This is a genomic window from Bacillus sp. FSL K6-2819 (assembly GCF_038008305.1).
GTDB lineage: Bacteria > Bacillota > Bacilli > Bacillales > Bacillaceae > Bacillus > Bacillus amyloliquefaciens.
In genome coordinates, this window is record NZ_JBBOYV010000001.1 from 3,810,667 (window position 1) to 3,868,337 (window position 57,671).

56 protein-coding genes and 1 riboswitch (2 of these 57 only partly in view) are annotated in these 57,671 nt (G+C 46.5%); of the genes, 19 read left to right on the plus strand and 37 right to left on the minus strand.

The features are described 5' to 3' along the window. The 3 genes in view from hutI to MHH91_RS19850 are tightly spaced (at most 47 nt apart) and all read left to right on the plus strand, a layout consistent with a single transcriptional unit that may run on beyond the window. Positions 1 to 46: the 3' end of an imidazolonepropionase gene (gene hutI, locus MHH91_RS19840; protein ID WP_013354135.1), read on the plus strand. 1,220 nt of this gene lie to the left of the window's left edge; 46 of the gene's 1,266 nt are visible here — the last part of the coding sequence; its start codon lies off the left edge, out of view; it ends in the stop codon at positions 44 to 46. Then, the gene (hutG, locus tag MHH91_RS19845; RefSeq protein WP_013354136.1) at positions 39 to 989 is read left to right on the plus strand and encodes a formimidoylglutamase; all 951 of its coding nucleotides are present in this window, start codon (positions 39 to 41) and stop codon (positions 987 to 989) included. The genes hutI and hutG overlap by 8 nt, the downstream gene beginning before the upstream one ends. Positions 990 to 1,036: 47 nt before the next feature. Next, a complete protein-coding gene (locus MHH91_RS19850; RefSeq protein WP_013354137.1) occupies positions 1,037 to 2,455 on the plus strand; it encodes an amino acid permease in 1,419 nt (472 codons plus the stop codon). Positions 2,456 to 2,493: 38 nt separating this feature from the next. Here the strand turns inward: MHH91_RS19850 and MHH91_RS19855 are convergent, their stop codons facing one another. The 7 genes from MHH91_RS19855 to MHH91_RS19885 form a co-directional block, all read right to left on the minus strand. Next, a complete protein-coding gene (locus MHH91_RS19855) occupies positions 2,494 to 3,795 on the minus strand; it encodes a pyrimidine-nucleoside phosphorylase (RefSeq protein ID WP_014471247.1) in 1,302 nt (433 codons plus the stop codon). Between the two features lie 27 nt (positions 3,796 to 3,822). Then, positions 3,823 to 5,004, minus strand: a complete 1,182-nt coding sequence (locus tag MHH91_RS19860) for a NupC/NupG family nucleoside CNT transporter (protein ID WP_013354139.1) — start codon at positions 5,002 to 5,004, stop codon at positions 3,823 to 3,825. A gap of 92 nt (positions 5,005 to 5,096) precedes the next feature. Next, entirely contained in the window at positions 5,097 to 5,765 is a 669-nt protein-coding gene (gene deoC / locus MHH91_RS19865) for a deoxyribose-phosphate aldolase (protein WP_004393277.1), read from the minus strand. A gap of 90 nt (positions 5,766 to 5,855) precedes the next feature. Then, the gene (locus MHH91_RS19870) at positions 5,856 to 6,797 is read right to left on the minus strand and encodes a sugar-binding transcriptional regulator (RefSeq protein ID WP_013354140.1); all 942 of its coding nucleotides are present in this window, start codon (positions 6,795 to 6,797) and stop codon (positions 5,856 to 5,858) included. Between the two features lie 70 nt (positions 6,798 to 6,867). Beyond that, positions 6,868 to 7,680: a sugar-phosphatase gene (yidA, locus tag MHH91_RS19875; RefSeq protein WP_013354141.1), complete on the minus strand. Its 813-nt coding sequence runs from the start codon at positions 7,678 to 7,680 to the stop codon at positions 6,868 to 6,870. 69 nt (positions 7,681 to 7,749) lie between these two features. Continuing rightward, the gene (locus tag MHH91_RS19880; protein WP_013354142.1) at positions 7,750 to 8,271 is read right to left on the minus strand and encodes a hypothetical protein; all 522 of its coding nucleotides are present in this window, start codon (positions 8,269 to 8,271) and stop codon (positions 7,750 to 7,752) included. After that, complete coding sequence (locus MHH91_RS19885; RefSeq protein WP_013354143.1) at positions 8,261 to 8,680, minus strand: lipocalin family protein; 420 nt, start codon at positions 8,678 to 8,680, stop codon at positions 8,261 to 8,263. The genes MHH91_RS19880 and MHH91_RS19885 overlap by 11 nt, the downstream gene beginning before the upstream one ends. A 110-nt stretch (positions 8,681 to 8,790) precedes the next feature. Here MHH91_RS19885 and MHH91_RS19890 point away from each other — a divergent pair, with 110 nt between their 5' ends. Together MHH91_RS19890 and MHH91_RS19895 are read left to right on the plus strand one after the other, a co-directional pair. Next, on the plus strand, positions 8,791 to 9,171 hold the full coding sequence (locus MHH91_RS19890) for a hypothetical protein (RefSeq protein WP_013354144.1): 381 nt from the start codon (positions 8,791 to 8,793) through the stop codon (positions 9,169 to 9,171). A 161-nt stretch (positions 9,172 to 9,332) separates the two neighbouring features. Next, positions 9,333 to 9,695, plus strand: coding sequence for a hypothetical protein (locus MHH91_RS19895; RefSeq protein ID WP_014471248.1), 363 nt, complete (start codon positions 9,333 to 9,335; stop codon positions 9,693 to 9,695). Between the two features lie 51 nt (positions 9,696 to 9,746). Here MHH91_RS19895 and MHH91_RS19900 read toward each other — a convergent pair whose 3' ends face one another. Continuing rightward, positions 9,747 to 10,139: a hypothetical protein gene (locus tag MHH91_RS19900; protein WP_013354146.1), complete on the minus strand. Its 393-nt coding sequence runs from the start codon at positions 10,137 to 10,139 to the stop codon at positions 9,747 to 9,749. A gap of 126 nt (positions 10,140 to 10,265) precedes the next feature. On the opposite strand from MHH91_RS19900, the gene MHH91_RS19905 reads away from it, so the two are divergent. Beyond that, complete coding sequence (locus MHH91_RS19905) at positions 10,266 to 11,228, plus strand: iron-hydroxamate ABC transporter substrate-binding protein (RefSeq protein WP_013354147.1); 963 nt, start codon at positions 10,266 to 10,268, stop codon at positions 11,226 to 11,228. Between the two features lie 40 nt (positions 11,229 to 11,268). Here the strand turns inward: MHH91_RS19905 and MHH91_RS19910 are convergent, their stop codons facing one another. The 15 genes from MHH91_RS19910 to iolA form a co-directional block, all read right to left on the minus strand. Then, on the minus strand, positions 11,269 to 11,616 hold the full coding sequence (locus tag MHH91_RS19910; protein WP_013354148.1) for a YxeA family protein: 348 nt from the start codon (positions 11,614 to 11,616) through the stop codon (positions 11,269 to 11,271). A 13-nt stretch (positions 11,617 to 11,629) separates the two neighbouring features. Continuing rightward, positions 11,630 to 13,498 carry an ABC transporter permease YxdM gene (yxdM, locus tag MHH91_RS19915; protein WP_013354149.1) on the minus strand — a complete coding sequence of 623 codons (1,869 nt, stop codon included), beginning with the start codon at positions 13,496 to 13,498 and terminating at the stop codon, positions 11,630 to 11,632. Next, entirely contained in the window at positions 13,473 to 14,246 is a 774-nt protein-coding gene (gene yxdL / locus MHH91_RS19920) for an ABC transporter ATP-binding protein YxdL (RefSeq protein ID WP_013354150.1), read from the minus strand. The genes yxdM and yxdL overlap by 26 nt, the downstream gene beginning before the upstream one ends. A gap of 144 nt (positions 14,247 to 14,390) precedes the next feature. Further along, positions 14,391 to 15,368 (minus strand): two-component system sensor histidine kinase YxdK, encoded by a 978-nt coding sequence (gene yxdK / locus MHH91_RS19925; protein ID WP_013354151.1) that lies wholly within the window; start codon positions 15,366 to 15,368, stop codon positions 14,391 to 14,393. Next, positions 15,365 to 16,054 carry a two-component system response regulator YxdJ gene (gene yxdJ, locus MHH91_RS19930; RefSeq protein ID WP_014472386.1) on the minus strand — a complete coding sequence of 230 codons (690 nt, stop codon included), beginning with the start codon at positions 16,052 to 16,054 and terminating at the stop codon, positions 15,365 to 15,367. The genes yxdK and yxdJ overlap by 4 nt, the downstream gene beginning before the upstream one ends. A gap of 107 nt (positions 16,055 to 16,161) precedes the next feature. Beyond that, positions 16,162 to 17,034 carry a class II fructose-1,6-bisphosphate aldolase gene (gene fba / locus MHH91_RS19935; RefSeq protein WP_013354153.1) on the minus strand — a complete coding sequence of 291 codons (873 nt, stop codon included), beginning with the start codon at positions 17,032 to 17,034 and terminating at the stop codon, positions 16,162 to 16,164. 2 nt (positions 17,035 to 17,036) lie between these two features. Beyond that, the gene (gene iolI / locus MHH91_RS19940; protein ID WP_014472387.1) at positions 17,037 to 17,879 is read right to left on the minus strand and encodes a 2-keto-myo-inositol isomerase; all 843 of its coding nucleotides are present in this window, start codon (positions 17,877 to 17,879) and stop codon (positions 17,037 to 17,039) included. A gap of 86 nt (positions 17,880 to 17,965) precedes the next feature. Continuing rightward, entirely contained in the window at positions 17,966 to 18,835 is an 870-nt protein-coding gene (locus MHH91_RS19945) for a sugar phosphate isomerase/epimerase family protein (RefSeq protein ID WP_013354155.1), read from the minus strand. 19 nt (positions 18,836 to 18,854) lie between these two features. Continuing rightward, a complete protein-coding gene (locus tag MHH91_RS19950) occupies positions 18,855 to 19,889 on the minus strand; it encodes a Gfo/Idh/MocA family protein (RefSeq protein ID WP_013354156.1) in 1,035 nt (344 codons plus the stop codon). A gap of 22 nt (positions 19,890 to 19,911) precedes the next feature. Then, positions 19,912 to 21,207 carry an MFS transporter gene (locus MHH91_RS19955; RefSeq protein WP_014471252.1) on the minus strand — a complete coding sequence of 432 codons (1,296 nt, stop codon included), beginning with the start codon at positions 21,205 to 21,207 and terminating at the stop codon, positions 19,912 to 19,914. Positions 21,208 to 21,219: 12 nt separating this feature from the next. Then, positions 21,220 to 22,116 carry a myo-inosose-2 dehydratase gene (iolE, locus tag MHH91_RS19960; RefSeq protein WP_013354158.1) on the minus strand — a complete coding sequence of 299 codons (897 nt, stop codon included), beginning with the start codon at positions 22,114 to 22,116 and terminating at the stop codon, positions 21,220 to 21,222. A gap of 15 nt (positions 22,117 to 22,131) precedes the next feature. Beyond that, positions 22,132 to 24,045: a 3D-(3,5/4)-trihydroxycyclohexane-1,2-dione acylhydrolase (decyclizing) gene (iolD, locus tag MHH91_RS19965; protein WP_014471253.1), complete on the minus strand. Its 1,914-nt coding sequence runs from the start codon at positions 24,043 to 24,045 to the stop codon at positions 22,132 to 22,134. A gap of 23 nt (positions 24,046 to 24,068) precedes the next feature. Further along, positions 24,069 to 25,061, minus strand: a complete 993-nt coding sequence (iolC, locus tag MHH91_RS19970) for a 5-dehydro-2-deoxygluconokinase (protein ID WP_013354160.1) — start codon at positions 25,059 to 25,061, stop codon at positions 24,069 to 24,071. A gap of 23 nt (positions 25,062 to 25,084) precedes the next feature. Continuing rightward, positions 25,085 to 25,900 carry a 5-deoxy-glucuronate isomerase gene (gene iolB, locus MHH91_RS19975; protein WP_013354161.1) on the minus strand — a complete coding sequence of 272 codons (816 nt, stop codon included), beginning with the start codon at positions 25,898 to 25,900 and terminating at the stop codon, positions 25,085 to 25,087. Between the two features lie 73 nt (positions 25,901 to 25,973). Continuing rightward, positions 25,974 to 27,437, minus strand: coding sequence for a methylmalonate-semialdehyde dehydrogenase (iolA, locus tag MHH91_RS19980; RefSeq protein WP_014471255.1), 1,464 nt, complete (start codon positions 27,435 to 27,437; stop codon positions 25,974 to 25,976). Between the two features lie 444 nt (positions 27,438 to 27,881). Between iolA and MHH91_RS19985 the strand changes: the two genes are divergently transcribed. The 3 genes from MHH91_RS19985 (at position 27,882) to MHH91_RS19995 (ending at position 31,151) form a co-directional block, all read left to right on the plus strand. Beyond that, entirely contained in the window at positions 27,882 to 28,637 is a 756-nt protein-coding gene (locus tag MHH91_RS19985; RefSeq protein ID WP_004393223.1) for a DeoR/GlpR family DNA-binding transcription regulator, read from the plus strand. 76 nt (positions 28,638 to 28,713) lie between these two features. Next, positions 28,714 to 29,646: an aldo/keto reductase gene (locus MHH91_RS19990; RefSeq protein WP_014471256.1), complete on the plus strand. Its 933-nt coding sequence runs from the start codon at positions 28,714 to 28,716 to the stop codon at positions 29,644 to 29,646. 116 nt (positions 29,647 to 29,762) lie between these two features. Then, positions 29,763 to 31,151, plus strand: a complete 1,389-nt coding sequence (locus tag MHH91_RS19995) for a sugar porter family MFS transporter (protein WP_013354164.1) — start codon at positions 29,763 to 29,765, stop codon at positions 31,149 to 31,151. Positions 31,152 to 31,193: 42 nt separating this feature from the next. Here MHH91_RS19995 and htpG read toward each other — a convergent pair whose 3' ends face one another. Continuing rightward, entirely contained in the window at positions 31,194 to 33,074 is a 1,881-nt protein-coding gene (gene htpG / locus MHH91_RS20000) for a molecular chaperone HtpG (RefSeq protein ID WP_014471258.1), read from the minus strand. A 226-nt stretch (positions 33,075 to 33,300) separates the two neighbouring features. Here htpG and MHH91_RS20005 point away from each other — a divergent pair, with 226 nt between their 5' ends. Further along, positions 33,301 to 34,122, plus strand: coding sequence for an SDR family oxidoreductase (locus MHH91_RS20005; protein ID WP_013354166.1), 822 nt, complete (start codon positions 33,301 to 33,303; stop codon positions 34,120 to 34,122). Positions 34,123 to 34,149: 27 nt separating this feature from the next. Here MHH91_RS20005 and MHH91_RS20010 read toward each other — a convergent pair whose 3' ends face one another. The 4 genes from MHH91_RS20010 to MHH91_RS20025 form a co-directional block, all read right to left on the minus strand. Then, a complete protein-coding gene (locus MHH91_RS20010; protein WP_013354167.1) occupies positions 34,150 to 34,749 on the minus strand; it encodes a response regulator transcription factor in 600 nt (199 codons plus the stop codon). Continuing rightward, on the minus strand, positions 34,746 to 35,882 hold the full coding sequence (locus MHH91_RS20015) for a sensor histidine kinase (protein ID WP_013354168.1): 1,137 nt from the start codon (positions 35,880 to 35,882) through the stop codon (positions 34,746 to 34,748). Before MHH91_RS20015 ends, MHH91_RS20010 begins: the two co-directional genes overlap by 4 nt. A 118-nt stretch (positions 35,883 to 36,000) precedes the next feature. Continuing rightward, the gene (gene desE / locus MHH91_RS20020; protein WP_013354169.1) at positions 36,001 to 37,050 is read right to left on the minus strand and encodes a fatty acid desaturase DesE; all 1,050 of its coding nucleotides are present in this window, start codon (positions 37,048 to 37,050) and stop codon (positions 36,001 to 36,003) included. 255 nt (positions 37,051 to 37,305) lie between these two features. Continuing rightward, complete coding sequence (locus tag MHH91_RS20025) at positions 37,306 to 38,463, minus strand: TetR/AcrR family transcriptional regulator (RefSeq protein ID WP_013354170.1); 1,158 nt, start codon at positions 38,461 to 38,463, stop codon at positions 37,306 to 37,308. Positions 38,464 to 38,604: 141 nt separating this feature from the next. On the opposite strand from MHH91_RS20025, the gene MHH91_RS20030 reads away from it, so the two are divergent. Continuing rightward, positions 38,605 to 39,942, plus strand: a complete 1,338-nt coding sequence (locus MHH91_RS20030) for an aldehyde dehydrogenase family protein (protein ID WP_013354171.1) — start codon at positions 38,605 to 38,607, stop codon at positions 39,940 to 39,942. Between the two features lie 37 nt (positions 39,943 to 39,979). Here MHH91_RS20030 and MHH91_RS20035 read toward each other — a convergent pair whose 3' ends face one another. Further along, the gene (locus MHH91_RS20035; protein ID WP_118977622.1) at positions 39,980 to 41,200 is read right to left on the minus strand and encodes an outer membrane protein assembly factor BamB family protein; all 1,221 of its coding nucleotides are present in this window, start codon (positions 41,198 to 41,200) and stop codon (positions 39,980 to 39,982) included. Positions 41,201 to 41,328: 128 nt separating this feature from the next. Next, on the minus strand, positions 41,329 to 41,748 hold the full coding sequence (locus tag MHH91_RS20040; protein WP_013354173.1) for a DUF5391 family protein: 420 nt from the start codon (positions 41,746 to 41,748) through the stop codon (positions 41,329 to 41,331). Positions 41,749 to 41,889: 141 nt separating this feature from the next. On the opposite strand from MHH91_RS20040, the gene MHH91_RS20045 reads away from it, so the two are divergent. The 3 genes from MHH91_RS20045 (at position 41,890) to MHH91_RS20055 (ending at position 43,971) form a co-directional block, all read left to right on the plus strand. Then, positions 41,890 to 42,201 (plus strand): ArsR/SmtB family transcription factor, encoded by a 312-nt coding sequence (locus MHH91_RS20045; protein ID WP_013354174.1) that lies wholly within the window; start codon positions 41,890 to 41,892, stop codon positions 42,199 to 42,201. A gap of 78 nt (positions 42,202 to 42,279) precedes the next feature. Then, complete coding sequence (locus tag MHH91_RS20050; protein ID WP_014472390.1) at positions 42,280 to 43,446, plus strand: MFS transporter; 1,167 nt, start codon at positions 42,280 to 42,282, stop codon at positions 43,444 to 43,446. A 69-nt stretch (positions 43,447 to 43,515) separates the two neighbouring features. Then, complete coding sequence (locus MHH91_RS20055; protein ID WP_014472391.1) at positions 43,516 to 43,971, plus strand: RDD family protein; 456 nt, start codon at positions 43,516 to 43,518, stop codon at positions 43,969 to 43,971. A 35-nt stretch (positions 43,972 to 44,006) separates the two neighbouring features. Here the strand turns inward: MHH91_RS20055 and MHH91_RS20060 are convergent, their stop codons facing one another. Then, on the minus strand, positions 44,007 to 44,693 hold the full coding sequence (locus tag MHH91_RS20060) for a VOC family protein (protein WP_340978561.1): 687 nt from the start codon (positions 44,691 to 44,693) through the stop codon (positions 44,007 to 44,009). 299 nt (positions 44,694 to 44,992) lie between these two features. Between MHH91_RS20060 and ahpC the strand changes: the two genes are divergently transcribed. Both ahpC and ahpF read left to right on the plus strand, forming a co-directional pair. Continuing rightward, positions 44,993 to 45,556, plus strand: a complete 564-nt coding sequence (gene ahpC, locus MHH91_RS20065; RefSeq protein WP_013354178.1) for an alkyl hydroperoxide reductase subunit C — start codon at positions 44,993 to 44,995, stop codon at positions 45,554 to 45,556. Between the two features lie 13 nt (positions 45,557 to 45,569). Continuing rightward, positions 45,570 to 47,099, plus strand: a complete 1,530-nt coding sequence (gene ahpF, locus MHH91_RS20070; RefSeq protein ID WP_013354179.1) for an alkyl hydroperoxide reductase subunit F — start codon at positions 45,570 to 45,572, stop codon at positions 47,097 to 47,099. A gap of 49 nt (positions 47,100 to 47,148) precedes the next feature. Here the strand turns inward: ahpF and MHH91_RS20075 are convergent, their stop codons facing one another. The 3 genes from MHH91_RS20075 to MHH91_RS20085 all read right to left on the minus strand — a co-directional run bounded on the left by MHH91_RS20075 (position 47,149) and on the right by MHH91_RS20085 (position 51,253). Next, a complete protein-coding gene (locus MHH91_RS20075; protein ID WP_013354180.1) occupies positions 47,149 to 48,381 on the minus strand; it encodes an L-dopachrome tautomerase-related protein in 1,233 nt (410 codons plus the stop codon). Between the two features lie 126 nt (positions 48,382 to 48,507). Beyond that, on the minus strand, positions 48,508 to 49,860 hold the full coding sequence (locus MHH91_RS20080; protein ID WP_013354181.1) for an amino acid permease: 1,353 nt from the start codon (positions 49,858 to 49,860) through the stop codon (positions 48,508 to 48,510). 144 nt (positions 49,861 to 50,004) lie between these two features. After that, positions 50,005 to 50,085: riboswitch (glycine riboswitch) on the minus strand. Positions 50,086 to 50,290: 205 nt separating this feature from the next. Next, complete coding sequence (locus MHH91_RS20085; RefSeq protein WP_013354182.1) at positions 50,291 to 51,253, minus strand: helix-turn-helix transcriptional regulator; 963 nt, start codon at positions 51,251 to 51,253, stop codon at positions 50,291 to 50,293. Positions 51,254 to 51,364: 111 nt separating this feature from the next. Here MHH91_RS20085 and MHH91_RS20090 point away from each other — a divergent pair, with 111 nt between their 5' ends. Together MHH91_RS20090 and MHH91_RS20095 are read left to right on the plus strand one after the other, a co-directional pair. Further along, entirely contained in the window at positions 51,365 to 51,850 is a 486-nt protein-coding gene (locus MHH91_RS20090; protein ID WP_013354183.1) for a GyrI-like domain-containing protein, read from the plus strand. A 22-nt stretch (positions 51,851 to 51,872) separates the two neighbouring features. Beyond that, positions 51,873 to 52,337: a hypothetical protein gene (locus tag MHH91_RS20095; protein WP_013354184.1), complete on the plus strand. Its 465-nt coding sequence runs from the start codon at positions 51,873 to 51,875 to the stop codon at positions 52,335 to 52,337. 508 nt (positions 52,338 to 52,845) lie between these two features. Here MHH91_RS20095 and MHH91_RS20100 read toward each other — a convergent pair. Beyond that, on the minus strand, positions 52,846 to 55,812 hold the full coding sequence (locus MHH91_RS20100; protein WP_000684982.1) for a Tn3 family transposase: 2,967 nt from the start codon (positions 55,810 to 55,812) through the stop codon (positions 52,846 to 52,848). A 147-nt stretch (positions 55,813 to 55,959) separates the two neighbouring features. On the opposite strand from MHH91_RS20100, the gene MHH91_RS20105 reads away from it, so the two are divergent. Beyond that, entirely contained in the window at positions 55,960 to 56,535 is a 576-nt protein-coding gene (locus MHH91_RS20105) for a recombinase family protein (protein ID WP_001169292.1), read from the plus strand. 249 nt (positions 56,536 to 56,784) lie between these two features. Here MHH91_RS20105 and MHH91_RS20110 read toward each other — a convergent pair whose 3' ends face one another. Further along, positions 56,785 to 57,237: a hypothetical protein gene (locus MHH91_RS20110; protein WP_041481646.1), complete on the minus strand. Its 453-nt coding sequence runs from the start codon at positions 57,235 to 57,237 to the stop codon at positions 56,785 to 56,787. 401 nt (positions 57,238 to 57,638) lie between these two features. Next, a protein-coding gene (locus MHH91_RS20115) for a hypothetical protein (RefSeq protein WP_013354185.1) crosses the window boundary here: on the minus strand, positions 57,639 to 57,671 show its 3' end. Its footprint extends 108 nt past the window's final position; the window shows 33 of its 141 coding nt (coding positions 109–141); its start codon lies off the right edge, out of view; the stop codon is at positions 57,639 to 57,641.

Consider the following 57,671-nt stretch of genomic DNA (forward strand, 5'->3'; position numbering starts at 1 on the left):
GAACGGAAAGACGGTCATTTCAAGGGAGGGAGCCGCTCTTGGATAAGTATCCGTTTTTGCAAAAAGCCGGCTCGCTCTTCAACGACCGGCATGTGACAAGGATCGGCGATGTGACGGAAGCGTGGGCGGGCCAGCCGCTCAAAGGGCCGGCTTTGATCGGCGCTCCGCTTTCTAAGTCGTCAATCAGCCATTCCGGCGCCTGCTTTGCTCCCGGTGCGATCCGCAAGGCGCTCGGCGGCATTTCCGCTTATTCCGCGGAGCTGCGGGAGCATGTCATTGACCATTTATACGATGCCGGCGATATTCAGATTCATGTCACCGATATCGTCAAATCTCATGAGCACATTTATCAGACCATTCATGGCATTCTGGCGGACCAGCCTGACTGGGTGCCCGTCATTCTCGGGGGCGACAACTCCATCAGTTATTCCACCATCAAAGCCATTGCGGAAACGAAAGGAACAGCGGCCGTCTTTCAATTCGACGCCCACCACGACGTCCGCAACACAGAAGACGGAGGGCCGACAAACGGCACCCCATTCCGCCGGCTGTTAGATGATAACATCATAAGCGGCCAAAACCTGATTCAGCTTGGAATCAGAGAGTTCAGCAACAGCTTGGCATATGAAGAATATGTAAAAGATCGGCAGGCAGAAGTGCATACAATGGAAATGATCCGGGAGAAAGGGCTTCTCCGAACGATACAAGACGCCTTGCCGGCCGTTCAAAAAAGAGCGGATTCCATTTTCATTTCGGTTGATATGGATGTGCTGGATCAAGCCCATGCGCCAGGCTGTCCTGCGATCGGCCCCGGAGGCCTGTATACCGAGGAACTGCTTCAGGCGGTCAGATTTTTAGCGCAGGAGGCTGACATCTCCGGTATTGAGATCGTTGAGGTTGATCCGACACTTGATTTTCGCGATATGACAAGCCGGGCAGCCGCACACGTGATCTTACATGCATTAAAGGGATTTAAACAGTCACGTTAACAGGCTACCGGCGTATTCTCATGCCACGAAAAAAGGGGGAGATCACAATGGATGTTGATAAAGGCGGCAGTCAATTGAAGCGCACGATGAAAAGCAGGCACTTATTTATGATTTCATTAGGGGGCGTCATCGGCACGGGGCTTTTTTTGAGCACAGGGTATACGTTAAGCCAGGCCGGGCCGGGCGGGACGATCGCCGCCTACTTAATCGGCGGCTTGATGATGTATCTTGTCATGCAGTGTCTCGGAGAATTGTCAGTAGCCATGCCTGTGACCGGTTCTTTTCAAACGTATGCGACAACGTTTATCGGGCCGTCTACGGGCTTTATGGTCGGTATCATGTATTGGGTGAATTGGGTGGTGACGGTAGGCTCAGAATTTACAGCTTCGGGTATTCTTATGCAGCGCTGGTTTCCCCACAGCAGCGTCTGGATGTGGAGCGCGATTTTCGCGGCCCTTCTTTTTGCCGCCAATGCATTCTCCGTTAAACTGTTTGCAGAAACGGAGTTTTGGTTTTCCAGCGTCAAAATCGTTACCATCCTTTTATTTATCATCTTAGGCGGCGCCGCGATGTTCGGCCTGATTTCGTTGCACGGTTCGGCGGAAGCTCCGATGCTGTCAAATTTCACCTCACACGGCGGACTGTTTCCGAATGGCTTTCTTGCGGTTTTCATCGCAATGATTTCCGTAAGCTTCGCCTTTTCAGGGACGGAGCTGATCGGCATTACCGCGGGTGAAACCGCCAATCCGGAAAAAGATATTCCGCGTTCGATCCGAAATGTCGCCTGGAGAACGGTCATCTTTTTTATCGGCGCCATTTTTGTGCTGTCCGGACTGATCTCATGGAAGGAAGCAGGTGTGATTGAAAGCCCGTTTGTCGCGGTCTTTTCTCAGATCGGAATCCCTTACGCCGCGGATATCATGAACTTCGTGATTTTAACGGCTTTGCTTTCTGTCGCCAATTCTGGACTGTACGCTTCCACCCGGATGCTGTGGTCACTTGCTAATGAAAACATGATCAGCGCCCGGTTCAAAAAAGTCACGCCTAAAGGCATTCCGCTGAACGCCTTGCTCGCCAGCATGGCCGTTTCCTGCATATCCTTGATCTCAAGCATCGCCGCCCCGGGAACGGTCTACGTGGTGCTTGTGGCAATAGCCGGATTTGCAGGCGTCGTGGTGTGGATGAGCATCGCCCTGTCTCAGCTGTTATTTCGAAAACATTATGTAAAAAACGGCGGCCGTCTCACGGATCTGACCTTCCGCACGCCGTTATACCCTCTCGTTCCGATCGCTGCCATGATCTTGTGTTTCGCTTCATGCGTAGGCCTTGCATTTGATCCCAATCAAAGAATCGCCCTCTTCTGCGGAGTTCCATGTATGATCTTGTGCTACCTCATTCGTTTTTTGAGAAGAAAACAGCCGAAACAGCCCGTCCGTGACATTCATTTGGATAAAACCATGCCATAAAAAAGGCACATACTGATGAGGTATGTGCCTTTCTTTTCTTATTCCGTAATCAGCGTATGAATCAGCTTCGGCGCTTCCGCTTTTTCTGAGATGCGGATGTTGTCATAGACTTTGGAGGTCACGTCGTCAACGTTTTCGCGGTTGGCGTAAAGGGTGACGAGCGGCTCTCCTTTTTCGACTTTGTCACCGACTTTTTTGCGGAGCATGATACCGACGGCAAGGTCGATTTCGTCCTCTTTTGTCGCACGTCCCGCGCCTAACAGCATCGCTGCGACGCCGATTTCGTCAGCGACGATTTCTGAAACGACACCCGCTTCTTTTGCCGGGACGTCAATTTTGTACGCCGCCTGCGGAAGTTTGGACGGATCGTCAACGACGGAAGCGTCCCCTCCCTGATTGCTCAGGAACTCTTTGAACTTTTCAAGCGCTTTGCCGTTTTTCATGACTTCCTGCAGCTTCGTTCTCGCTTCTTCCAATGTCTCGGCTTTTTTCGCCAGAACGACCATTTGACTGCCGAGCGTGAGGACGAGTTCGTTTAAGTCTTCAGGGCCTTCCCCTCTTAACGTATCAATGGCTTCTTGAACTTCCAAGGCGTTTCCGATCGCAAAACCGAGCGGCTGCGACATGTCAGAAATAACAGCCATCGTTTGGCGGCCGACGTTGTTTCCGATACGGACCATTGCTTTGGCGAGGTTCACGGCGTCTTCATCCGTCTTCATAAACGCGCCGGCTCCCGTTTTGACGTCAAGCACGATGGCATCTGCTCCGGCAGCGATTTTTTTACTCATAATTGAGCTTGCGATCAGCGGGATGGAGTTTACCGTACCCGTTACATCACGAAGGGCATACAGCTTTTTATCGGCGGGCGTCAAGTTGCCGCTTTGTCCGATGACGGCTACCTTGTCACGGTTCACTAGCTTGATGAATTCATCTTTTGACAATTCCACGTGAAAGCCTTCGATCGCTTCCAGTTTATCAATGGTTCCTCCCGTATGGCCAAGGCCGCGGCCGGACATTTTAGCGACGGGAACGCCGAGCGCCGCGACAAGCGGTGCGAGTACGAGAGTTGTTGTGTCGCCGACTCCGCCCGTAGAGTGTTTGTCGACCTTAATGCCCTCGATGGCGGAGAGATCAATCGTTTCCCCTGAATTCACCATCGCCATTGTCAGATCGGCGCGCTCCTGATCCGTCATATCCTGAAAGTAAATCGCCATAGCCAGCGCGCTTGCCTGATAATCAGGAATGCTTCCGTCCGTATATCCCTTTACAAAAAATTGAATTTCTTCTGTTGTCAGTTCTTTACCGTTTTGTTTTTTTACAATAAGATCTACCATTCTCATGATATATCACCTGTCCTTCAATTATGTTCAGTGAATCAATCCCACGATCGCCGCTGTCAGGAAGCTGACGAGCGTTGCCCCGTACAGCAGCTTCAGCCCGAACCGCGCGACGACGTTTCCTTGTTTTTCATGCAGCCCTTTCACCGCACCCGTAATGATTCCGATAGAAGAGAAATTCGCAAATGAGACAAGGAATACAGATACCACTGCCTGAGTATGCGCACTGAAATGGAAATCGCCGGATGAGAGCGTCTGCATCGCCACAAATTCATTCGATACCATTTTCGTCGCCATAATGCTTCCGGCACTCACCGCTTCATTCCACGGAATACCGGTTAAAAACGCGAATGGCGCAAATACATAGCCGAGCAGCGCCTGGAATGTAATGCCGAAGACCGCGTTAAAAACGCCATTGACCAGGGCAATGAGTGCGACAAATCCGATCAGCATCGCCGCTACGACAACGGCGACTCTGAATCCATCCATTATATACTCACCGAGCACTTCGAAAAAGGATTGTTTTTCTTCTTCAGGAACAACGATCAAATCCTCATCTTTGCTGACGGTGTACGGGTTGATGATAGAAGCAATGATAAATCCGCCGAATAAGTTCAGCACAAGCGCCGTCACGACGTATTCAGGCTTCAGCATCATCATGTAAGAACCGACGATTGACATTGAGACCGTCGACATTGCGGATGCGCAAAGCGTGTATAAGCGCTGTTCAGTAAGATAGCCGAGCTGTTTTTTCAAGCTGATAAAAACTTCCGACTGACCCAAAATCGCGGATGCGACAGCGTTGTAAGATTCGATTTTCCCCATTCCGTTCACCTTGCTTAATGCAAGACCGATATACTTCGTGATGAAAGGGAGAACCTTCCAATGCTGCAATATTCCGATTAAAGCGGATATAAAGACGATCGGCAGGAGCACGCTCATGAAGAATGTCGTCTGTTTCGCATTCACAAGTCCGCCGAATACAAAGTTAATCCCTTCTGATGCATATTCCAGCAAGTAGTTAAATCCTTTGGCAAATCCGCCGACAAGAAAATTCCCGATCCCGGTATTGAGGAGAATGTAACCGAGAATCAGCTGCAAAACGAGCATGACGGCGATCGGCCGGATTCTGATTCTTTTTTTGCCGTTGCTGGCGAGCCAGGCAAGACCTAAAAACACAATGATTCCGATAATTCCGATGAAATACTTCATATGTGTTCTCCTTTTGTTTGTATTCGCTTACAATTTTTTATGCATCAACAAAGAAAGAGGATTGCGGAAGCTTTCGGCTTCCGCACTGCTGCTTAATAGTCGCTGCTGCCGCTGTCTCCGCCGCTCACGATAGAGACGCCGGCGCTTGCGCCGATCCGGCTTGCGCCCGCAGCAATCATGCTGTCAACATCAGCTTTTGTTCTGATGCCGCCTGATGCTTTGACCCCGATGTCCGGTCCGACTGTTTTTCTCATAAGAGCGATATCTTCAGCCGTTGCCCCGCCTGTAGAGAAACCGGTAGACGTTTTGACGAAGTCTGCGCCCGCGGATACCGCTAAGCGGCATGCGCGCTCTTTTTCTTCATCTGTCAAAAGACATGTTTCAATGATCACTTTGACGAGCGCTTTTTTATCGGCTGCTTCAACCACCGCGCGGATATCAGCCTCAACCGCTTCATCATCGCCGTCTTTTAATGCGCCGATATTGATGACCATGTCAACCTCAGTGGCTCCTTTTGAGATGGCATCCTTCGTTTCAAATGCTTTTGTTTCCGAAGTCGTTGCGCCGAGAGGAAACCCGATAACGGTGCAAACGTCAACTCCCGTACCCTTCAGCTCCTCCGCTGCGAGTTTGACCCAAGTCGGGTTCACACAAACGGAAGCGAATTTATATTCTTTTGCTTCTTTTATCAGTTGTAATATATCCGCTTTTTGTGTATGCGGTTTCAAAGCAGTATGGTCTATTTGACTTGCAATTGACATTGTATGCACTTCCTTTTTCCTAGGATACGTTTAGAATAACCGAATTTTGAACATATGTAAATTGGTAATTGAAATTATGTTCATTAATTGTCACAATTCTTGAACGAGTTTCTTGGCCGTATGCTGATCGGTAATCAACACGTTTGCGTATTTACCTGTCAGGGCACCGTGAATGGCCTTGCATTTTCTGCTGCCGCCCGCCACCAAAATGGAACGCTCTTTCATTTTCAAGTCGCTGAGCTCCACTCCGATGGTCCGGCCGTTAATGCTGCTGCTGCAAATCCTGCCTTCCGCGTCAAAAAAGCGCGAACAAATATCGCCGACTCCGCGCGCTTTCAGCAATTGTTTTTCTTCTTCCCGGAAATAGCCGAGTCTGAAAAGCAGCGCCTCATCCCGGACGGTTCCCACCGTAAACAGGGCGATATTGGCTTGTCTGCCCATTTCAATGATCCGCTTAATATGTCTGTCCCGCTCGACCATCTGTTTCACATCGGCGCTGTCAAATATAACAGGCAGCGGCAAATACCTCGGCATGGTCTGAAATGCTTCGGCGAACAGCTGAATTGTCTCAGACGAATACGTATTGACGTTGGAATGGCTGATGCCGCCTTTCAGCTGCACGACTTCAACGCTCTTTACCTGCTTCGGTTCCATACGGCTTGCGATCTGGTACATCGTCGTCCCCCAGCTTACGCCGAGTATATCGCCGTCCTTTACGGTTTTATGCATATAGTCTGCGCCATAGCGGCTTAAGTAATGTGTAATGGCCGGGTAATCGTCACTTGGAGAAAAGACGACGTGCGCCTCAAGCAGCCCGTATTTTTCTTCCAGCTTCGCGCCGAGTTCATCCAAATCCTCAAACGGATCCATGACGCGAATTTGGACATATCCTTTTTCCTTTGCGTACTGAAGCAGCCTTGAAACGGTGGGGCGTGACAGATTAAGCCGCTCGGCGATCTGCTGCTGGCTGTAATCTGATTGATAATATAATTTTGCCGCTTCTATGCTGAGCTGCTGTTTTTCACGATCCATATCGCGCCTCCCCTCTCCGCTTATCATATCACCAAAACACACGGTAAAAAAGCACCCTCTGATGGGGTGCCTATTTTTTCAGCACAAGCTCCTGAATCGCATGCGCTACGCCGTGTTCGTTGTTTGATTTTGTTTCAAAATTTGCAATGTCCCTTACTTCCGGGATGGCATTGGCCATTGCCACACCGCAGCCGGCCCACTGAATCATGGACATGTCGTTGCCGTTATCGCCGATTGCCATGACATCTTTTTGTTCAATGCCAAGTTTTTCAGCCAGCAGCTTGACCGCGTTTCCTTTACTCACTTCAGGGTGAAGAATCTCATGGAAGAACGGCGCGCTTTTGACCATTGTGTATTTTTCCTTGAATGATTCCGGAATGGAAGCGATCGTTTTCTCCAGCTTGTCCGGATCGTCGATGAACATGATTTTCGGAATGAGAATATCCTTCGGCACCTCATCGATCGTGCGGAAATGAAGCGGCACTTTTGTAATGTATGATTCGTATACCGTGTATTCACTGATATCCCGGTTCGGCGTGTACAGATTGGCTGTGTCAAAGTAATGCATCGGGGTATCCAGCTGTAAGCTCAGCTCGTGAAGCGCCTCTAAATCTTCAAAGCCTAATGACTGCTCGGCCACGACACCGTTTGTATACGTATTTTGGACGAGGGCGCCGTTATAAGCAATCACAAAGTCGCCTTCTTCCTGTAAATTCAGCTCTTCCAAATACCGCCGCACGCCGCCGATCGGCCGTCCCGTGCACAGGACGATATTGACCCCTTCCGCTTTGGCGGCATCAAGCGCCCCGCGGACTTCAGCCGTTACTTCATGATGATCGTTTAATAGTGTTCCGTCCATATCTATTGCGATTAACTTGTACATCCTGCATCTCCTTTGTGATCCTTTTCTTCTTATACTTTCATCATATCGTTTTTTCTTTTCAATGAAAAATCAAACGGACGGATTTCTCCGCCTTCTCTTCATATACCGGGCTTGTTTCCGGATACGCGGCCGTCTTTTCCTCTTGTCGGCTTGTTCGCCGTTCTCTGTTTTCTGCTTTAAGAGAATCAGCCCCGCCGCAAAGAAAGGGACAGCCGCTATGTCCAGAAGGGCAAGCTTTATTCCCATCGCTGCGGGAAAGTATGCCCACAATGAACGGCTGTTCCGTCTGATCATGATATATGAAACGATTTCTAACAGGATAAACAGAGCGTTCACCCATAAGTAAATGAGCAGTGCCGCGAATAAAAACAGCAGCAGCGTATTCCGCAGCGTGCCGGAAAACAGAAGAGCGCGCATCATATCAAAGAATGAAAATGACTGCATGCTGCCGTTTACGACATTGGGATTATAAATAGTAAAATGCCCAAACTGGTCTAAAAGCATAAAGAATAACCATAACACTGAAAACCATTGAATGATATGTACGATGACACCCGTCAAAACGAGTCTGTCGGCAGCCTTATTTCGCATGTGCATCCTCCCCGCCGGTTTTTATTCTTGTCATTGTTTTTGTTCCTCCGTATATCTTCCAAATGAGCGTATTATTTTTTCCTCTTTTCAACGTGCTTTTGACGGGATGCGGATGTCCGAGGTATTCAATTTCGATCGTTCCGTCCGTGTTTTGTGATATCACCTTGTAAGCATCTGAGGGCATGTCAACCTCGCCGCGGCCTTTGATGACCTGCTTTGTCAGGACTCTGTCTTTCGTAAACGTGACGGTTTCAGATCTGACCCCGTCCATCGGTCCCGGCTCAAGCCCTGCATCCCATGTCCCGTAATAAAAAGGGGTATCGTCTGCTTTCTTTAGCTGGCAGCCCGTCATCATGACGCATCCGAAAACAAGAATCGGCATGATAAAAATCCGTATATTCCGCAACATGATCACCTTCCTTCGAAGCTTTTTTACGCCTGTAAGTTAGGCGGGTGCCGTGGCACTGTGCAATTGACTACATAGTGTATAAAGACTTCACTAGATAAGGAGAATGATGAATGAACCCATATCAGTACTATACCCCTCCTGCCTATTTCCCTCAGCAGCAGGAATTCGAAGTGAACCGTGTTGAGTATGAGCCGTATCAGCAGGAAGCTTATTATGCGCCCTACCAGCCTGAAGACCGGCAGCCGACGGCTTTAGAACGGAGAGTCGCCCAGCTTGAAAGACAAAACGCTGAGCAAACGAGAGAGCTCACCCGTCTCTCAAATGAAGACCAGCGCCAAAACCGGGAAATCACACGGATGAGCGAGCAGGTCAGACGGCTGAGCCAGGCAATTGAGATCCATTCCCGCCGCTTAAACCGCTTGAATCAGCGCCTGCGCGCGGTTGAAAACAGACTCAATATCCCTTTTCACGCTACAGAAGGCGGCTTCTGAGAAAAAGGGCCGGAATACAAAGCTCGACAGGCCATTCCCGAGCCTTGTATTCCGCTCTGTACATAACAGGTAAATATTTGAATCCCCTGCTTGCATGAATGCCTCCCACATTCTTTCACATGATAAATATGTAAAATCAATCATTCCAGGAGGTTTTCATGATGTACCAAAACCAATACAGCGGAAATCAGCTCCAGCAATGCCGCCAGACAGCACAGCAGCTGATTCAGCAGACACAGCAAAGCAGCCAGCAGTACAAGCAAATGCTTCAGCAGGAACAGCAAAATATTCAAATGCTTCAGCAGATGCTTAACCATGAGCAGCATGCCGTTCATACCATTCAGCAAGCGCTTCAGGGGCATGAAATGGCCATTCAAAAATGTCAGCAGATCGTGAATGTGTGCAATCAGCTGCAGCAGGACGTAAGCGGACACATGCCTTCACCGATGACAAACACGAATGTTTCTTCATTCCCGCAAACCCAGCATCACACACCGTTCCAACAGCATTCATACCAGCAGTAGCCCGATCATGCAAATGACAAAGCGCAAGGATATCGGCTTTGTCATTTGTTTTTATCGTTGTTTTGTCAGATCAATGCGATGAGCGGGCTTTCTGCCGAATTTTGCTTCCGCCTCATGTCTTACCGCTTCATACGCTCTTGCTTCGACATTTTGTTTAAACACATCAAGCTGTATCAAATAAGCCGCCCGCACCTTCAGACCGTGGATGATGGAGATGACCCATAAAGGCAGCACGATATACACGCCGGGTGTGCTCGGCAGCACAAAAGCAATTGCTAAAATAATAAAATAGATAAGACCGTATTTCAGCCATTTTTTGTTCTTGGCCCGGTAGCCGATATAGAAAAAGGCCAAGAAAGCGGTGAGCGCAAATGGTACGAGAGTCAGCAGCAGCCACCAGCTGTGCAGCACTTCCCACCAGTTCCCTCTTTTCGTAATCAACATTCATCCCTCCTTTACTACTATAACATGGATAATCAAGGAAGGTTTTCTATAAAAAACATAGACGGAATGAGGTCTTCCTGCTATATTAATAATGATAATCATTATCATTTAATGAGGGGGATCATGATGAAGAAACAATCATGGCTGATCGGCCTGGCACTTCTGCTCGTTTTTGCCTTAAGCGCCTGCAGCGGCGCGAAGGAAAACAGCGGATCAGCATCAGGTAAAGAGAAGACAGACATGCGTACATATCAATCGGCAAAAGGAAATATTGATATACCCGCACACCCGAAGCGGATCGTCACTGACTTTTATGCGGGTGAGCTGCTGTCCGTTGACGCAAATGTCGTCGGGGCGGGCTCATGGGCTTTCAAAAATCCGTTTATCAAAACACAGCTGAAACACATCACGGACGTCGGCAATCCCGTCAATGTGGAGAAAGTGATGCAGCTGAAGCCAGATTTAATCGTACTGATGAAGGATGACCAATACGAGAAACTATCGAAAATCGCGCCAACGATTGTCATTCCTTTTAACACCGCAAAAAATACGAAAGATACGGTCAGCCTATTCGGTGACATTACCGGAGCGAAGGATAAAGCCAAAAGCTTTATGGCAGACTTCAACAAAAAAGCTGAAGCCGATCGAAAGCGGCTCAAAGATGTGATCGGCAAAGATACGACAGTCGGCCTTTATGAAACGACGGACAAAGGCGAGATCTGGATTTTCAATGACAATTCCGGCCGCGGCGGCCAGGCCGTTTATAACGCGCTCGGATTAAAAGCGCCGGCTAAAATTGAAAAAGACATCATCAAATCGGGTGCCATGAAACAGATTTCTCAAGAGGTCATCCCTCAATATGCGGCTGATTATATGTTCATTACCGATTACAATCCGAACGGAGAAAGCAAAACGTTTGAGCGTCTTAAAGAGTCATCCGTTTGGAAAAATCTCGACGCCGTGAAGAACAATCGTGTCTTTATCAACGACTATCACACCTTCTATCCGTATGACCCGATTGCCGTCAGCAAACAGATGGATATCATCACCGACATGCTGATCAAACGGGCTGAAGAAAATAAAAAATAAGAAAACGGCACAGTTATAACACTGTGCCGTTTTGTATGATTCATTTTAATTTTGACTGTACGGAGTCCGGCATATCTTCAAACCTGACTTCTTCCCAGGTCTCGACATACTTTCCTTTCGCCTTCACCTTCAAATACGCGTTCTTCCGAAGTTCTTTACCGGCGAAAAAGGTCACTTCCTCTTTTTTTCCGGACGCATTATATCCGTCTAATGTATACTCAGTACCGCCCGGGCTAAGATGTTTACCATCTCGGTCAATCTGTACATAGACATCTTGCTGGTGAATAAGCGGATTAAATCTGTCTGTAACATCGTTATGAAAAAAGAGAAGCCCGTATATAACGGCAGCGGCCGCCACGACGGCCAGGATTGCCAATGCTTTCTTCATCTTTGCACTCCCCTTACTTGTTCATTTTTTTCAAATAGCTCGACCGCACCGCGAGGAAGAACAGAAGCTGAAAAATGAAAAATCCTCCGATGGTAAGACTGAGCGGTCCCGCTATATCGGAATACCCTTCCACAGCCATTGTTCTCAAGGCAAACAGCGTATGCATGACGGCAATGACAAATGGAAAGAAGAAGAGAATCGCCAGTTGTATCGTCACGCTTTGTGACATTTCACGCTCACTCAGACCGATTTTGGCCAGTGAACGGTAGCGCTCCCGGTCCTCATCCAAATCGGTGAACAGCCTGAAATATAAGAAGCTTGCTGCTGCGACGAAGAAGACGATCGCGATAAACAGGCCGATGAATAAACTCAGACTCGGCAGCTGCACCGTATCATAGTAGGTTCCGGCTTTTGACGCAAAATCAGAATGCACGTCGATATAGTTGCCGTAAATTTCATTTTTCAAGGATTGGCTGAACTCAAGACTGTCTTTCCAATGATCATAGCTGTAGCCGTATAATGACGCTTTATCACCGAGTGATTTGAACTGATCAAAGGTTTGATCGTTCACCGCGATGATGGCATTCAATGAAATCAGCGGTTTTTTGACTTCTTTTACCGACAGTTTTTGGTCAGACGGCTCGCCTTTTTGGTTCAGCAGCTTCAGCTGATCCGGGGCTACGTTTTTGAGATTGCGGTCATACGTGCCCGGGAAATAGACAGCCTCATCATTTTTCAGCCCGTTCAGCTTGACATGGAAGTATTTTGACACGTCCGATTTACTGATCATGTATACAGGCGGAACAGTATCTCCTTCCTGATAGCGAATATAGGAAACATCTATTTTATCTTTCTTATACGCAAAGCCGTGTGATTTCAGTTCATGCTCAATATCTTTCAAATGAGTCTGTTCTTTTGGGTTGTCGCTATAAGAAATATACTCCATCTCATAGGCTGACTCTTCCGCCCCGACGGTCGCTTTGTACATCGCGAGCACGCCCGTCGCCGTAAACGCAACCGCGGAAATAATGCTGACAATAAAGAACAGGCGGGCGTTGTCTTTTAAACGATAGACCAGATCAGAAACCCAAATGACATTTTTCCCGCGCAGATAAAAGGCTTTCCACTTCTTCAGCGCGCGCAGAATCCAGATGCTGCTTTGGCTGAAAAAGAAATACGTGCCGATAACGGTAAGCAGTAAAATGATGAATGGTTCTGTACCGTGGACATTTCCTTTAAGAACCATGCCGTACCCGCCGCACAGGCAGGCGATGCCGAATAAGGACAGAAGCACGGATGGCTTCGGTTCCGGCTTGACCTTATCAGTGCCCTTTATTAATTTGATAACCGTATTTGATCTGACAAAAAGGATCGTGAACTGCGATAAAAGGAAAAATAAAAGCAGAAATCCTCCGGCCGTAATGCCGAGCGCTTTCCAAGGCATGTACAGGGGCAGCGCGTCCATTTCTAAAATATAAGCGCCGACCGTAAAGAACGTTTTCGAAAAAATGACGCCGCCGATAATGCCGGCCGCAATCGACATGACGCCGATGATCATATTTTCCGCAGTAATGAGCTTTCTCAGCTGCCCCGGCGTAATGCCCTGCATAAGCAGGATGCCGAATTCTTTATTTCTCGATTTCAAAAATGCATTAACCGAATACAGAACAAATAAGAAAGAAAAAACAAAGATCATCCATTCCGCGGCGGTTAAGCCTTTTCTGGCAATGTTATTCAAGTAGCCTTCCTTTAAAGCCGGATGAAACAGGAACATCGCAAAGGTAAAGAAAATCAAAACGGAAAAGGCGCTGCTTAAAAAGAATGCAAGATAGGCCCTTTTGTTTCTCGTGACGTTGTTATAAGCGAACTGAAGAAAGGTCATTTGCGTTTCCCCCCAGCATAGACAGCACATCAAGAATTTGTTCATAAAATACTTGGCGGTTTTCCCCGCGGTAAATCTCATTAAACAGTTCGCCGTCTTTTATAAAAATGACGCGGCGGCAGTAGCTTGCCGCAACAGGGTCGTGGGTCACCATCAAAGCCGTGACATGATCATCCTGATTCAGGCTCTGCATCGTTTCCATGACGTCTTTTGACGCTTTGGAATCAAGGTTTCCCGTCGGTTCATCAGCCAGAATGAGTGACGGCTTATGAATGACCGCTCTTGCGATGGCGGCCCGCTGGCGCTGGCCTCCGGATACTTCAAACGTCCGTTTGCTGAGGAGGTTTTCGATTCCGAGCTTTTCCGCGATGGCGTGCAGTTTTTCTTCCATTACAGACGGCGGTTCTTTTTCAAGCGTTAACGGCAGCATGATATTTTCACCGATTGTCAGTGTGTCCAGAAGGTTGAAATCCTGAAACACAAATCCGAGCTGCTTGCGGCGGAAATGAGCGAGCTTTGTCCGCTTCAGCCGATGCGGGTTTTCTCCGTGAATCAGGATATCGCCTGAATCCGGACGGTCGATTGTTGAAATGATATTCAAAAGCGTTGTTTTGCCGGAGCCGGACGGCCCCATCACCGCCGTGAATTCGCCTTCTTCTATTGAAAATGAAATTTGTTTTAAGGCTTGATAGGACACTTGTCCTTTATAGGTTTTATTTATATGTTTGACTTCAAGCATATTCGCCATGAGAATCCTCCTTATGGTTTTATTCTTCTTGATCTCAGCTGCTTTCATGTAATGTCGGGGCGTTCAACACAAAAAATCCCCTTGACGTAAATCCATGTTATCAAGGGGAAACAGAATGAGCTATGTTGTTTTCTTAACGCAGCCTTACATTTTTGTAAGAAATGAAAATCGAACCGATGTCCCTTCACCCGGGGACGAACTGATGTCCACCGTATGATTGAGCTTGCCCGTAATTTCTTTGACGAGATGGAGGCCGATTCCCGTAGATTCTTGGAAACGCCGCCCGTTTTCGCCGGTGTAATACGGATCAAACACCCGCTTGATGTCCTGTGAAGGAATGCCGACACCGTAATCTTTGACTTCAAGCACCGTCCTGTCTTCATCGCGGAAGACATTCAGCTCAAGTCTGTCACTCTTGCCCGCCGAATACTTAACCGCATTTGTGACAACTTGGCCGATCGCGAATTTGAGCCATTTTGCATCGGTATAAATCTGATGATCATCGCGAATATTCATTTTCGGATAGACGCGGTATTGAATAAAAAATCGTTTATAGCTTTGAATGACTGATTGGAGAAGCTCGGATAACGAAACCGCTTCGATTTTAAAATCCCGTTCAAACAGATCAAGCCTTGATGAATATAAAAGCGTCTCCAGCCCGTATTCAATCTGCCGGACTTCTTTTTTAATTTGTTCAAAAACGGGTTCATCCTCTTCCTGAATGATTAAATTAATGACCGACAGCGGCGTCTTTACTTGGTGCACCCATTGATTCATATACGTCACCCGCGCGTCGAGCTTGGCTTCGGTCTCATGGAGCTTCTGGTGCTGCAGCCGTATCAGCTCCATCTGCTTTTCATACAGCTCTGAACAAAACTCTGAAGAACCGAGATGCGGGATGTCCGTCCCTTCCTGTCCCGAGCTGAGCCAAAGATAAACACCGCTGTCTTTGTACCAGCGATAGGCAAGATAGCCCGCCAAAATAAGAAGCTGCACGCCCAATATGTAAAACAGGTGAGAGAAAGAATGAAGACCCGCAAACCAGTAATAAAAGAAGACAAACAGCCCTTGAAGGAGAAAAAGCAGAATCAGCACTGCATGAGACCGGAGAAACAGCTTCATGACAGCGCCCTCAGCTGGTAGCCTACGCCCCGCACCGATTCAATTGATACAGGCGCATTCAGCTCCCGCAGTTTTTTTCTGAGCCGCGTGATATACACGTTAAGTGTATTATCATCGACGAAAATATCGGTGTCCCATGTTTTTTCCATGAGCCGGTCTCTTCCCGTCACCTTTTCTCCCCGCTCCAGCAGCACTTCCAAGAGCTTGCTTTCTTTTTTAGAAAGCTCGCTTTTTTCATCCTGAAAGCGCAGTTCAAACCGTTCCACAAAGAGCTGCACACCGGCATATTCAAGCACTTTCTCCCCCTGCTTTGCGGCGTACTCCCCGTACGCCCTGCGGATCTGGCTTTTGATTTTCGCCAGCACAATATCATAGGAAAACGGTTTTTCGATATAATCATCTCCGCCGTTTTCAATCGCCATCACCTGATCCATTTCTCCGCTTCTGGCTGAAATAAAAATGATCGGGCTTGTGGAGTGCTGACGGATCTGGCGGCACCAATAATAGCCGTCATAGGACGGCAGATTGATATCAAGCAGCACCACATCAGGCTTTTCCTGTAAAAAAACATCAAGAACAGCCGTAAAATCCGCGGCCGCCACGGTTTGATATCCGTATTTTTCAAGATAATTCCGCAATAGTCCGCGAATGTCTTCACTGTCTTCCACAATCATGATTTTATTCAATCTGAACCACTCCCGTTTCTTACACTGCTGCCATCATCATAATCGTTTCAGGCGTACGGACGCAACACCGCACAAAAAAACCGCCATTCCGGCGGTTTCCGGTCTCATCAGCCGACCTGCTGTTTTACAGCTTTACCGGCTGATCCGAACTCTCTCATTTTGCTTCGCACTGTCTCTTCCACGGCTTCGATGCCGGGGGTCATATAGCTGCGCGGTTCGTACAGATCGCTTTGTTCCTGAAACATGCGGCGTGTTTCGTCTGTCCAGGCTACCATACATTCCGTATTGATATTGATCTTCGCGTGGCCGAGCGTGATGGCTTTTTGGATCTGATCCTGCGGAATTCCGGATGCTCCGTGAAGAACGAGAGGAATGTCGGTCATGCGGGAGATTTCCTCCATTTCCTTAAATCCGAGTTTCGGTTCACCCTGATATTTGCCGTGTACGGAGCCGAGGGCGGCGGCCAGCGCGTCGATATTGGCTGCTTTGACGATCCGCTCACATTCCGTGATATCAGCATAGCGGACTCCGCCGACCAGCCCGTCTTCCATGCCGCCGACCGTGCCGACTTCGGCTTCTACTGACACGCCGTGCTTTGCGGCATAATCGGTGACTTCTTTTGTCATTGCGATATTCTCGTCAATCGGCGCATGGGAGCCGTCAATCATCACTGAGCTGAACCCGGCGTCAATCGCCTGTCTGCAGCGTTCCGCACTGCTTCCGTGATCAAGATGAAGCACGACGGGAACGGTAATCGCCATTTCCTCCATTAACGCGCTGACCATGGCGGCAATCGTTTTAAAGCCGCCTAAATAATCGACCAGCCGATCAGATGCCGCGGCGATGACCGGGGATTGCTCCTTTTGCGCCGCTTGCAGAATCGCTTTTGTCCATTGCAGGCCGTTTATATTAAACTGGCCGACTGCATAATGCTCCCGTTTCGCTTCCGCAAGAAGATGTTTCATGGTGACAAAAGCCATGTTCACGCCTCCTTCATGAAGTATTTTGATACGACGGCTTCCGTTGTTTCTTTTGCCGTTTTGATCGTTTCCTCCGCGGTCAGCTTATAATATTCAGGTCTGAACAGCTCTACGGAGACAACATCATTGAATCCGATTTCTCTTAGTGCTGACAGATGGGCGTCTAAGTCAATTGCCCCCTGCCCCGGCCAGACGCGGTCTTCATCCGTTAAAAAACCGATCGGGAAATCTTCTGTATCGTCAATATGATAGATGAAAATTTTCTTTCCGTCCGCCTGCTTCAGGCTCTCAATATTGGAGCCCATCGCGTGGAAATGAAAGCTGTCAAACACAAGCCCGACATTATCCCGGCCGACAGCCTCCACGATGTCATATGCCTGTTCAAATGTATTGACCGTGCATTGCGGGTGGCCGACAAATTCAAGGGCGATATTTACGCCGTACGGCTCCGCGATATCAGAAAGCTCAGTCAGCACCTTGATGCTGCTCTTTTTGATCTCTTCTTTTAATATTTTCCGCTCTGTCACAAGCGGTACGGCCACCACATATTTCACGCCAAGTGTTTTGCAGGTTTCCATCATGCTTTTGAATTCTGAAATGATCTCCCGATAGCCCTTTTCATCACGATTGTTGAAGAAAACCAATGCGTTCAGTGCAAGCGGCTTAATGTGATGGGTTTGAAAATATTCCGCCAGATCGGCCAGTGAATGGTCTTTTAAGTATTCCGGCAGCTTATCCATTGTGCGGATTTCAATATAATCATAGCCGTGCTTTTCGCACAGCTCTAAATCCTGTTTCAGGTTTGAATTCTCCAACGTTGTCGCTTCATTAAAGCAAAGTTTCATGTCAGCCTCTCCCATCGCGTTTTAGATATGAAGGGAGTCCGGCTGAAGGGCTTTTTGGCCCCGTCCCGCCGAACTCCATACTCAGCTTACGCCATACCTAATTCTTCTTTTAATTTCTTAAGCATGAACCGGCTTGATTCATCCGCTCTTTCTCCGACCCAAGCAAAAACGGCATTCGTCGCAATTCCGTCGAACTTCATCTCCCTCATCTTTTTGAAAATCGTATCAAAATCCACCTCGCCTTGACCGATGTCCAAATGCTGGTGAACCGTTACTTTCGCGTCAGGCGGATTGACGATGTAGCGCAGGCCATGCGCCGCCTTATGATTATAGGTATCTGCAAATAAAACATGTGTGAGGCGGTCGCCGGCTTCGTCAAACATGGTCGCAATATCGCCTTTGCCGTCATCGTAGAAGAATGTATGCGCAGTCGAGTAGACAAGATTGATCCAATCCTTGTCAAGCGCGCGGATCATATCCATCGCACCTTTGTGCGTCTCGATAAAATCATACGGGTGGGCCTGCAGATTGAGTTTGACGCCTTCTTTTTCAAAGACGGGCAGCAGCTCATCCATGGATTTGATAAATTTTTCTTCACTAGTTAACGGATCATATTTTGAACCGCTGAATTCGCTGTTCATCAAATCCACTTCAAGTTCAACCGCAATTTTGATCGCCCGTTTCCAGTTGCGCACGGCTGCCTGGCGGCGGTCTTCATCAGGGCCTGCCCAGTGGTAAAGCGGAAGGAGAGAGGACAGCTTCACGCCTGTATCCTTTAAAAGGCGCTTCAATTGTTTGATCTTTGCTGAATCGACTTTCGGATATTTATAGAAAGGACAAAAATCCTCACGCGGTGACAGTTCGATATATTCATAACCGAGCTCCGCCGTTTTATAGACCATTTCTTCTAACGTTAAATCATCACGGTACATGGATGGATCCAAGGCCAGTTTCATTTCTTTCACTCCCAATCTATTATTTATTCACAGTCGTAAATGATTGATAGAATGCCGGTTTCTCTTGGAGCGCCACAGGCTCTTTCCGGCCGGATTCCTGAGCTTTTACGCACGCGTCAGTCGTCACGGCGGCGATGTAACCGTCCCATGCCGTCGGACCGCTGACTTCGCCTTTTTTCCGGATCGAATCAATGAAGTCTTGAATTTCCACATCATACGCAGCCACAAATCGGCGCTGCCAATCCATCAGAATATCGGTGCTGAATGTCCCTTCTTTTCTCAAGCTGATGCTGGATGGTTCCGGAAGCTTGATGATGCCGTCTTCTCCGACGATTTCACATTGAATATCGTAGCCGTATTTACAGTTCACATAGATTTCGGCATTGATGACGATACCGCCTTTTGTTTCAATAATGACCATCTGCGGATCTTTCAGATGCGGCAGCGCATTTTTTGATTTCTTCGGATAGATGACCTGTACGGATTCATAGTCGTCATTGACGAGCCAGTGAAGGACATCGATTTCATGAACGAGCGTATCGACAACGGCCATGTCTGTTGAATAATTCGGCGCGACCGTCGGATTGCGGTGCGCACAGTGAATCATCAGCGGCTCTCCGACCACACGGTTGTCGATCGCTTCTTTCAGCTGAACATAACCGCTGTCATATCTGCGCATGAAGCCTACCTGCACCAATCGGCGTCCCGTCTTCATTTCTTCTTCGACGATGCGCATACAGCCTTCTGCCGTTGTCGCGAGCGGCTTTTCACAAAAAACGTATTTGCCGCGCTGAATCGCTTTCAAAACGCTGGACTCGTGAGCCGGGCCCCAGCTTGTCACTAAGACGGCGTCCACATTTTCAGCAGCGAGGAGGCTGTCGTCATCAGGATAAACGGAGGCGTTCAAATTGAAATCCTGAACGGTCTGCTGTGCAGCCTCCTGATTCACATCCGTTACAGCGGTAATTTCCGCGCCGGACAGCTTATTTGTGATGCGGTTGATGTGCTCTTTTCCGATAGCACCGGTTCCGATAACCCCTATACGTAAATTCATTGATCGCCACTCCTTCTGATAATCAAATGATTGTTCTCGTCTTTCTTTTCTCGCTGCCGTCCTGAGGAGCACCGTACAGTTCCTCCTGAATCTGTTCAAGCGACTTGCCGGACGTATTCGGTGCGAAGACAAGCCCGATGACCATACTGGCCGTCACGCATATGAGCAGAATACCTGCCATAACACCGATGCCGAACTGTGTCATGATAACCGGCACAAATAAACTCCAAATTCCGATTGAAATACGGACCAGAAAGAACATGAGCCCTTGTGCCGACGCCCTGTGCTCCGTCGGGAACAGCTCGCTTGCCCACAGCTGGTAGTTCGCCTGCTGGCCGGCTCCGTTATTGATGCCGATCGCGAAGACAAACAAAAGCAGAACCGGAAGCCCCTGAAACGGCAGTAAAAACAGCGACCAGCCGACAACAGCCATAAATGCGCAGATCCCGAACACCGTTTTCCGATATTGATCCGCAAAAGGCATGAAGATACAAGCGACGCCGAGCCCGGTGAAAATAAACAGGGCCATCTGCAGAATGTTAGCCGTATTTGCGGATACGCCGCCGACCTGCTGATAGATGTACGGCATAAAGAATCCCATGACTCCCGCGGCGAGATTCCATATGAGAAACACACCCATTAAAAACAAAATATTCTTAAAAAATTTCGGCTGAAGCAGGTCAAAATAAGATGTTTTTTTCACGGCGGCAGGCCGGTCTTCACTGTTTTTCCAGGCATCTGATTCAGGTAAACGCTTTCTTAGCGTATATGTGATAAGGGCGATCACCAATAGATGCGCAAAAACAATTTTATTTCCTAAAAGCCCAAGGTCACCAACCAGGACCGATAACAGCAGGACCACAACGGCTCCGGCGGCCCATGCCACCTGCGCCACCCCGCAATGCCTCGCCCGGTTTTTCTCAGGGGCGTTTTCCGCGATAATGGTCCATGACGCCGTAATATCCGCGCCTACAGAAATCCCGATAATCGTGTATCCGCATAACAGCATAGGAAAGTTGAATCCAAACAAAACCAAACAAATTCCTAAGGCGTAAACGAGCATACTGTTTGTATAGACCGCTTTCCGTCCGACCTTATCAGCCAAATATCCGCCAAGCAGCGCTCCGATGGCCGCTGATATGGCGTTTGCACTGAAGGCGCCTAGCAATCCGATCTGGCTGTCGGACAGCTTCAAATAGCTGACCCACATGGATAAACCCGCTGACCCTGCCACGATGGAACCTGCATCAATGTAATTTGCTAATGCTGCGGCGATGGTCCTTTTGCTGAAAGCTGATTCCGCCTTGGCACTATTCATATAAGTCCCCCTCTAATTTGCAGGATCAAGCAGTTCTTTGTCGATATACTTTCTCGCAATCAGCGCGTACTCAAGCGGATTGGCGACTGCCGGGTCTTGTTCGGCTTCAATGACGATCCAGCCTGAATAATCATGACGGATGAGCGTTCGGTACACTTCGGTGAAATCGATGCATCCGTCTCCGGGAACCGTAAAAATGCCCTGTAAAAACGACTGCCTGAATGACTTGCCTTCCTTTCTGCACAGCTCCATAATGTCAAACCGCGCATCCTTGAAATGAACGTGTCTGATCCGTTCCATATGCTTATTCAGAATCGTCATGTAATCTCCGTCCGAGATATAAGCATGGCCTGTATCATAAAGCAAATGGACATACCGGGGATCCGTCCCTTCCATCAGCCGGTCAACTTCTCCCGCCGTCTGAACGCCTGTGCCGAGATGATGATGAAAAGTGAGGTCAAGCCCGTGTTCTTCCGCGATTTTCCCAAGGCGGTTCAGGCCTTGGCAAAGCGTATCCCATTCTTCATCTGAGAAGTGCGGTTTTTTCTTAAAAACATCAATGTCCAACCCCTGAACACTGTACGTCTGTTCAGAAACGATGGCGACATCAGCCCCGACTTTTTTCAAATAATCACAGTGTTCTGTAAATTGTTCGGCTGTTTTTTCAATACCGTCTTGAATGATAAAGCTGCTGAACCATTTTCCCGCAATCCGCAAGTTCCGGAGAGCCAGCTCCTTATTCAGGACGGAGGGTTCAGGGAAAAACCCTCCCACTTCCGTACCTTGGAAGCCGGCGACAACAATATCGCTCAACAAATGCTGAAGCGTATTCCCGGCTCCGATTTCCGGCATATCGTCATTGCGCCATCCAATGGGGGCGATGCCCCACAGAATATCTTGTTTGCCCATCGTGATGCCTCCCCTCTAGTACTGCTTCGCAGACTTCAGCTTCGTCTCTTTCGCTTCGTATGCCCGTTGGACGCTTTCCTGCTCAGACACTTCCGCCACGCCGACATGCCACCAGCTGTCATAGCCGTCTGTCATCGTTTTCGGCAGAACCTTCATCTCAATTAACGTGGATACGTCCTGCGTTTTCGCATCTTCAAGCGCCGCTTTCAGCTCTTCAACCGTATTGGCTCTGTATGTTTTGGCGCCGTATCCCTCTGCCACCTTCGCGTAATCAATGTTTAAAATCTGATTGTCCTCTGTGCGGAACTCACAGAAATAACTGCCGCTGCCGTGATCCATTTGCAGGTTGTTGATACAGCCGAATCCGGAGTTATCAAAAAGCAGGACATTGATTTTTTTGTTATATTGAAGCGCCGTAATCAGCTCTGAATGCAGCATCAGAAAACTTCCGTCGCCGACGAGTGAATAGACTTCTTTGTCCGGATGGGCCAGCTTGAGGCCGAGCGTGCCTGATACCTCATATCCCATGCAGGAATAGCCGTACTCCAGATGGTACGTATTCGGGACATTGGAATGCCACAGACGCTGCAAATCTCCCGGAAGAGACCCCGCCGAACTGATGACGATACTGTCTTCAGGAATCGTGTCATTGATCGTCAGAAGCGCCGTTGTTTGCGGCAGCTCAGTCTTGAGCGCGTCGGCATACTCGTTTAACACGTCCTGTGAAAAATGATTCTTAATTTCCGGTTTGAACGCGTCACGTGTAAAAGTGACTTTGCCGAGCCGGTCCCGTTCAGCCAGCCATTCATCCTTCCAGTCTTTAATCGCCGTGCCGAATGCGCTTTTATATCCGTCCAATAAGCCGTGCAACCTGCCGAGCGTCACTTTCGCATCGGCTACGACCTGAAACGCGTCAAGCTTATAAGCCTGCATGCGGCTGACATTGATATTCAAGAATGCTGCTTTTTCAAAATCAAACGCCGTTTTGGAGGATGTCGCAAAGTCCGTGTACCGTGTACCGACACCGATGATAAGATCAGCCTGGCGGGCGGCTTTGTTTGCGGCAAGTGTGCCCGTGATGCCCATGCCGCCCAGATTGTTGGCGAAGTCAGCTTCAACCGTTGACTTACCGGCCTGCGTTTCCACAAGAGGAATGCCGTATGTTTCAGAAAGCGCGATCAATTCCTCACGCGCGCCGGAATACTTCGCGCCGCCGCCCACTAAAATGACGGGGCGGCTGCTCTCTTTAATTCTTTCCGCGGCGCCTTTCAGCTCACGCTCGCTCGGCTGCATACGATCAATATAATGAACGCGTTTTTCAAAGAAGCTTTCATCAAAATCATACGCTTCTCCCTCTACATCCTGAGAAATGCAGATTGTCGCCGGACCCGCTTTTGCCGGATCCGTCATTACTTCAAATGCCCGGATTAAGCTGCTCATCAGCTGCTCGGGGCGGGTAATGCGGTCCCAATAGCGTGACACGGGCTTTAACGCATCGTTTGTCGTGACGGCGGCACTGTATTCCTGCTCCACCTGCTGAAGCACCGGATCAGGCTGCCTCGTCGCAAAGGTATCGGCCGGAAGCAGCAGCACCGGAATATTGTTAGCCAGAGCCGTGCCCGCGGCAGCCGTCAAATTTGCGGCACCCGGCCCGACCGATGTTGATACCGCGTAAATTTTTCTTCTCAGCATTTGCTTGCTGTATGCCATCGCGGCATGCGCCATGCCTTGTTCGTTTTTGCCTTGATAGACTTTCAGGTGCCCGGCGTCCTGCTCAAGCGCCTGCCCGATCCCCAACACATTTCCGTGGCCGAAAATCGTGAAGATGCCTTCAACGAACGGCTCTTCTTTTCCGTCAATATGAATGTACTGCCGGTTTAAAAATTTAATCAGCGCTTGTGCTGTCGTTAAGCGAATTGTCTTGCCCACAAACGATCCCACCTTTTATCGTTCTATTTACCATTCAGACTGTGCTGTGCTTCAATCAGTTCGATGATTTCATCGGCAGCCGGCATTGCTTCTGAGGAGCTGTGTTTGCTGACGACGATGGAAGCGGAAGCGCTCCCGTATTTTAATGCCGTTTCAATATCCCGGCCGCTGACAAGTCCGTAGATGAAGGCGGACGCGTAGGAATCACCCGCTCCGAACGTCTTCAGCACCTTTGTTTGATAGGCATGCGCCCGGAAGATTTCTCCCGATCTGCTGTATGCGTATGATCCGTCAACGCCGTGCTTGATGACGATAAGGTCAGCGGAATGCGCAAACAAATGGCGGACGGTTTCATCGTTATTTCCGCCGCTGCGGTTCTCCATCACGTCAAATTCGTCACGCGTCCCGATGACGATATCGGATTGTTCCGCCACCAGCGTGTAGTACACGGCTGTTTCTTCTGCCGATTGCCATGTATACGGGCGATAGTCGAGCTCAAAAACGACTTTTACGTCATGTTTTTTTGCGGTATGCACCGCTTTTAAGACGGCTTCGCGCGACGGGCTTTTCGCAAGCGCCGTCCCAGAAACGAGCAGCATTTTCGCGTTTGCGATATAGCCTTCATTGACTTCGGACGGCTCAAGATACAAATCCGCCACGTCATCCCGGTACATGAGAATGCTGCACTCTTCAGGACTGAGAATTTCCGTAAAAGCGAGTCCGGCTTTATGCCCGTCTCTGTCAACGACCATTTGTGACGTATCAACGCCCTTTTCCTTCATATAGGAAACGATGAATCTGCCGTGCTGATCGTCCGGGATTTTGCCGATAAAACCGGTTTTTAATCCAAGCTTGGCGCTGCCGATCGCAATATTTGCCGGAGAGCCGCCGACATATTTAGAAAACGTCATCGTTTCTTCCATCGGGCGATTGTATTCCGCCGCGTTCAAATCAATACACGCGCGTCCGATCGCGACAATATCAAACTCTCTTTCTTCATTAAACGTATATTTCATCGTTATCTGCCACTCCTCACTTGTTAGCGTTCCAGAATCCACTCATGGGCCGGATCATTATGAAACTTCCATTTGCGTGTCGGTCCCGCCATTACATTCAGGTAGTAAGAGGTATACCCATCCGGAACACCAACCGGGTGATAGCCCGCCGGCACGATGACAACGTTTTCATTTTCTGCGGTCATCGTCTCGTCAATCGAACGGTCGTCCGTGTATACACGCTGGAAGACAAAACCCTGCGGCGGGTCCATTTCATGGTAATAAGTTTCTTCTAAGAAGGATTCAGCCGGCAGATTGTCTTGGTCATGTTTGTGCGGCGGGTAGCTCGACCAGTTGCCGCTGTCCGTGTAAACTTCAACAACGAGAAGGCTGTTTGCCGATGGATCTGAATCGGGGAGAATGTTATGAACGGTTCGTTTGTTTGCCAGCTTGCCGCGATGTTCCACACCGTTGTCTTCCGCTTTTATCAGCTTTGTCGGAAGCTGGTGTTCGGACGGAGAGTAGCACAGCGCAACCCTCGCCCCGCTGACAGCTGTGATCTCAAAAGAGCGGTCATTAGACACATAAACGCTGTCCGTCGGTTTTCTTTCAAATACGCTTTCACGGGTGCCGATGCTTTCAAATGTCTGTTCATGATCAGTGACGGTGATGTTTCCCGTTACCGCAACAATGCAGCACTCCGTCTTTTTCAAATCTTCTGTATATGTTGAGCCGGGAGCGAGGTCGACGACTTTAAATCCGACGTATTTGAGGTCTGAATTAGATGAAGTGACTTCATGTATGATGTTCACGCCTTGAGAAATCTCATCGGCCTTCGGTTTTCGCAGCAAATGACTCATGTTTATTCCTCCTTAATTGATGGTAAAAGGAAACCCGGACGTGATATCAAAGCCGTCCGGGCCGGCTGTCAGATCAATTGAAATCAGGAGACGGGTATCGTGCCGTCACGACTTTTTTGCGTGTATAGAAGTCGACGCTGTCTTTTCCGTTTGCGTGCAATGTGCCGAAGAAAGAAGACTTCCAGCCCGAGAATGGGAAGAATGCCATCGGCGCCGGCACGCCTAAATTGATGCCGAGCATTCCCGCATCTATATTCTCACGGAAGTAGCGGATTGCGTTCGCATTTGAAGTGAACAGGCACGCGCCGTTCGCAAATTCAGACTGGTTGGCGATGTCAACCGCTTCTTTTAGGTTTTTCACGCGGATGACCGACAGAACGGGCGCAAAAATTTCATCTTTCCAGATCGTCATATCCGTCGTCACGTTATCAAAAATCGTCGGTCCGACGAAATAGCCGTCTTCCGTTACGTTTTCACGGCCGTCACAAAGGAGTCTCGCTCCTTCCTCGATGCCTTTTTCAATATAGCTGTGCGTGCGCTTTTTGTTGTCCTCGCGGATGACCGGGCCTAAGAACACGCCGTCATCCAGTCCGTTTCCGAGCTTGATGTCTGCGGCCTTTTCCTGCAATTTCGCCATAAACTCATCGGCGATTCCCTCTTCAACCGTCACAACCGCACATGCCATGCATCGCTCGCCAGCAGAACCGAATGCCGCACCGATAATATTTGTGACCGTATCTTCAAGATGGGCGTCATTCAGCACGATCGTATGGTTTTTCGCACCCGTTAACGCCTGAACGCGCTTCAGATGTTCGCTCCCTTTTTTGAAGACATACTCGCCGACAGGTTTTGAACCGACGAATGAGATGGCTTTAATATCAGGATGCTCAAGAATGCCGTTTACCACATCATGCGCGCCGTGCACGACATTGAAGACGCCTTTTGGCAGCCCGGCCTGTTCAAACAGCTCTGCCAGTTTTTCCGTTAACAGCGGCGTGCGCTCAGACGGCTTCAGAATGAACGTATTTCCTAAAGAAATCGCCATCGGGAACATCCAGCACGGAACCATCATCGGGAAGTTGAACGGTGCGATACCGCCGACGACCCCGATCGGATAACGGTAGTTCGCCGCTTCTACATCCGTTGCGATAGAGGCGAGTGAATCGCCCATCATGAGTGACGGCGCGCCCGCTGCGAATTCAACGTTTTCAATTCCGCGTCCCACTTCGCCGAGTGCTTCTGTCGTGTTTTTACCGTTTTCCAAAGTGATCAGACGGGCAAGCTCTTCTTTGTTCTGCTGGAGAAGCTGCTGATAGTTAAATAGAATTCTCGCACGGCGCGGCACTGCCGTCTTTGACCATGTTTTAAACGCTTCCGACGCTGACCGGACGGCGTATTCCACATCCTCCCGCGTAGAAATCGGAACTTGGCACATCACTTCTTTTGTAGCCGGATTGACAACGTCTTCATATTGATCTGTCTTACTTTCAACCCATTCACCATTGATGTAGTTTTTCAGTTTTCTGATCTCTGCCATTCTCATTGCCTCCTTAAATAGTAAACATCCTGTTCAGCCGGGTGATAACGGATGAATATATTCATCTTTTACATACAAAAGACATGAATTAAACGCTTACAAATGCTAAAATGATGGTGATTCCCAATCTTCCCGTGTAAAAGTTGGTCATGTACCGGAAAAAGCAAGCGGTTACACCTTTAACTTTTGATTTTACAGGTTATATTTTGGTCATTTCTTGGTTACATTGTAAGCCCAACACACCTTCAAGTCAATCTAAAAAATCAAAATTTTTTCATTATTTTTATTATACTTTTTTTGAGCCGGGAAACAGGAACTTGGAGAACGATGTCGAATCGTACGGGATGATCCATCTTTTTTATCATTTGTTAAGTAACTATTGATTAACTCTTGGTGTTTATTATATATTTTAATTACTTTAAGAATTCTAGAAGGAGTTTTTTTATGAAACTGATGCGGATTCAGGAGATGGAAGAATACATTCTCAAACACGGAGCCACTTCGCTGGATGAGCTGTGCGAGGTATTCAACGTCTCTAAAAACACGGTCAGACGGGATATTAATAAGCTTGCGGAAAAAGGGGTTATTAAAAAGGTATACGGCGGTGTGACATCAGCCGAAAAATCTGTGCTCGTCCCTTTTGAAAACCGCACTATTCAACATCAGGATGAAAAAATCAAAATCGCCCGCTATGCGTCACGGTTTATCGAGGATCACGATCTTGTGTTTATTGATTCCGGCACGACGACCAAATCGATGCTGGAGACCCTTGACCCCGATAAGAATGTGACGGTTTTGACGAACAGTCTTGATATTATTAACGCCGCTTCATCCATGAAAAATATCGACCTGATCATCATCGGCAATAACTACAAGCGGAAGACAAGGTCGTTTGTCGGCATTGATGATCCGAGCACACTCAATAAATACAACATTAACAAAGCGTTCATGTCCGCTACCGGGACAACGATCACACATGGCCTGACGAATTCCGACTTACTGGAATACGAGGTGAAAAAGAAAATTTCTGAAAAGGCGAACGAAGTGTATCTGCTCGCGGATCATTCTAAATTCGGCAAATCCACGCTTCTGACATACGCGCCTTTCGACCGTCTTCACAGCATCGTCACTTCTCAGCAGCTTGATGAGGAATATACGAAGTATTGCCAAGAGCACCAAATCGACATTCACTTGGCATAGCGTTATAGTTAATAGAGTACGCTGCCGTCATTTTCCGGCAGGCGCTAGATATTCTATTGTTTCAGGAGGCGAAAACATGAGCAAAGTAACAATCGGCAAAACTGACTTAAAGGTATTTCCGATCGGTTTGGGAACAAATGCGGTCGGCGGGCACAATCTCTATCCGAATCTGAATGAAGAAACGGGAAAAGAATTGGTTCGTGAAGCGATTAAAAGCGGCGTTACCATGTTAGATACCGCCTATATTTACGGTGTGGGCCGTTCTGAAGAATTAATCGGCGAGGTGCTGAAAGAGTTTAACCGTGAGGATGTCTTCATCGCCACAAAAGCCGCGCACAGGAAAGAAGGCGATGACTTCGTTTTCGACAACTCACTGGCCTTTTTGAAACAATCAGTCGAAGACAGCCTGAAACGCCTGCAGACTGATTACATTGATTTATTCTACATCCATTTCCCGGATGAGGACACTCCGAAGGACGAAGCCGTGCAAGCCTTGAATGAGCTGAAAAAAGAAGGGAAAATCCGTTCCATCGGCGTCTCCAATTTCTCTCTGGAGCAGCTGAAAGAAGCCAATAAAGACGGCTTAGTCGATGTGATTCAAGGGGAATACAACCTGCTGAACCGTGAGGCTGAAAAGACGTTCTTCCCTTATACGACAGAACACAATATTTCATTCATTCCGTACTTCCCGCTCGTTTCCGGACTGCTGGCCGGCAAATACGACGAGAACACAACCTTCCCTGAAGGCGATCTGCGTAATGATCAGACTCATTTCCAAGGGGAGCAGTTTAAAGAAAACATCAAAAAAGTCAACCAGCTCAAACCGATTGCCGAAAAGCACAATGCTGACACGGCGCATATCGTGCTTGCCTGGTATTTGGCGAGACCTGAAATCGACATCCTGATTCCGGGCGCCAAACGCGCGGATCAACTAAAAGACAACATGAAAGCAGCCTCCATTACGCTTTCTGCTGAAGAAATCGCGTTTATCGACAAGCTGTTTTCATAAGAAAAACACGCCTTTTAAAGGGCGTGTTTTTTTATGTTTATATTTTTTTTCACAGGGGAATGAAATAGTTATCTAAATAAACTATTATGCGTTCCAAAAGATGAGGAGGATCATCTGTGAAGAAAAACACCAAAAAATACCTGATTTACTTTTTCGGAGCATTAGGTGGGCTGCTTTACGGTTATGACACCGGCGTGATTTCAGGGGCTTTGCTATTTATCAACAAAGATATTCCTTTGAACACGCTGACTGAGGGATTGGTCGTCAGCATGCTGCTGCTCGGTGCGATTTTCGGGTCCGCGTTAAGCGGGACATGCTCTGACCGATGGGGCAGGAGAAAAGTCGTTTTCGTCCTTTCACTCATATTTATTTTCGGTGCGCTTGCCTGCGCGGCTTCGCAAACCGTCACTATGCTGATCATCTCCCGTGTCATTCTCGGGTTAGCCGTCGGCGGTTCAACGGCGCTTGTTCCCGTTTATCTTTCTGAGATGGCTCCGACGAAAATACGCGGAACGCTCGGCACATTGAATAACTTAATGATTGTGACCGGAATTTTACTCGCATATATTGTGAATTACATATTCACCCCATTTGAAGCTTGGCGCTGGATGGTAGGTCTCGCCGCAGTACCGGCGGCGCTATTATTAATCGGAATCGCGTTTATGCCGGAATCTCCGAGATGGCTCGTCAAACGCGGCCGTGAACAGGAAGCCAGAAAAGTCATGGAAATGACGCACGACAAAGAGGATATCGCCGTTGAATTGGCGGAGATGAAACAAGGAGAAGCCGAGAAAAAAGAATCGACACTCGGCTTGCTGAAAGCAAAATGGATCCGTCCTATGCTGCTGATCGGAATCGGCCTTGCCATCTTCCAGCAGGCGGTCGGTATCAACACGGTAATTTACTATGCGCCGACCATCTTTACGAAGGCCGGACTCGGCACTTCGGCGTCCGTTCTCGGCACGATGGGCATCGGTGTCTTAAACGTCATCATGTGTATCACCGCCATGATCTTAATTGACCGGATCGGCCGGAAAAAACTGCTGATGTGGGGAAGTGTCGGCATCACCTTGAGCCTGGCGTCACTATCAGCCATTCTCCTTCTCGCCGGCCTGTCAGCTTCAACAGCTTGGCTGACCGTCCTGTTTCTCGGAATCTATATCGTCTTTTACCAGGCGACATGGGGTCCCGTCGTATGGGTCCTGATGCCGGAGCTGTTCCCGTCAAATGCACGCGGAGCCGCAACTGGATTTACGACATTGATTCTGTCGGCAACCAATCTGGTCGTTTCACTGATATTCCCGCTTATGCTGAGCGCGATGGGCATCGGCTGGGTATTCGGAATTTTCTCAGTCATCTGCCTTACATCCTTCTTCTTCGCCGCTTACATCGTTCCGGAAACGAAGGGCAGAAGTTTAGAAGAAATCGAAACGCACTTGAAAAAACGTTTCTCCTTAAAGAAGCGCAGCAAACAAAATCAAATTCTTAAACAGCGCACGCTGTAATCAAAAAAGGAATCGCCCCCGATGGGCGATTCCTTTTTGGCGTCATACCATGACTTTGCAAATATCATTCGTAAACTCTACCGGATCGTGGATCGGCAGCCCTTCAATCAGAAGGGCCTGATTGTAGAGAAGGTTTGTGTATAATGCAAGCTTTTCCCGATCTTGTCCGTGCGCGTTCTTTAACGTCTCAAACACTTCGTGATTCGGGTTGATTTCCAGCACTTTTTCCGCTTTGACCTGCTGGCTGTCAGGCATGGCGTTTAACACTTTCTCCATTTCGATCGTCACTTCGCCGTCTGTCGCAAAGCATACCGGATGGGATTTTAAGCGCTTCGATGCTCTGACGTTCTTCACTTTATCCGCAAGAATCTCTTTCATGCTTTCGAACAGGTCTTTATATTCGTTTTCTTCGGCCTCGGTCTGCTTTTCATCTTCATCAGCGTCGATGCCTAAGTCCGCGCTTGATACGGATTTGAACTCTTTTTCCTCGTAGCTTGTCAGCATTTTGATCGCGAATTCATCAATATCTTCCGTGAAATATAAAATTTCGTAGCCTTTGTCCGCCACCATTTCAGTTTGCGGCAGCTTTTCAATCCGCTCATATGAATCGCCGGACGCGTAATAGATATATTTTTGATCCTCAGGCATTCTGGACACATATTCATCCAGTGTGACGAGTTTTTTCTCCTTAGATGAATAGAAGAGAAGCAGGTCTTTTAATACGTCTTTATTCGCGCCGAAATCATTATAGACGCCGAATTTCAGCTGTCTGCCGAAAGATTCATAGAAAGATTCGTATTTTTCCCTTTTGTTCTTCAGCAGGCTCTTCAGCTCAGCTTTGATTTTTTTATTGATATTTTTCGCAATCAGCTTCAGCTGGCGGTCATGCTGCAGCATTTCTCTGGAAATGTTCAGCGACAGATCCTCAGAATCGACCATGCCTTTTACAAAGCTGAAATGGTCCGGAAGCAGGTCGGCGCATTTGTTCATGATCAGCACGCCGTTGGAATACAGCTCCAATCCTTTTTCGAATTCCTTCGTATAATAGTCAAACGGCATGTTTTCCGGAATAAACAAAATCGAATTGTAGCGCACCGCTCCGTCTACGCTGATATGCACGTGAGTCAGCGGTTTATCAAAGCCGTAATGCTTCTCGGCGTAAAAAGCCTCGTAATCTTCATCCGTCAGCTCGCTTTTGTTTTTTCTCCAGATCGGCACCATGCTGTTGACCGTCTGTTCTTCCTGAACCTCTTCAAACTCGTTCTCGCTGCCCTCTTTCGGCTTGTTGACCGTCTCTTCCATTTTGATCGGGTAGCGGATAAAGTCGGAGTACTTTTTCACGATCGCTTTGATGCGGTAGTTTTCTAAAAACTCATCATAGCTTTCATCTTCTGTGTTTTCTTTTATTTTCAGGGTGATTTCGGTTCCGACGGTTTCCTTGTCACACGGCGCGACCGTGTAGCCGGCAGCCCCTTCCGACTCCCATACATACGCCTCGTCACTGCCGAGCGCCTTACTTTTCACCGTGACTTTATCAGCCACCATAAACGCCGCATAAAATCCGACGCCGAACTGACCGATAATGTCATGGCCGTCTTTCGCGTCGTTTTCTTCCTTGAAAGCGAGTGAACCGCTTTTCGCAATCGTTCCGAGATGCTGTTCAAGCTCGTCTTTTGTCATTCCGATACCGGTATCTGTGACAGTGAGGGTTCTTGCTTCTTTATCCGCCGTCACTTTTATGTAGTAATTGTCTTGATCAAATGTTAACGAATCATCGGTTAACGCCTTGTAATAGATTTTGTCAATCGCATCGCTCGCGTTGGAAATTAACTCTCTGAGAAAAATTTCCTTCTGCGTGTAAATGGAGTTAATCATCATGTCCAGCAAACGCTTGGATTCTGCTTTAAACTTTTTTTTCCGCAATTCAGATCTCTCCTTTAATTATGCTTTGATGTTATGTAAAATCTTTTCAGCATCTATTTATCATATTCAATGACTTCTGTCAATCTATTGCAATATGATTGTCGGCTGAGTCTCCATATTAATAATTTAACATAAAACACAATAATTGGTTTGTTTTTAATCACCCGGTTCTATGTTTACTCCTTCACATAACGGGAAAAAGTCAAAGAAAAAAGGAGAATGCAGCATGGGAAGATTATCCGGAAAAACCGCAATCATCACAGGAGCCGCAACAGGCATCGGGCAGGCGACGGCACGGGTTTTCGCCGATGAAGGCGCCCGCGTGATCTGCGGTGACATCAATGAAAGCGAGCTGAATGAAACCGTCCGCGCCATCACAAAAAACGGCGGAGAAGCAGAGGCTTTTCACCTTGATGTATCAGACGAAGAAAACGTAAAGTCTTTTGCAGACGGTATTCAGCAGAAGTACGGAACAATTGATATTCTTTTTAACAATGCCGGTGTTGACCAAGAGGGCGGCAAAGTCCATGAGTACCCGGTCGAGCTGTTTGACCGGATCATCGCCGTCGATCTGCGCGGCACATTTCTTTGCAGCAAATATCTGATTCCGCTCATGCTTGAAAAAGGAGGCTCCATCATCAACACCTCCTCCATGTCCGGCCGGGCCGCAGACCTTGACCGTTCAGGCTATAACGCCGCAAAAGGCGGTATCACGAACCTGACAAAAGCGATGGCCATTGATTACGCCAGAAGCGGCATCCGCGTCAATTCCTTATCGCCGGGCACGATTGAAACACCGCTCATTGATAAACTGGCAGGCACTAAAGAAGACGAAATGGGTGAGGCTTTCCGTGAAGCCAACAAATGGATCACACCGCTCGGCCGGCTCGGAAAACCGGAAGAAATGGCGGCCGTCGCACTTTTCCTTGCTTCAGACGACAGCTCGTACGTCACGGGAGAAGACATCACCGCTGACGGCGGCATCATGGCATACACTTGGCCGGGAAAAATGCTGATTGATAAGAAGTGGAAGGAAGAGACGGAGTGACGAGTGGAAGAACAAGCTGAGGGCTGGTTACTTAAACCAGCCCTTTTCCTTTGATCGGGTTATTGCTTCAATTCGATTTTTTACTTCTAATTTATCCAGGATCATCGAAACATAATTGCGGACTGTGCCGCTTTTGATGCTGAGGGCGTTTGCGATTTCTTTTGTGTTTTTTCCGTCTGCGACGAGCTCAAGCACCGCTTTTTCCCGTTCGGTCAGCGGGTTTTCTTCACCATAGATGTCCTCCATTAATTCAGGTGCGTAGACGCGTCTTCCTTTCATGACGCTGCGGATGGCGCTGACGAGCTCCTCGCTTGGGCTGTCCTTGAGCATGTAACCGCTAACGCCTGCTTTTAGCGCCCGCTGAAAATAGCCGGAGCGGGCAAAGGTCGTTAAAATGATGATTTTCACATCACTGTCCTTGAGCTTTTCCGCCGCCTCAAGACCTGATACCCCGGGCATTTCAATATCCATCAGACAGATGTCAGGAGCATGTTTTTCCACGAAATCGATGGCATCCTGGCCGCTTGTGCCTTTGCCGACAACCGTCATATCCTCTTCTAAATTCAACAGCGAACCGAGTGCGCCGAGCAGCATTTGCTGATCCTCGGCAATGAAGATGTTGATCATCTGCCACCATCCTTTTCTTTTGATTTTGAATCATTCGGGATTCTCATGGTCAGCTTTGTTCCGGCAGCTGTATCGATGGCTAAACTGCCATTCGCGAATTCAAGCCGTTCTCTCATTCCAAGCAGGCCGTGCCCCTTTGAAAAAAAGCGGTCTTCTCTGCATTGGAAGCTGCCGTCGTCTTCTACCGTAATGACAACCTCTTTCGAAAGCTGCTGAATGGTGATGCGGCAAAATTTAGCGCCGCTGTGTTTCACGACATTGGTGACAGCTTCTTTAATACACATGCTGACGATATTTTCGTTCAGCAGGGAAATATTTTTTGGCGCTTCTTTTTCTTCGTACACAAAGTCAATTCCCGCTGCTTCAAGTATTTGCCGAACATTGCCGAGCTCATCCTTCAATCGGATGCCTTTCATCGACGAGACAATTTGTCTGACCTCATTTAAGGAGGTGCGGGCCGTCTGCTGAACGCTTTTCAGCTCAGCGCGGGCCTGTTCAGGATCCTTGTATATCAGCTTTCGGGCAAGATCGCTTTTTAGTCCGATTAAGGAGAGCTTTTGTCCAAGTGTATCGTGGAGGTCTCGGGCGATGCGCTGCCTTTCTTCCAGCTTCACAAGATCCGCGATCCGTTCATTTGCATATTCTAATTTCTCTTCAAGGCGTTCTCGTTCCTTCCTGCTTCGAATGCTGAGCGGGAGCAAGATGGCACTGATCAGTGTAATGACGATAAACGGAATTTGAGTCAGAAACCACCCTTTTTTCAGAACAAGGCTGAAGTTGACGGCAATCGCCGCACTGATGATATGAATGTAATATAAGATGTAAAAAGGAACTTTCTCTCGGATATGGCCGATGAAGTAGGCAATAAAGAAGGCAAAATAAATATAACTGAACAGCATGACTGAGCCGGTCGAAATACCGATCAGAAGAAACGCCCATAAATAAAGCGGCCAGCCTTTTGCAACAAATGCGAAGCGATATGCGCCGAAGAAAACAAGGGTGAAAATGACGCCGGCAACCATCACAAAGGTAGAAGAGCTTTTAAAAATAAAGTAAAAAGGCAGAATGAAAAAAATCGTCCATATATAAGGAGAAATCCCGCTCAGTTTTTGAAATTTAAAATACTTCTTCATCCTTGTGCCACCTTCTGCTGCTTATGTCTACCATCACTTTACCAAAACAACGCCTTCATTGCATCCTCACTCATAAAGCGACGGCCCTTTCTAATAAGAGAAAGAGCCGCGTGCCATATCAGGCATTTTTCTTTAAAGGTTTTTCCGGCGCCTGCCGGGGCGGCGGTGTTTTCCGCGCCTCCCGAAACGTGACAAACTGCTTTTCGTCCTCATCCCACAGACGAAATTTCATGGATTCAAGACTTGTTTTAAGCGTAATGGTCGGTACATTTTTTAAAGGTTCATGCCCCTCATGAGCCGCTTCCAGCTTGTAATTCGGCACCTTTGGGCTTAGATGGTGGACATGATGGTAGCCGATATTGCCTGTCAGCCATTGCAAAAGCTTCGGCAGCTTGTAAAAGGAGCTTCCTTCTACAGCGGCCTGCACATAGTTCCAATGCTCATCGGCTTCAAAATAAGAGTCTTCAAACGTATGCTGTACATAAAAGAGCCAGACGCCGATTGACCCCGAAATAAGGAAAATCGGACCTTGAACAAGCAAAAAGTTTTCCCACCCGACAAGCAGGCACGCTGCGGCAGCCAATATGACAATAGCCGCGTTCGTGAAATACGTGTTCCAGCGCTCCTTGCGGCGGGCGCCTTTTACATTGAAACGGTTTTGAATAAGAAATACGTAAATCGGCCCGAGAATAAACATAATAAACGGATTGCGATAAAGTCTGTAGCGTACTTTTGTCCAGGCTGACGCTTCGTTATATTCTTTGACAGTCATCATCCAAATATCGCCGGTGCCCCGTTTATCTAAATTGCTGCTTGTCGCATGATGAATGGAGTGGCTGCGCTGCCATTGAAGGTACGGAAATAGTGTCAGCACACCTGAAATGAACCCGAACAGCCGGTTCAGCCGCTTTTGTTTGAAAAAGGATTGATGGCAGCAGTCGTGGAAAATGATAAATATTCTTGTCAAAAAGCCCGCTGCAATAACAGTAAAGGCGAGGGTCAGGAGATAGGAGACATTGAGGCTGAAGTAAGCAAGAAACCAAAGGCCAAAGAACGGCACAAACGTATTGAAAAGCTGAATGACACTATGCTTTGTATCGGCACCGGAAAATGCAGCAACCTGCTTTTTCAAAGATGCTTGTTTTTGAGTTGCGGTGTGATTGGTCATACATGTCATTTCCCTTCTTTTTCATTATGATTCCAAGTATACCGAGGCGCTCGACGAGCTTGTAGTAGCAGGCATCATGCCCCGAATATGACATTTGTCATGTTTGGCGGCAGAATGCTGATCAGACGTCATATAGAGCGGTTACTTTTTTTGCAAGGGATTAAAACTAGACTGATAAAGAAAAGACGATTTCTTATCCAAGAAAACCGTAAAAAAGAACTCCGCCTGTTTCGGGAGTTCTTTTTTTCATCCTATTCACAGCAAAATCACACGGTACTTCTTCACATCCAAAAACTGCAGAAATTCCCGGGCCAGCACGTCCGGCGCGTGGTCTTTTCCTTCATGAAGACGGTATTGAATCAGGCCGACGAGCATGGATGCGACATAGTATGCGTATAGCTTTTTGCCCGCCTGAATATGCAGAGGCTGATGAAGATAAAACGATTGCAGTGCTCTGAAGATCTCCGGGATGACGTCAGGCACTCCGGAACCCTCTCTCAGAAAATGGACGAGCGGCATGCCTTCCGACAGTGCGGAAAAAAGACGGACGAGCGCCGCTTCCGCTTCTTCCATAGAGCAATCGGCAGGCTCTCCTTTTACCGTCAATAATCCGATCAAATCCCGGCATGATTGATGGATGATCGTTTTCAGCAATCCTTCTTTGTTGGCGTAATGGTCATAAAAAGTGGCACGGCGGAGATTGCTTTGACGGGCAATATCGGAAATCGTAATCGCCGCGTAATCTTTTTTTTCCGCCATTAAGCCGATCATAGCTTCTTGCAAGGCCTGTCTCGTTCGGATCACCCGGCGGTCGGCGGGCTTTTTTTCTTCTTGCTCTGACACCCGGCGGCCGAACAGCCAGTAAAACCGTTTTTGAGAAATCAAATCCCACACCTGCCCGCTGATCGCTTCCGGGGATGCCGCCTGATCCTCATTCAGCCAGTACAGAACAATAGCATACGTGTATAAAGCGCGGTAATGAATGTACATATCCTGTTCAGTCGGTGAGAAATCCGCATTGACCGGTGACAGAAGCACATCATGCCGGAACACATCTTTAAAAAAAGCATGAAAGTGAAAATACGGCATTTTATGACGATCCATCATCGTTTGGAAAAACACCCGATGCCGGTCAACAAAAGACAGGGTCGGATGCACTTTTTGCCATCCGCCATTTAAATGAAGCACATCTTTATGCTTCAGCGAATGATAAAGCGCTTCGCTCAGGCCGTCTTTCATTTCTTCCGCCATATCTTCCAAAATTGCATATTTATCCTCGTAATAAAGGTACAATGTCCCCCGGCTCACGTGCGCCCGCTCGGCGATGTCCTTCATGGTCACACGGCGGATATCCCGCTCTCCAAGCATAGCCAGAAGCGCTTGTTTGATATCAGTTGTCACAGAATCCGGCATAAGAGACACTCCTTCCATTAGACAGATCACCGCAATTTGTACGGTAACGTATAGATGTGTTTACGCTGTCTTTGCCGCAAAAACATATCACACTATAATAGGCCCTGAAGAAATAAAAAAGCAACCAGAGGAGGAAGACCGATGGATCAGCATATAAAAGCAGACATCAAACGCGTCTTTGAGCTTCAGAAAAAAAATCAGAAAACGCTGCGTGCTTCAACAGCCGAGCAGCGCAGAGAAAAGCTTCAGCGCTTTTTAGATGCCGTCACCGCTCATGAAGAAGAAATCATCGAGGCGATCAGACGGGACGTGCGCAAGCCTTATCACGAGGTGAAAAGAGCGGAAACGCAGGGAACGATCAAGGCGATTAAAGATAACATGAACAATCTCGACACCTGGATGGCGCCGAAACGCGTCGGCTCATCCGTCAGTCCGGACGCTGACGGCGTATTAATGTACGAGCCAAAAGGCGTCACCCTCATTCTCGGCCCATGGAATTATCCGTTTATGCTGACGATGGCTCCGCTTGCCGCTGCCATTGCGGCCGGCAACAGCGCGATTGTGAAGCTGTCCGATTTTACGATGGAGACGAGCCATATCGCCGCAACAGTCATTCGCGAGGCATTTCACGAAGAAGAAGTCGCCATTTTTGAAGGTGAGGTCGATGTAGCGACAGAACTGCTCGACCAGCCGTTTGACCATATTTTCTTCACCGGAAGCACGAATGTCGGTAAAATCGTCATGACGGCAGCGGCGAAGCACTTGTCGTCCGTCACGCTTGAGCTTGGCGGAAAAAGTCCGACGATTATTGACAGCGAATATGATTTGATGGACGCGGCGAAAAAAATCGCCGTCGGCAAATTTGTCAATGCGGGGCAGACATGTATCGCTCCTGACTATCTCCTTATGAAGGAAGATGTACAGGATACCTTTACAGATCTCCTGCAAACCATTGTCAATGCAGGTTTTATGGAGGATGATCATACGGTTGACCGCACTAAATTCACGCAGATTGTCAATGACCGCAACTTTAACCGTGTCAAAGCCCTATATGATGATGCCATTGAAAAAGGGGCGAAAACGGCGTTCGGCGGCGTATTTGATGCGCATGACCGCACGATTTCTCCGACTGTGCTGACAAACGTCACTCCTGATATGAAGATCATGCAGGAGGAAATTTTCGCACCGATTCTGCCGATTATGAATTACGAAGATATCAGTGAAGCCGTTGATTACATCACTGACCGGGACAAGCCGCTTGCCTTATACGTATTCAGCCATAATCAGGAGCTAATCGATTATGTGCTTCAGCATACGACATCCGGCAACGCTTCTATCAATGATGTCGTCGTTCATTTCACAGACGTCAACCTTCCGTTCGGCGGCATCAATACGAGCGGGATCGGTTCATATCACGGTGTATACGGCTTTAAAGAATTCTCTCATGAAAAAGGCGTATTTATTCAAGCCTCTAAATAAAAAAAGAATCCGCGCAGATGACGCGGATTCTTTTTTATTATTTTTTTGTTCCGAATGCGAGCAGTTTCGTATAAGTGCCGGCGTAAAGTGTGCCGTCTTCAGCCAGAACCGGGGAGGAAATGACGTTGCTGTCCGTTTGATAGCGCCATTTTTCATTACCGTCAGCATCAACCGCATAGACGTTTTTATCGTCAGAGCCGAAGTACACATTGCCGTCTGCATCAATCAGCGGAGCCGTTCTCACAGGCCCGTCCGTATAGAAAGACCAGTTCATGTTTCCGGTTTTGCTGATCGAAAACAGCTCGCCGCTTCCAGAACCGATATACACATTGCCGTTATGGTCAATCGCTAATGAAGAGCTGGAGAAACCGTTTAACGGGAACGTCCATTTTACAGCACCCGTTGACGTATAGGCATATAGGTTGCCGTCTTGGTTTCCGGCGTAAACGGTGCCGTCTTTATCAATAACCGGATATCCTTTAAACCCGTTGGATGTCGTTTTTGACCATTTCACTTGGCCCATTCCTGAATTGATCGCGTAAAAGATATTATTGTACGTTGCCATATACAAAGTGCCGTTTGACGCTAACACGGGAGCGGAGCCGACCACACCGTTTGTTTTAAATTTCCACTTTTCCGTCCATGTCGAAGGAGACGTCGGTTTAATCGCATAGATATAGTTATCCAGCGTCGACACATACAGCGTGCCGTCAGAGCCGATAGCCGCATCGGAACTCGGCGCTCCGCTCAGCGGAACTGATGTTAAAATGTTTCCGGTTTCTTTGTCGATGAAATACAGTTTTTTATCATGGGACGGAAGATAAATGACACCGTTTGTTCCGAGCACCGGGGTCAGCGTATAGGTTGTCCCAAGGTTTTCCGTCACCCATTTCACAGTACCGTCCGGATGATACGCCGTCAGCTTCCCGTCTTTTGATTGAATAAACACGGTACCGTCCCCGTCAACCGCGGCTCCCGCACCGTTTTGAGGATTGGCCGGTACATTTTTTTCCCATTTTAATGCGCCGTCGGCATTGCTTGTAAACCGGCTTTCCCTTGACCAGTTGAACATCGTCGGAGACATGGCCTGCGCGTCATACCGTCCCGTCAAGAAACCGGATGCCGCGTGATTTTGTTTAAATACCGTTTCCGCAGCTTGAGCAGCGGCCGGATGCAGCCATTTTCCCGCCGGCAGATCAGAAACCGCTCCCACAGATAAAGCCGCAGCAACCGCAGCGCCGGCCGCCAATGTTTTCATTCGAAATGAAGCTGTCCTTTTTTTCAATGTCAGTTCCTCCCGTTTCTATCAAAAACTGCTATACGCCATGATCATACCATAATCACCCTATTAAAAATTTGTATTTTCGGTAAATTATAGAACAACTGTCACATAGCCTGCTGATGCTTTGGAGATGGGCGAAACGCGATAATGTACCACATCACATTGACGATAAAAGCCGCTCCTGACCAAACGAGAAGACCGTAATAAAGAGACAGCTCCTGTTCCGAAGAAGTTATAACCAATAGCGTCACCAAAAAGACAGCCGCACAAATGATGAGCCCGATTCCGCAAAAAACGGCCATGATGATTTTCATGACACGAACACCGAGAATATACATAACGAGCGGGACCGCATATATAAAAAGGATCTGACCGACGGCGGCCCACATCCCTAAGGAGTTAAAGCGATTCGCGTTCGGCCCCGTTTCTGCAAACGGAGAAAGCGAGCCGACGACCGGCAATAAACAAAACACCAGAGCGGAAAGCAGTGTCACCGCAACCGCACCTTTCTTCTTTTGATTCATGTGAATATCCTCCTGACAATAACCCGGCTTTTTACCGTTATTTTAATAATATGTTATATGTTAACACGATTTTTACTTAATTTGAGAATGTTTTATTAAAAACGAATTTACAAATCCAGAAAAATAGATATAATAAACGTTATGGAACCGATATTGATTCATAAAGCGTTATCTAACAAAACACGAAGTGACATTATGACATGGCTCAAACACCCGGAGGACCATTTTGATGAAAAGCCTTATCTTGAGCAGGGCCTCAGTTTCCGCACCGGAATTTGCGTCGGTGATATTCAGGCGAAATCAGAGCTTGCGCAGTCCGTCATCTCCAGCTACCTGCTGACCATGCAAAAAGCCGGCCTGCTGGAATCTGAACGAATCGGAAAATGGACTTATTACAGAAGGAATGAAAAACAAATTAAAGCCTTTGCTGACTATGTTCAGCACCAGCTATAACGATGAAAGGAGGGCTTTTTTTACCTTAACATATCTATTTTTCTGTATATGTAGTTACAAAAGGAGGCATACATAACAATGAAAAAAAGCAGTTCCATCTTCATTCTATTTTTGGCATTAGGGGTTTTCGGCATTATCACGACCGAAATGGGCATTATCGGTGTTCTTCCGCAAGTGGCCGACAGATTTCACATCACCGCTTCAAAGGCGGGATGGCTCGTCAGTATCTTCGCGTTCATCGTCGCTGTGTCGGGGCCGTTTTTGACCTTGCTTGCTTCAGGCATAAACCGGAAATTCATTCTGCTTTTGGCTGTGCTGATGTTTGCCGTTTCAAATGCGGTCTATGCGTATACGGCGCATTTCAGTGTCATGCTTGCGTTTCGGATCATTCCCGCTTTATGCCACCCGGTGTTCTTTTCTGTAGCGCTTGCTGCTGCGGCCCGTCTTGTCCCCGCCGGCCAATCCGGAAAAGCCGTAACGAAAGTTTTTTCAGGCATCACCGCCGGGTTTGCGTTCGGCGTGCCTTTCACGTCTTATCTGGCGGAGCGTCTCTCCCTTGAATCGGCCTTCCTATTCGGCGCTATCGTCAGTATCATCGCTTTTATGGGCATTCTTCTCTTTTTGCCATCCATGCCGGTCACAGAAAAAATGTCTTTCAGAAGCCAGCTCGGCATCCTTCGCAAACCGGCTTTGTGGCTCAATATCACTGCCGTCATCTGTCTGTTTGCGGCCATGTTTTCTGTCTACAGCTATTTCGCGGAATACCTCGGGCGGGTGTCCCATATGGACGGCACATGGGTCAGCTTTATGCTGATGACGTTCGGGGTGATTATGATAGCCGGGAATTTCGTCTTCGGCGCTTTGTTATACAAAAATATGAAAAAGACCGTCATCGTGTTTCCGCTTCTTTATACGGCCGCCTACTTGCTCATATACGGGTTTGGGACGTCTTTTGCACCGATGGCTGTGCTCGTCTTCGTATGGGGCGCCGTTCATTCCGGCGGGCTCATTGTCAGCCAGACATGGCTCACTGCGGAAGCAAAGGAGGCACCTGAATTCGGCAACAGCCTGTTTGTCTCCTTTTCCAACCTCGGCATCACCATCGGAACCGCGGCGGGCGGCTGGTTTATTTCACATCTGGGGATTCATCAGCTGATGTGGTGCGGCATCATGTTCTCCCTTCTGGCTTTCGGGCTGATCATGGGGCGCTTGGCATGGGGAAAGAGGCCGCTCGCAGAAGCTTGAGCTCTGTTGCAAAATCCGGCATGTTTACGTATAATATGCCAGATTACGACAAGGGAGAGAAAAAGATACATGGAAAGACCGGCAGGATTTTGGATTCGGTTTCTGGCTTATGTCATTGATCAGATCATCATAGGAATTCCGATTTTTATCATTCAATTTATAGTCACTTTTTTATTTGCGGCAGGCGCTGCTGCAGCTGACCCTTTGATGACCGAAAATCAGTTTACCATTTTGTTTCTGATATTCGGTGTCATCCCGATTCTTCTGATCTCTATTGTGATCAGCATCTTATATTTCAGCCTGCTCACAGCCTCAAAGATGCAGGGGACACTGGGAAAAGCATTGCTCGGCCTTAAGGTCGTCAATGAAGGTGGCGGACGGATTTCCATCGGCCAGGCCTTCGGACGCGCTTTCGCTTCTATCATATCTAAGCTCATTCTTTATATCGGTTTCATCATGGCCGCCTTCGGTGAGAAAAAAACGCTGCACGACATCATATGCAGCACGCGCGTTGTCTATAAATAATATCCCTAAGTCCGGGCCTTTTGAGCCCGGACTTTTTATGACGGCTGAGACCGCCTGATGTCAATGCCGCCTTTTCCGTCAACCTCAATGCGGATCGTCCCGTTCACAATGACAGACAACGGATGGAACTCCGCATGCTGATCAGAAAAAATCCAGCGGCGTCCGTTCGGCCCTAAAAGCAAAAACGCCCCATCATTATAATCCCCCATAAAATGAAACCCGTCTTCCCTAAGAGGCGAATGGTCTCTCACCGGAATACCGAAACGCTGCAGCTTTCTCCCGGTGAATACGACTTCAGCAGCCGTCAGATTCACCTCGCCGATATTCAGAACGGACTCAATTGAAAAGCGTTCCGCGCTTGCCGGCGACGTTTCTCTCGCGATGAATTCCGCCAGATTGCCGGACGGATCTTTAAAATAAAAGGAACGCGCCTTAATATGAGAGAAATACACCTCATCCTCCCCATCTTCCGTTTGAAAAACGACTTTATCCTTTATCCACGCTTTCGCCTCATCAAAACGATTGTTCGGAATGTTAAACGCGAAATGATAATTCGGATGAGATTGAGAATCGGTGCGCCTGAATTCCAATTCACTTTCTCCGGCTTTGATTGTAAATGAATCACCGGACGCCTCAATTAAAGAAAAACCAAACACCCGTTCATAGAAGTGTTTCGTCTCCTCCAGAGCACAACTGTACAAAGTTATGTTATTTATTTGCATGACCATACCCCCTTTGGTTTATACTGCCATATAGAGGGGTTGATTCCCACTATTTTGTTTCAGCCAATTGAGAATCCCCCTTTCGCCCGGCGCTAAACATGAAAAACAGCGCTAAACCGCTTATACCTAGGGTTTTTTAACGTCTAAAGCAAAAAAAGCAGAAAATAATACCCCATATAGCTTGACAAAAAATAAATGTTATTTAATAATCTATATATAATTAGAATTATTATTGAAAGATAAAGTGAATGCTTTGTCTTTTTAATATATTTCAAATCACATTTCAGGAGGAAGATATTATGTCTTTAATCGGAAAAGAAGTACTGCCATTCGAAGCAAAAGCTTTCAAAAACGGTGAATTCATCGATGTAACAAACGAAGATTTGAAAGGTCAATGGAGCGTTTTCTGCTTCTACCCAGCAGATTTCTCTTTCGTATGCCCGACTGAACTTGAAGATCTTCAAGGACAATACGCTGCACTGAAAGAATTAGGTGTTGAAGTATACTCTGTTTCTACAGATACTCACTTCGTACACAAAGGCTGGCATGACAGCTCTGAAAAAATCGGCAAAATCACTTACGCAATGATCGGTGACCCATCTCAAACGATCTCTCGCAACTTCGACGTTCTTGACGAAGAAAGCGGACTTGCTGACCGCGGAACATTCATCATCGATCCGGATGGCGTCATCCAAACAGTTGAAATCAATGCAGGCGGTATCGGCCGTGACGCAAGCAACCTTGTAAATAAAGTAAAAGCAGCTCAATACGTTCGTCAAAACCCAGGTGAAGTCTGCCCGGCTAAATGGGAAGAAGGCGGCGAAACACTTACACCTAGCCTTGATCTGGTAGGTAAAATCTAAGGAGTGCATTCAATTGGTACTTGATGCAAATATCAAAGCACAATTAAATCAATATATGCAGCTAATTGAGAACGACATCGTTCTCAAAGTAAGCGCCGGTGACGATGACACGTCTAAGGACATGCTGGCTCTCGTTGACGAGCTGGCTTCCATGTCATCTAAAATTTCAGTTGAACAAGCTGAATTATACAGAACACCAAGCTTCAGCGTTAATCGTGCAGGAGAAGACACAGGCGTTACATTCGCCGGTGTTCCTCTCGGCCACGAATTTACTTCATTAGTGCTCGCATTGCTTCAAGTCAGCGGCAGAGCGCCTAAGGTTGATCAAAAGGTCATTGACCAGATTAAGAACATCAGCGGAGAATACCGCTTTGAGTCTTATATCAGCCTGACGTGCCACAACTGCCCTGATGTCGTCCAAGCACTAAACATGATGAGCGTGCTTAACCCGAATATCACACATACAATGATTGACGGCGCGGCATTCAAAGAAGAAGTTGAAAGCAAAAACATCATGGCTGTTCCGACTGTTTTCTTAAACGGTGAATCTTTCGGCAGCGGCCGTATGACCCTCGAAGAGATTCTCGCGAAATTGGGCAGCGGCGCAGATGCATCTGAGTTTGCTGACAAAGAGCCGTTTGACGTTCTTGTTGTCGGCGGCGGACCGGCCGGCGCAAGCGCGGCCATCTACACGGCGCGTAAAGGCATCCGCACAGGTGTCGTCGCTGAACGCTTCGGCGGTCAGGTACTCGACACCATGAGCATCGAAAACTTCATCAGTGTCAAAGCGACTGAAGGACCGAAGCTCGCTGCAAGCCTTGAAGAGCACGTGAAAGATTATGATATTGACGTCATGAATCTGCAGCGCGCGAAACGCCTTGAGAAAAAAGACCTCTTCGAACTTGAACTCGAAAACGGCGCTGTCCTGAAAAGTAAAACAGTGATCCTGTCAACAGGTGCCCGCTGGCGCAATGTCAACGTACCTGGTGAGCAAGAGTTCAAAAACAAAGGTGTCGCTTACTGCCCGCACTGTGACGGACCATTGTTTGAAGGCAAAGACGTAGCGGTTATCGGCGGCGGAAACTCCGGAATCGAAGCGGCGATTGACCTTGCAGGTATCGTCAATCACGTGACTGTGCTGGAGTTCGCGCCTGAACTGAAAGCAGACGAAGTTCTGCAAAAACGTCTCTACAGCCTGCCAAACGTGACTGTACACAAAAATGCACAAACAAAAGAAATCACAGGCGACCAAAACGTAAACGGCATCACGTATATTGACCGTGAAACAGGCGAAGAAAAACACGTTGAACTCCAAGGTGTATTCGTCCAAATCGGTCTCGTGCCAAACACAGAATGGCTAGACGAAACTGTCGAACGCAACCGCATCGGCGAAATCATCGTCGACAAGAGCGGCGCGACAAGCGTTCCCGGCCTATTCGCCGCAGGGGACTGCACAGACGGCCCGTACAACCAAATCATTATCTCAATGGGATCAGGTGCAACCGCCGCTTTAGGCGCATTTGATTATTTGATCCGGAACTAGTTCCCAAAGACGCTATACTGCTTAAACGGCAGTATGGCGCTTTTTTATGTTACAGCCCATATAAATAGGACTTCACATCAGGACCGACAAACGCTTTCCATATGATCAAATTGTACGGATAGGACCAGTTAATATCCTGCCGTGACTCATCAAACATTTGATGCAGCCGGTTGCTGTTAAAAATGATCGACCCTTTTTGATCGAAAGCCACTCCGTCCACCCAAAGCATTCTGTCATCCGAGACGAACTGATGAAAGCTGTTATCTTCTGGCTGGTAAACGCCAATGCCTTTCCCCTCAAGCATGGTGTAAAAAACATTTCCCTGATGATCAGCATGCATACCATCAGTCGTCGTACCCTTGCTTCCCACCGCTCGAACGGACCTCGAAATCACTTCCAGAGGCGTTTGAAAATCCTGCAGGAGAGATGTATCAATCGCATATAAATTCCGTCCCGTGACCTGACAATAGTAAAGAACCGTCCGTTCTCCGGACAGTGCGATTCCATCCGCTCCGATCTTTACCGGCTTGTTTGTAAACACCGGCCGGTTATCAATCTCAAAATGAAATCCCGGAAAGTCCTGCGTGCTGAAATGCCGGTCAAGCACGCGCCGGAAAGTCCTTGTTCTTATGTTAAACACAATGATTCCCCCATCAAGCGGATGGTCCGGCCAGCCATTACCCGAATCCGTGATATAGACAAACCCATTTTTATTGTCAACGACAACATCATTTAAGAAAGACGTACGGTAATTGGCAATCTCATTCGGAATCTGAATTGAATCGATCAGCTGATTGCGGTCTAAATCAATGATCACAAGCTTCTGTGAGCCTTCCGGTGACCTTTCATAGGCAATTTTCCCTTGGTCAAGAATCCACATCCGATTGTATTCATCAATCTCGTACCCCAAGACGGACTGAAGAACAGCCGGGTTTCCAGCCCGATTCCACTCCCAGCTTGGAAAGGCCTCTAATAACGGCTTCCCGTCTTTTATCACAATCTTGTTCAAGGTAGCCGGAACACCGTGAGCCCAGCGGGGAACCGACACATAATAATGCCCCTGCCGATCCATTTTAATGCCGGCCGGCATACACTTTTTCCAATATTCCTTTTTGTAAAATTCTTTTTTCATCTCATCATTCGGAAAATCCCAATCTAAATGGTTCCAATGAAATATCATTTCATAGTGTCCTCTTCTGCCCGGCTGCGTCCCATATTCTCTTAATAGATAGGGCTCAGCGGGATATGGCGATTGTCCATTCATGTACGAATTGTTTTCCATGACTCCATTCCTCTCGTTCTATATCTACATTAAATATATGCCTATAAAAGGAAACGGTTAATTAAAAATAAAGACGGCATACTGCATGCAGTACACCGTCTTTTTCAAGAGATTTAATTTGACTCATCATGTTCTTTTTGCCCTGTTTTTTCTCATCCAATATAAAATAAATAATCCAATAAACCACAGCGGCGTCAGCAATAAGGCCGGGCGCGTCGCATCCGCAAACAGCATAATAACCAGAATGACCGCAAACAGTGCCAGAACAACGTAATTGATAAACGGCGCAAACGGCGCTTTGAACGTTGATGCCGCGTGTAAGTCCGGCCTGGTTTTTCTGTATCTGATATGGCAGACAAGAATCACACCCCACACCCAAATGAAACAAATCGCGCTGATGGTTGTGACGATGCCAAAGGCTTCTTCCGGAATCAATTTGCTTAAAAGTGCCCCTGCTGACAGGACAATGACCGACACCCATAACGCGCGGCTCGGCACATGATTTTTATTCAGCTTCTCGAAACTTGCCGGCGCCTGTTTCGTTTTGCTTAAGTTATACAAAATCCGGCTTGTTGAAAACATTCCGCTGTTACAAGCCGAAGCGGCTGACGTTAATACGACGAAATTAATGATTCCCGCGGCCAGCGGAATGCCGACTAAGCTGAAGGTCTTCACAAAAGGACTTTCCGCCGCATTCAGCTGCGTCCAAGGATTAATACATAAGAGGATGATCAATGCCCCGACGTAGAAAAATAAAATCCGCAAAGGAATTTTATTGATCGCGGACGGAATGTTTTTTTTCGGATTTGATGTTTCCGCTGCCGACACACCGACTAATTCCACACCGACATAGGCGAAGATCACCATCTGGAACGAAAGCAAAAAGCCTGAAAATCCGTTTGGAAACAAGCCGCCGTGCGCCCACAGATTCGCTGCTGAAACCGTTCCAGTATGCGTTTTGAACCCAATCACCAGCAGAATCACTCCGATGACGATTAACGCGAGGATCGTGATCACCTTAATTAAAGCGAACCAAAACTCCAATTCTCCAAAAATCTTGACCGTTAACAGATTAAGCCCCAATAAAATGAGCAAACAGATCAGTGCAGGAATCCACTGCGGAATATCAAACCAATATTTCACATACACACCGACGGCGATCACATCCGCCATAGCCGTCATAATCCAGCAAAACCAATAGGTCCAGCCGGTGACAAACGCTGCCCGCGGCCCTAAATACGCCTCGGCAATATCCGTTAATGACTGGTACCCCGCTTTAGATAAAAGCAGTTCTCCCAGCGACCGCATAACGAAAAAAAGCGCAATACCTACAATAAAATACGCAAAGATGATAGAAGGACCCGCCAGCTGAATCGCCTTACCGGACCCTAAAAACAATCCGGTGCCGATCGTGCCGCCAATGGCGATAAGCTGCACATGCCGATTCGATAAGTCCCTCTTTAGCTCTCGCTGTTCCACATCTGACTCCTCCTTACTTTTTTATGAACGACGAGAAAATAAAGCCAATAAAAAAAGAGATTGGATGCCCTCCAATCTCATGGTCATAAGAATATCAAATTATATTTGCGCCGCTGACAATCAACAGCATGACAAATACATATTCGGTACTCTTCTGTCCTTTTGCCTGAGATTGTGAACCCTTCGGCGCCGCGGAAAATCCGCGGTCTCTCCAGAAGCCGCTCCTGCTGTAGTGCGACCCACAGCAATCATAGCCTGCTACGTATTGAGTTTCTGATAGAAAATACCTATCAGCTAACTTTTTATTTTAATAGAAGTCGAGTGGTTTGTCAATGGTCTTACTTACAGTGAACTCTAGTATTCTTAAACTCACCTATCCTAGCGGCTATATTTTCCTTTTCGAAAAATAACGGGGTTTAACTGGCACTGCTTATGGACAGAATAAGCTTAATCTCTCTTGTAAACCTTCTAAGACTTCTTTCGGTACTTCCCTGACCTTGATATCCTTACCTAGGAAAAGCAGCCAATTTGTTATTTCGGTCAATTCTTCGGGATTACTGACATTGATATAAGTCTCTAGAATGGCTGTGGTTTGATAAGGATTCGTATAGGAAATTGACATTTTTAAAGGATGATATTTTTTGAATTGGGCAATCGCCTTTGGACCAAGTTCAAGAACAAGGTTGATTACTTCTTCCTGCTCGCTTAGTTTCTCTAAAATCTTTTTCTTGCTTATTCTTTTTTTCGCAGAGTATGGTTTGACATTGGTAAGATTGTCCGCAGGGAAAATCCTCCTCTTCTCATCCTTTACATCAAAGCCTTCAATCAGCCAAAGGCCTTTTTCATGATAAGGGTGCAAGAGGCAGATTGGATAAGACTTTATTACCTTCTCTTCTTTGATGGTAATCCATAAATAGCTATCCGAAAGAAGTAGCTGGATGAGTTTTTCTAACATGGGATGGGGGAGATCTGAGAGCTCAAGCAGGTCGGGATTATGGGGGTTTGTCCCTTCAAAAAGCAAGATTTGATTTAAAAGAACCAGGGTCTCTTGCTGGCTTTCGGAGATAAGGCCCAGCAATTTTTCAGCTAAAGATTGACGGCTCTTTAGATAAGGGAGCTGTTGATTTCTTGTGGCCATAAACGCAATAAAAAGAGCTTTAATCTCATTATCGGTAAAGCGAACAGCGGGCAGGACAGAGTGGTTCATGACAAAATAACCGCCGCTCCTTCCAACTTCAGCAACAAGCGGCATCCCCATGGCTTCAATTTCTCTGATATCTCTAATAGCTGTCGAACGAGAGATATCAAATTCCCGCATGATTTCAGAAATTGTAAAGTGGGCGCGGTTGTTGATATACCGCATGATAATATTAATCCGTTCAACTTTTTTCATCGGGACCTCCTAAACAGTATCATTTTTTGACATGATTTAAGGTTATTATAAACGCATCAATTGAAAAGACAAAAATCATTTGATTATTTTAAAAAGAGGAAGGTTTTGAATATGGAAAATTATACTCTGGAAGAAAAAGACGGATTTACCGTTTTTGGTATTGTTACTGAGCTTAAGAGCGATTACACAGACTATGCCGGCATAAACAAGGAAAAGGCTGACTTTTGGGAAGCCGTCAAACAAGATGGAAGGCTTGACACCTTGAAAGCCATTGCCGCAAATGACTATATTTTTGCCGTGAACGAAGCGGTAAACAACAGGTTGATGCATTATGCTGGCGTGATGACAGAGGAAGAGGCGTCAGTGACCGGAGAAACCAGAGTCATCCAATTTCCTAAGGGGGAATATCTGGTTGTGAAAGGGGAAGGGAAGACGGCCGATGAATTGAGCAATAAGCTTACCGGCATTGCCTTTGGTCAGGTCTTGCCGGAAGCAAAGAATTTTGCCTATGTCGGCGGGCCGAATGCAACGGTTGAGATGGGGCAGCGAAACGGTTTAGTATTTGGTGAAATGTGGATTCCTGTTGTCAGGAAATAAAGAGATAAAAGGAGAGATGGAATTGTCATATATTGTTGATTTTAAAAATGTGTCTGCTGTTGGTTTAGAGTCTTCACCCGTGGCAGAAGCGCTTGCTGGTTTACGTGCTAATGAAGCCCGTTACTTAATGAACAAATACAAGCATGAATTTACGGTGGTACCAGCCGGCGAGTCCTGCGAGACCCTTGAGTATGTAAACCGAATTTTGAAAGAAGAACGTGATATTGAGTTTGCGGCCAAACCTTTAGAAACGTCGCGTTTCCAAGTGGAAAATATCAAAATGGCCTACGTCTTTTATGAGGATGGTCTTGAGGTCAACGTCATGTATACGGTTGATGACCCTAAGAAGCGTGCTGTTGGTTTTAAGCTTTCTGAGGGGATGGAAGTGCCAAAGGAGTTAGAAGGGAAGTTTAAGTTTGCCAGGCAAAAGTCTAAATTAGCCGGAACAATTCGGGGCTCGTTTTTTGTCATTAAAGGAGAATATTAAAGTACGCAAAAACAACTATTCATGCATCGAATGTTCATCTGGCATTCAAATTACAAAACAGCACCTCTCCATTAAATGAGAAGGTGCTGTTTTTTTCGCTTAAACTTGGGCTGAAATTATCAGCTTCGGCACGGCGAATTCCGCGGTCTCTCCAGAATCTGCTTCAAAGCAATCATAGCCTGCGACAATGCCGCCATTTCAAGGCCCTTGAAAACTATCTGTTTCATTCATCTCATTTCTGGAAAATGAGACAACCCTGTGATAGAAGGAAATATCCGATTCATGTTAAAGAAACCTTCTCCGCGGTCTGCCTTAAGCTTTCTCTCCGCTCATCTCGGCGCCTCTTGCCCTCGTTTTGATTGTCTCAAAAAGGCGTTATGCGGTACTATCATATAAGGTCTAATGATTTAATCATAATGTCATACTTTTAAATTGGGGTACAGTCAGGAAAATGCGGATTTACAACGCTAAGCCCATTTCCCCGACTATTCCCCCAGTTTTAACAACGTTAAGAAAGTTTCAAGGGTCTTAAAGAATCTAACGAGACCATTTTCTCCGAATTAAAATGGTATTCTCCAAGTAAATTAATATGTTCCCAACCTAGAGGTGACATATGGTGCAATAATTCTTCATTAAAACTACCTGACCGTTTTTGATATTCAACTGCCTTTGTTAGATGTAAAGTATTCCAGATACTGATGGCATTGATAATGATGTTTAAGGCACTGGCTCTTTGCAATTGATGCTGTATGGTTCGTTCCCTAAGCTCTCCTTGTTTTCCGAAGAAAATAGCTCTTGCCAGTCCATTCATGGCTTCTCCTTTATTCAATCCTTTTTGTATTTTTCTTCTTAATGATTCATCCGAAATATAATTCAAAATAAAGATCGTTTTTTCTATTCGGCCCATCTCACGTAAGGCTGTAGCCAAGCTGTTTTGTCTTGAATAAGAACCTAATTTCCCCATAATAAGGGATGCTGAAACTGTTCCTTCCCTTATAGAATGAGCTAATCGCAAAACATCCTCATAATTCTCTTTAATGACCTTTGTATTTATTTGTCCACGTAAAATGACTTCTAATTTTGGATACTCACTTGCCTTATCTATTGTAAATAATTTCGAGTCTGATAAATCTCGTATTCTTGGAGCAAATTTAAATCCTAATAAATGGGTCAGTCCGAATATTTGGTCTGTGTAACCAGCCGTGTCTGTATAATGCTCTACTATATTTAGATCCGTCTCATGGTGTAACAAACCATCCAAAACATGAATCGCATCCCTTGAATTAGTATGAATAATCTTTGTGTAATAAGAAGAAAATTGATCACTTGTAAAACGATAGATGGTGGCTCCTTTTCCAGTTCCATAATGTGGGTTTGCATCTGCATGTAGCGATGAAACGCCTATCTGCATTCTCATACCATCGGACGAGGATGTTGTACCGTCTCCCCAATAGGAGGACAATTGCAATTTGTGATGAAAATTTACTAATACGGCTTGGGCTTTATTCATTGCATCTTCATACATGCGCCATTGTGATACATTGGCCAATTGCTTATATGTAAGTCCGGGTGTTGCTTCAGCCATTTTGCTTAAACCAATATTCATTCCCATTCCTAAAAGAGCAGCCATAATAATAATTGTTTCTTCTTTATCCGGTTTTCGATTATTGGAAGCATGAATAAATTGCTCATGAAATCCTGTTATATAAGCAATATCCATCAGTAAATCGGTTAATTTTATTCTTGGTAGCATCTGATACAGGCTTGCGCTAAATTTTTTTGCTTCTTCTGGAACATCTTTTTCTAAGCGTTCAATTGACAGCTTTCCTTTTTCAAGAGAAACCCCGTCTAACTTGTTGGAATTGGTAGCTAACCACTTTAACCTTTTGTTAAGGCTGCTGGTTCTCTCCGTCATATAATCCTCGAATGATAAACTAACTGATAATCTTGTATTCTCCTTCGTTTGATTCCATGTATCTTCTGAAAACAAATATTCTTCAAAGTCTCTATATTGTCTGCTGCCAACAATGGAAACATCTCCTGCCCTAACATGCTCCCGAAGTTCTGTTAAAACAGCCATTTCATAGTAATGACGATTGATTGTTGTACCATCATCCTCGTATAAATGCTTTTTCCAACGTTTTGAAATAAAATCCACAGGTGAGTTATCAGGCACTTTTCGCTTTCCGGATTCGTTCATTCCACGGATAATCTCAACAGCTTGTAAAAGTGGCTCATTTGCTTTTGTAGAATGAAATTCCAATACCCTTAATAGCGTTGGCGTATATTTTCTAAGTGAATAAAATCGTTTTTGCAGTAAGTCTAAATAATCATAGTCGTCAGGGCGTGCAAGCTCCTGAGCTTCTTCGACCGAAGAGACAAAAGAATTCCATTCGATAACGGATTCTAAAACCTCAAAAACGTCTAATTTTTCCTTTTTTGCTTTGATTAAAGCTTGTCCGATGTTCGTAAAGTGTATAACTTTCTCATTCAGCTTTTTACCGTTTTGTTTCTGAATTTCCTCTTGAGCCTTACGGCCTTTTGATAACAGACTAAGTATTTGTCTATCATGAATTTCAAAAGCTTTATCCGTTAACTCTTGAGTAAGATGTAATAAATAGACGGTTAATATCGAATATCGCTTATTTTCTTGAAAGTCACGGAATGCATATGGCTCATATCTTGAGCCTAAGCGAGATAGTTGAAACAGGCGATTGCGATGCAAATGACTAATTTGTACCGTTTCTAATTCCATTCCTCGTATGTATTCGAGTCGTTCTATTACTTTTAGAAATGTTTCGGGTGAAGGATGACCCGGCGGTTCCTTTAACCAACCCAATATCGTTTTATTGGATTCGGATGGATGCTGCGAAGTAATGATCTCTTCAAGCTTTCCTTTTTGTTCATTTGTAAGAGATTGACTAACAGTATTAAACAGTTTCTTTTCAGCCATTGCCCTTGCCTCCCACACCATTCTTTCAAGTGTAGTAATAGCAGGCAGTATGATTTTGTTTTTTCTTAGAAAATCTATACATTCATGTAGTAGATGTATGGCATCGCCATTTTCAAAAGCTAATTGATGAAGATGCTTAAATGCTATTCGATATTCTCTTAGAGTAAAAGTTACAAAGTCGTATTCACTTCGAAGTTCTTTCAAATGATCCCAAAGTGTATTTTCTCTTTGAGGATAAAGACTAATCGAAGATGGAGTGGCACCGATTTGTTTCGATATATAATGTATGACTGATTCCGGGATGCTTTTGATATGAGTGTATGGCCAACCGGGATACCGAAGAACAGCTAATTGAACAGCAAACCCTAAACGGTTTTCTTCTCTCCTTCGCTTATTAACTATTTCTAAATCCCGTTTGGAAAAAGTGAAGTAGGTCCCCAATATCCATTCATCTTCAGGGATTTGCATAAAATCCTGCCTCTGTTCCAGTGTAAGCAATTCTCTACCTCTCGCAATTTTCATTCAGTATCATCCCATTTCCATAATTATTCAGTTAATTAGTTCAATTATATATCAATAGAGTGTACTCTATTGATACAAGTATAGTAGACTGATAAAATCATAGTTAAGAGTGTCTCATAAGACTTGTCTCAAAAACGAGGTGAAATTTTGCAGAAAATCGGTTATGTACGCGTCAGTTCGACTAGCCAAAATCCTTCAAGGCAATTTCGGCAATTGAACGAAATTGGAATGGATATTATTTATGAAGAAAAAATTTCAGGAGCCACAAAAGATCGTGAACAACTTCAAAAAATGTTAGAGGATTTACAGGAAGGTGACATTATTTATGTTACAGATTTAACTCGGATCACTCGAAGTACGCAAGATTTATTTGAATTGATTGATTTAATACGAAATAAAAAGGCAAGCTTAAAATCACTTAAGGATACATGGCTAGATTTATCAGAAGATAATCCATATAGCCAATTCTTAATTACGGTAATGGCTGGTGTTAACCAATTAGAGCGAGACCTTATTCGTATGCGTCAGCGTGAAGGAATTGAGCTCGCAAAGAAAGAAGGGAAGTTTAAAGGACGGTTAAAGAAATATCATAAAAATCACGCAGGAATGAATTATGCAGTAAAGCTATATAAAGAAGGAAATATGACTGTAAATCAAATTTGTGAAATTACAAATGTATCTAGAGCTTCTTTATATAGAAAGCTATCGGAAGGAAAAAAATAAGCATTCATTACTTATATTAAAAATTTCCGGGGATTGTGAAACAACGTACCTAACCAAGCAGGCTATTTCTATAAGGAAGTATCAATATTTGTTTATCTAACTAGGCACGATCATCAAAGGGTTCCGAGTACATTTTAACGGAGATATACGCTAAACTCAGATTTAAAGCAAGGCTGTATTTTTCGAGAACACTTTTAAAAAACAACCTTAGTCACAAAGGAAGGTTGTTTTTATAAAGTCATGGTCTAATTAAAACAATTGCTGTCCCAAGAGCATACTTGAGACTGTAAAGGCACCAGCAGGTGGTAAAACATTAGTATATATGGGAGGTCCCAAACGGGTTGTAAAGGTTGTAGCAATCCAATTTCCGTATTCACCAGCCAGCAAAGAGGGAGGTTTCATTATAAACCGTCCACTTAAAATGAAATGCCGAATGCTTATAGCGGTCTCATCAATTATTGTCAAGTTGCCAAAAAAGGAGGCATATGGTGAATCGAAACTTATTTGTTTAGCGCTTTCGTCCCAATACCCATTAATCGGAATAGGTATACCACGAAAATTAACTGTACCTACTACTTTGTTGTCTACAATGGAATCAATGGTAAGTATACCTCTAATAATGGATCTCCCCGCAATAGAAGCATCAATCCCCCATACGGATGGAAAGGGGATACTAACTTTGGCTGTCTTTGGAATTTTCAAAATTAACCTCTCCTTGATTATTTTATGTATGGATTGAGTTGTATTTAATCATAATCCTGTAGTAATGATACAGTATATGCACAGAGAATCACTTAGGTGTTTTGTTAAGAAAGAAGCATCAATAATCAATCAGCCTACTGTCTAGATGAACAAGAGTTTGCCTGACCCACGAAAAATATGGAACATTAATTGCTGCTCATACATATGGTCTCTACCAGTTTGAAACAATTATGTATCCAATTTTTTTATCAATTCTATTAGATAGCATACTAATATTTACTTTCTGTTTTTTGTTGTCTTGCCTTCCAGAATATAAAAGAATTTTTCCCTTTCACATCTCCAACTTTTAATTTGACAATGTCACCTACCTGTAATTCTGTATTAATCCCCATCAAATATAGCTATACATCTCTTTCGCCCAATCTCGGATTTTT

Excerpts from the sequence above, each read along its gene's own strand:
- MHH91_RS19895 (WP_014471248.1), top strand. The coding sequence starts at position 9,333 with ATGTACCAAAACCAATACAGCGGAAATCAGCTCCAGCAATGCCGCCAG.
- yxdK (WP_013354151.1), bottom strand. The coding sequence starts at position 15,368 with ATGAAGCTGTTTCTCCGGTCTCATGCAGTGCTGATTCTGCTTTTTCTC.
- MHH91_RS19910 (WP_013354148.1), bottom strand. The coding sequence starts at position 11,616 with ATGAAGAAAGCATTGGCAATCCTGGCCGTCGTGGCGGCCGCTGCCGTT.
- iolA (WP_014471255.1), bottom strand. The coding sequence starts at position 27,437 with ATGGCAGAGATCAGAAAACTGAAAAACTACATCAATGGTGAATGGGTT.
- MHH91_RS19905 (WP_013354147.1), top strand. The coding sequence starts at position 10,266 with ATGAAGAAACAATCATGGCTGATCGGCCTGGCACTTCTGCTCGTTTTT.
- MHH91_RS20015 (WP_013354168.1), bottom strand. The coding sequence starts at position 35,882 with ATGAAGAAGTATTTTAAATTTCAAAAACTGAGCGGGATTTCTCCTTAT.
- yxdL (WP_013354150.1), bottom strand. The coding sequence starts at position 14,246 with ATGGCGAATATGCTTGAAGTCAAACATATAAATAAAACCTATAAAGGA.
- MHH91_RS19990 (WP_014471256.1), top strand. The coding sequence starts at position 28,714 with ATGAGCAAAGTAACAATCGGCAAAACTGACTTAAAGGTATTTCCGATC.
- MHH91_RS19890 (WP_013354144.1), top strand. The coding sequence starts at position 8,791 with ATGAACCCATATCAGTACTATACCCCTCCTGCCTATTTCCCTCAGCAG.
- MHH91_RS19950 (WP_013354156.1), bottom strand. The coding sequence starts at position 19,889 with ATGAATTTACGTATAGGGGTTATCGGAACCGGTGCTATCGGAAAAGAG.
- MHH91_RS20100 (WP_000684982.1), bottom strand. The coding sequence starts at position 55,812 with ATGAAAATTGCGAGAGGTAGAGAATTGCTTACACTGGAACAGAGGCAG.
- iolB (WP_013354161.1), bottom strand. The coding sequence starts at position 25,900 with ATGAGTCATTTGCTGCGAAAACCGAAGGCCGATGAGATTTCTCAAGGC.
- MHH91_RS20085 (WP_013354182.1), bottom strand. The coding sequence starts at position 51,253 with ATGAAAAAAGTTGAACGGATTAATATTATCATGCGGTATATCAACAAC.
- MHH91_RS20055 (WP_014472391.1), top strand. The coding sequence starts at position 43,516 with ATGGAAAGACCGGCAGGATTTTGGATTCGGTTTCTGGCTTATGTCATT.
- MHH91_RS19985 (WP_004393223.1), top strand. The coding sequence starts at position 27,882 with ATGAAACTGATGCGGATTCAGGAGATGGAAGAATACATTCTCAAACAC.
- MHH91_RS19945 (WP_013354155.1), bottom strand. The coding sequence starts at position 18,835 with ATGAAACTGGCCTTGGATCCATCCATGTACCGTGATGATTTAACGTTA.
- MHH91_RS20045 (WP_013354174.1), top strand. The coding sequence starts at position 41,890 with ATGGAACCGATATTGATTCATAAAGCGTTATCTAACAAAACACGAAGT.
- fba (WP_013354153.1), bottom strand. The coding sequence starts at position 17,034 with ATGGCTTTTGTCACCATGAAACATCTTCTTGCGGAAGCGAAACGGGAG.
- MHH91_RS20010 (WP_013354167.1), bottom strand. The coding sequence starts at position 34,749 with ATGATCAACATCTTCATTGCCGAGGATCAGCAAATGCTGCTCGGCGCA.
- MHH91_RS20025 (WP_013354170.1), bottom strand. The coding sequence starts at position 38,463 with ATGCCGGATTCTGTGACAACTGATATCAAACAAGCGCTTCTGGCTATG.
- MHH91_RS19850 (WP_013354137.1), top strand. The coding sequence starts at position 1,037 with ATGGATGTTGATAAAGGCGGCAGTCAATTGAAGCGCACGATGAAAAGC.
- MHH91_RS20060 (WP_340978561.1), bottom strand. The coding sequence starts at position 44,693 with ATGCAAATAAATAACATAACTTTGTACAGTTGTGCTCTGGAGGAGACG.
- MHH91_RS19885 (WP_013354143.1), bottom strand. The coding sequence starts at position 8,680 with ATGTTGCGGAATATACGGATTTTTATCATGCCGATTCTTGTTTTCGGA.
- MHH91_RS19955 (WP_014471252.1), bottom strand. The coding sequence starts at position 21,207 with ATGAATAGTGCCAAGGCGGAATCAGCTTTCAGCAAAAGGACCATCGCC.
- MHH91_RS19855 (WP_014471247.1), bottom strand. The coding sequence starts at position 3,795 with ATGAGAATGGTAGATCTTATTGTAAAAAAACAAAACGGTAAAGAACTG.
- iolC (WP_013354160.1), bottom strand. The coding sequence starts at position 25,061 with ATGAAATATACGTTTAATGAAGAAAGAGAGTTTGATATTGTCGCGATC.
- desE (WP_013354169.1), bottom strand. The coding sequence starts at position 37,050 with ATGACCAATCACACCGCAACTCAAAAACAAGCATCTTTGAAAAAGCAG.
- MHH91_RS20030 (WP_013354171.1), top strand. The coding sequence starts at position 38,605 with ATGGATCAGCATATAAAAGCAGACATCAAACGCGTCTTTGAGCTTCAG.
- deoC (WP_004393277.1), bottom strand. The coding sequence starts at position 5,765 with ATGTCAATTGCAAGTCAAATAGACCATACTGCTTTGAAACCGCATACA.
- MHH91_RS20005 (WP_013354166.1), top strand. The coding sequence starts at position 33,301 with ATGGGAAGATTATCCGGAAAAACCGCAATCATCACAGGAGCCGCAACA.
- MHH91_RS20050 (WP_014472390.1), top strand. The coding sequence starts at position 42,280 with ATGAAAAAAAGCAGTTCCATCTTCATTCTATTTTTGGCATTAGGGGTT.
- ahpC (WP_013354178.1), top strand. The coding sequence starts at position 44,993 with ATGTCTTTAATCGGAAAAGAAGTACTGCCATTCGAAGCAAAAGCTTTC.
- MHH91_RS19900 (WP_013354146.1), bottom strand. The coding sequence starts at position 10,139 with ATGTTGATTACGAAAAGAGGGAACTGGTGGGAAGTGCTGCACAGCTGG.
- MHH91_RS20075 (WP_013354180.1), bottom strand. The coding sequence starts at position 48,381 with ATGGAAAACAATTCGTACATGAATGGACAATCGCCATATCCCGCTGAG.
- MHH91_RS19870 (WP_013354140.1), bottom strand. The coding sequence starts at position 6,797 with ATGGATCGTGAAAAACAGCAGCTCAGCATAGAAGCGGCAAAATTATAT.
- yidA (WP_013354141.1), bottom strand. The coding sequence starts at position 7,680 with ATGTACAAGTTAATCGCAATAGATATGGACGGAACACTATTAAACGAT.
- MHH91_RS19880 (WP_013354142.1), bottom strand. The coding sequence starts at position 8,271 with ATGCGAAATAAGGCTGCCGACAGACTCGTTTTGACGGGTGTCATCGTA.
- MHH91_RS19860 (WP_013354139.1), bottom strand. The coding sequence starts at position 5,004 with ATGAAGTATTTCATCGGAATTATCGGAATCATTGTGTTTTTAGGTCTT.
- MHH91_RS20035 (WP_118977622.1), bottom strand. The coding sequence starts at position 41,200 with ATGAAAACATTGGCGGCCGGCGCTGCGGTTGCTGCGGCTTTATCTGTG.
- yxdM (WP_013354149.1), bottom strand. The coding sequence starts at position 13,498 with ATGACCTTTCTTCAGTTCGCTTATAACAACGTCACGAGAAACAAAAGG.
- MHH91_RS20040 (WP_013354173.1), bottom strand. The coding sequence starts at position 41,748 with ATGAATCAAAAGAAGAAAGGTGCGGTTGCGGTGACACTGCTTTCCGCT.
- iolE (WP_013354158.1), bottom strand. The coding sequence starts at position 22,116 with ATGGGCAAACAAGATATTCTGTGGGGCATCGCCCCCATTGGATGGCGC.
- MHH91_RS20090 (WP_013354183.1), top strand. The coding sequence starts at position 51,365 with ATGGAAAATTATACTCTGGAAGAAAAAGACGGATTTACCGTTTTTGGT.
- iolI (WP_014472387.1), bottom strand. The coding sequence starts at position 17,879 with ATGAAACTTTGCTTTAATGAAGCGACAACGTTGGAGAATTCAAACCTG.